The sequence below is a fragment of the Vogesella urethralis genome, from assembly GCF_007644045.2.
Taxonomy (GTDB): Bacteria; Pseudomonadota; Gammaproteobacteria; order Burkholderiales; family Chromobacteriaceae; genus Vogesella; species Vogesella urethralis.
Map to the genome: position 1 here is coordinate 55809 of NZ_VMDW02000054.1, position 43447 is coordinate 99255.

Below are 43447 nucleotides of genomic sequence, written 5' to 3' on the forward strand. Positions count from 1 at the left end.
AGGCGCACAAGCTGTACTTCCGCCTGGGCTTCAGCATTACGTCGTTTCACTTCACCAAACCGCTGTAAGCACCACAAGGCCTATCACCGCCTGAAGCTTGGCCCGCTGCGGCCAACCTTCAGGCTTTTTGTTGCTGTTGCTGCAAGGCCCAGGCCACCGATTCACGCACGATGTCGGCCGCGTCGTCGGCCCTGCCCTGCAACGCCTGGACAACCTCGGCGCTGTACGGTGCATTGCCCAGCGCAATGGCAATATTGGACAGCCACTTGGCATAGCCGATGCGATAAATGGGGCTGCCCGCCATGCGCTGCTGGAAGTCCTGCTCATGCCAGGCAAACAGCGCCAGCAGGCTGACGTCGTCCAGGCCGTGTCGCACGGCAAAGTCGGCCTCGCGGCTGGGCACCACGAATCGGTTCCACGGGCACACCAGCTGGCAATCGTCGCAACCATAGATACGGTTGCCGATCAGCGGGCGCATCGGTTCGGGGATGGCGCCTTTCAGCTCGATGGTGAGGTAAGAGATGCATCGCCGCGCGTCTACCGTGTACGGCGCCACGATGGCGCCGGTAGGGCAGGCGTCGATACAGCGCGTGCAGCGACCGCAATGGCCGTCTTCGGCCTCGTCTTCCGGCAACGGCAGGTTGGTGAGGATTTCGCCTAGAAAAAACAGCGACCCCTGCTTCTTGTTCAGCAATAGCGTGTGCTTGCCGCGCCAGCCCTGCCCGGCTTGCGCCGCCAGCGCCACCTCGGCCAGCGGTGCGCTATCGGTAAACACGCGGAACTGGTGCGCCGGTACCGCGGCACTGATCTGCTCCGCCAGCTTCTGCAGCCGGTTGCGCAGCACTTTGTGATAGTCGCGCCCCAGGGCATAGCGCGAAATGTAGGCCTGCTGCGGTCGCGTCAGCACCTGCTCGGCGTCGGCGGCGGACTCGGGCCAGTAATGCATGCGCAGGCTGATGACACGCAGCGTGCCGGGTACCAGCTCGGCCGGGCGAACCCGCAGTGCACCATGACGCGCCATGTAGTCCATCTCGCCGTGGTAAGCTGCGGCCAACCATGTCGCCAGTTGCTGTTCGGCCTCTGGCGGCAGCTCGGCGCGGGTGATACGGGCCTCGGCAAAGCCCAGATCCTGCGCCCAGCGCTTGATTTGGCCTGCCAAATCGCGATAATTCTCGTTTTTACAGGATATTTCACTCATGGCCATGGATGATACCAGTGTCGCAAGCGGCCACCTGGCCGACGAAGCCGCCACCCTGCAACTGGGTAGCCGCATCGCCAGCGTACTGCGCGGCGGCGTACAGTTGCAGCTGCACGGCGACCTGGGGGCCGGCAAAACCACCTTTACCCGTGGCCTGCTGCAAGGCCTGGGGCACCAGGGGCGCGTAAAAAGCCCCACCTATACCCTGGTGGAAAGCTATCCGCTGCCGATATTCAGTGTGCACCACTTTGACTTGTACCGCTTCAACGACCCGGAAGAATGGTACGACGCCGGCTTTGCCGATTATTTTGCCGACGATACCGTCTGTATCATCGAATGGCCAAACAAGGCCGCCGGCGTGCTGCCGGCGCCCGATCTGGTACTGGAACTTGACGTGGCAGGCGATGGTCGCAACTACCGCCTCCATGCCCACAGTGAAACAGGACAAGCATGTCTCAATCGCTTCATGACCCACTGCGCCGCAAGCTGATCGGCGCCGCAGCGGCTACCTTCCTGCTGACCGTCAGCCGCGCCGGCCTTGCCGCCGGCAGCCAGGTGGTGGCGGTACGGGTGTGGCCGTCGTCCACCTACACGCGGCTGACCATCGAGGCCAGCAGCGAAATCCGCTACAAGCACTTCAGCCTGGCCAACCCCAACCGGCTGGTCATCGACCTGGAAGACGTGCAGCTCACCGGCGTGCTGCAGGATGTCAGCGGCCAGATCCAGTCTGCCGACCCTTTCATCCGCACCGCGCGCGCTGGCCAGTTCAACGGCAATACCGTGCGCCTGGTACTGGACCTGCGCAATGAAGTAAAACCGCAGATCTTCTCGCTGAAGCCGGTCGCCGAGTATCAGCACCGGCTGGTGGTCGACCTGTACCCGGCCAACGGGCAGCAGGACGACCCGCTGCTGGCACTGCTGCAGGACTACAACAAAGGCCAGCTGGACAATAACGCCCCCCGCGGCAACAAGGGCAAAACCGACCCGGCGCGCCCGGTGGTGATCATGATCGACCCTGGTCACGGCGGCGAAGACCCTGGCGCCATCGGCCCCAGCGGCACGCGCGAGAAAGACGTGGTGTTACGCATCGGCCGTCAGCTGAAGAAGCTGATCGACGCCGAAAAGAACATGAAAGCCTACCTCACCCGCGACGAAGACGTGTTCCTGCCGCTAGGCGTGCGGGTAGCCAAGGCGCGCAAGATCGGCGCCGACCTGTTCATCTCGGTGCACGCCGACGCGGTAGAAAACCGCACAGCCCGCGGCTCGTCGGTGTTTGCGCTGTCGGAAAACGGCGCCACCAGTGCCATGGCGCGGCTGCTGGCCAAGTCGCAGAACGAGGCCGACATGATCGGCGGTGTAAAAATCGCCGGCAAGGACAAATACCTGGCGCATACGCTGTTCGACCTGACCCAGACCGCCACCATCAACGACAGCCTGAAGCTGGGCAAGGCGGTACTGGGCAAAATGGGCGACCTCAACAAACTGCACAAGCCCAAGGTGGAGCAGGCAGGGTTTGCCGTGCTGAAAGCCCCGGATATCCCGTCCATTCTGGTGGAGACGGCCTTTATCAGCCACCCGGAAGAAGAACGCAAGCTGGTCGACCCGGCGTTCCAGCAAGACATGGCCGAAGCCATCCTGTCCGGCGTACGCACCTACTTTGCCCAAGGGGCCGTTATTGCCCGCACCTGAGCCGGTGTGCGGCCAACCTTGCGCCCAAACAAAAAGCGCTGCCATGGCAGCGCTTTTTGTTTGGGCAATACCAGGCTAGAGAGAATCCAGCTCGCGCATCGGGTCGTCGCCCGACACCGGCACACGGTAATCTTCGTTGGCCCACTGGCCAAGGTCGATCAGGCGGCAGCGCTCGCTGCAGAACGGACGGTACGGACTTTGCGGGCCCCAGGGCACCGCTGTCTTGCACTGCGGACAGGGCACGATACGGGGTGTGGTGGTCATGATCAGAACTTGCAATAGGTCAGGGAAAATTCCACGTCGTCTTCTACCTGGCGGGCACGTACCTCGCCGGTAGCGGCATGGATGAAACGTACATTGATCGCGTATTTGTTGGCCGATACTTCCGGCACCAGCGGCAGCCCGCTTTCGAAACCGATACGGATCAGCTGCACCACCTTGCCGCCGGACATCTGCTGAAACGCACCTCGGCGCGCGTGGTACTGGTGCGTCTTGCCGCTATCGCGCAGCAGCTTGAGCAGGATGTTGGCCGCACGGGCGGTCGGCATCAAGGGTGCCGCCCAGCGTTGCAGGTCGGCCCGGCGCTGCTCGCTGTCCCGCTGCAACCACAGGTGGTAGGACGGCAAATCAAACTGGCAGGTACCGCCAGGAATGACGGCACGCTGCTTGATGGTCATCAGCCATTCGTTTTCACGCAGGTGCTGGCCGAACTTGCCGGTAATGTCGAGCAGGCTGGCCATGGTGCGCTCGATTTCATCGAGCTGCTGTTCCAGCACGTCTTGCTGCACCACCGGATTGTCACGCAGGCTTTCCAGCCCCAGCTTCTGCCGCTCCAGCTCCTGTAGCAAATCGGACTTCAGCTCGGTACGGCCCGCAGCCTCCAATACCTCGAACAGCGCCATCAGTGCCGCGTGGTGGGAATAGGTTTCGTCCTGCCCGATGAAAAACACCAGACGCTGGTAGACCTGCTCCAGGCGGAGCAAGGTTCGCGTACGTTCGACAAGGGGAAACTCGAAACTGGTCACAGCGGCGGTCCGTGGTTGAAATGTCATGCCGGCGCGGCAAGGCCAAAGCAGGCTAGATAATAACGGTGTTTGGCGTCGACTTGAAGCGCCAATGCATCGAGATCGGCATCGTTGCTGATCACGTCGTCAGCCAGCAATAAACGCTGCTCGCGCGGCATCTGCGCCGCAATGATGGCGCTGACTTGCGGTGCCGGCAGGCCATTGCGTGCCATCACTCTGGCGATCTGGGTTTCCGTCGGACAATCTACCACCAGCGTTCGTGCCACCAGATCGCGGTAACGTGCACTTTCGAACAGCAAAGGTACCGCCAGCAAACGGTAAGGGGCGTCCAGTGCGGCCAACTGCCGCAGGCTTTCCTGATGGATCAGCGGGTGCAGAATGGCTTCCAGCTGCTGCCGAGCGGCGGGCTGCGAAAATACCAGCGCGCGCATGGCGCCACGGTCCAGCGCGCCGTCTTGCTGGCGCATGGCGGGGCCAAACCCCGCCACAATGGCCGGCATGGCAGCGCCGCCTGGCGCGGTGAGCTGGTGCGAGACGGTATCGGTATCGATGCAGGGAATGCCATGCCCGGCGAACAGGCGGGCCACCGCGCTCTTGCCGCTGCCGATGCCGCCGGTCAGACCAACAATCGGGCTAGCCACCCAGATACCAAGCCACAATGGGCTTGCCCCACACGAAGGCGATCATGCCAGCCGCCGCCAGGTACGGGCCAAACGGCATGGTCTGCCCGGCGCGATGGCGCTTCAGCGCCATCATGGCGACACCGAATACGGCCCCGACCAGCGATGACAGCAGCACCACCAGCGGCAACAGGCTCCAGCCCAGCCAGGCGCCCAATGCGGCCAACAGTTTGAAGTCGCCGTAGCCCATGCCTTCCTTACCGGTGGCCAGCTTGAACAGCCAGTAGATCGACCATAAGGACAAGTAGCCCGCCATCGCGCCGACCACTGCATCGGCCAGCGGCACGGTCACGCCCAGCAGGCTGAACAGCAAGCCAGCCCATAACAACAGCAAGGTGAGATCGTCCGGCAGCAGCTGGGTTTCGGCATCGATCAGCGTCATCGCCAACAGCAGCAAACAAAACACACTGGCGGCCAACCATGGCAGGCCCAGCCCCAGCTGCCAGGCAAACCCGCCCAGCAACAAGCCGGATACCAGCTCTACCAGCGGGTAACGCCAGGCGATAGCACCGCCACAGCTGGCGCACTTGCCACGCTGCAGCAAGAAACTGAATACGGGGATGTTCTGCCAGGCCCGGATCGGCGTCTGGCAATGCACACAGGCAGAGGGCGGGTACAGCAGGTCGTAGCGGGCTTGCACCTCGGGCGTTTGCCCTTGCAGCACGGCGCACTCCTGCTGCCATTGTCGTTCCAGCATCAGCGGCAAGCGGTGGATGACGACATTGAGGAAACTGCCTAACAACAGGCCAAGTAACACCGCGACACCGGTTTGCCACGCCAGTGGCAACATTTGCAGATTCTCCAGCATCAACCCACCACCTGACCCATCTTGAAAATCGGCATGTACATGGCCACCACCAGGCCGCCGATCAGCACCCCCAGAATCACCATGATCATCGGTTCCAGCAGGCTCGACAGCGCCGCTACCGCGTTGTCTACCTCTTCTTCGTAAAAGTCGGCCACCTTGTCCAGCATGTCGTCCAGCGCGCCGGACTCCTCACCGATCGCGGTCATCTGCAACACCATATTGGGGAACAGGTTGCTGCGTTGCATGGAGAAGTTCAGCGTAGAACCAGCACTGACGTCGGCCTGAATGACCTTGGTAGCATCAGCATACACCTGGTTACCAGCCGCGCCGGCGACCGAATCCAGCGCTTCCACCAACGGCACGCCGGCGGTAAACAGCGTCGACAAGGTACGCGACCAGCGCGCAATGGTAGCTTTGCGGACGATGTCGCCAATGACTGGCATGCGTAACAACAAGCGATCCATGCCGACTTGCATGGCCGGGGAGCGCTTGTACGTGGCCACCAGGGCCCAGATGCTGCCCCCAATCCCGCCAAAGATGATCCACCAGTACTCGACGAATAAATCGGATAGCCAGATCACCATTTGTGTCGGCGCCGGCAGGTCGGCACCAAAGCTGGAGAACAGCTCCTTGAACGCCGGAATGACGTAGATGAGGATGACTGCGGTAATAACAAAGGCGGTGACGATAATGGCGGCAGGGTAAATCATCGCCGACTTGATCTTGCCCTTGATGGCGATGATCTTTTCTTTGTAAGTGGCCAGCTTGTCCAGCAGCGAATCCAGTACGCCACCAGTCTCACCGGCAGCAATCAGGTTGCAGAACAGGCTGTCGAAATACAGCGGGTATTTGCGGAAAGCATCGGCCAGGTTGCTGCCGGTTTCCACCTCGGAACGCACATCGAGCAGGATCTTGGTAAAAGCGGCATTGCTGTGGCCTTTGGCGCTAATATCGAATGCCTGCAACAGCGGTACACCCGCCTTCATCATGGTGGCCAGCTGGCGGGTAAACAGCGCAACGTCGCGCTCGGTAATGCGCTTGCCGAAACCCGCGCGCTTCTTGGTTATCTTGGTGGCATTAACGCCTTGGCGCCTCAGTTGTGCCTTGGCTACCGTTTCCGATTCTGCACGGATTTCGCCACGCATCACCTTGCCGGTTTTATCCTTGCCTTCCCAGCTCCAGATGGCGGCGCTGGGTTTTTTCATGACTTCAGCCATGCTCTGCCTGCTTTCGCTTATTCGTTGGTAACGGCTTCAATCTCGGTCAGCGACGTGATACCGCGCTTTACCTTCAGCAAACCGGCATGACGCAGATCTACCATGCCTTCCTTGCGCGCCAGATCGGCAATATCCACGGCATTACCGTCAGACATGATCAAACGCACCATGGCGTCGGTGATCGGCATCACTTCATAAATACCGGTCCGCCCCTTGTAGCCGGAGCCGCGACATTCATCACACCCCACCGGCCCGTAAGGCTGCCAGCTACCATCCAGCTCCTCTTCGGCAAAGCCAGCGCGCAGCAGGGCCTCGCGTGGAATCTCCACCGGTTTCTTGCAATGCGTACACAATTTACGCGCCAGCCGCTGCGCCATGATCAGCAGCACCGAGCTGGCAATATTGAAAGGCGCGACGCCCATGTTCAACAAGCGGGTCAAGGTAGCCGGGGCATTATTGGTGTGCAAGGTAGAAAACACCATATGCCCGGTTTGCGCCGCCTTGATGGAAATGTCGGCGGTTTCGTAATCGCGGATCTCACCCACCATGATCACGTCCGGATCCTGGCGCAGGAAAGAACGCAGCGCCGAGGCAAACGTCAGCCCGGCCCGCTCGTTGACGTTGACCTGGTTGATGCCGGGCAAGTTAATCTCAACCGGGTCTTCGGCAGTGGAGATATTGGTATCGGGCTTGTTCAGGATATTGAGGCAGGTGTACAGCGATACGGTCTTACCGCTACCTGTTGGGCCGGTAACCAGCACCATACCGTAAGGACGGGCAATGGCACGCAACAACAGCGCTTTTTGCTCCGGCTCGAAACCCAGCTGTTCGATGTCCAGCGAAGCGGCTGAAGCGTCCAGGATACGCATCACGATTTTCTCGCCGAACAGGGTCGGCAAGGTACTGACCCGGAAATCCACCGCTTTGGTGCTGGATATCTTGAGTTTCAAGCGGCCATCCTGCGGCACACGCTTTTCCGAGATATCCATTCTGGACACCACTTTGATACGCGAGGCAATTTTTTCCTTGATCGCCAGCGGCGGCTGCACCACTTCTTTCAGGTTGCCGTCAATCCGGTACCGTACCCGGTAAAAACGCTCGTACGGCTCGAAGTGAATATCGGACGCGCCACCATTGATGGCATCCAGCAGCACTTTATTGACGAACTTCACCACAGGCGCATCGTCGACATCCGGCATGCCATCCGACGCCGACTCCGCATCCGGGTCGGCGATTTCCAGTTCGCCAAACTCGTCTGCCGCCATGTTATTGAATGCGGTGACCGCGGCATTTTCGGTGTAGCGGCCAACCAGCTTGGCCAGTTTGTCGTCTTCCACCACTACTACGTCCACGGTCAGACCGGTTTTGAACGTTATGGCATGGAAAGCTGCTGACTGCGTGGGGTCCGAGGTGCCGACAAACAAGCGACTACCTCGCTTGAACAGCGGCAACAGCCGCTTGCCCGCAATCAACTCGTCATCGATAACGCCCTTGGGCAGGCTATCGGGGCTGATCGTTGCCAGATCCAGCAAAGGTAAACCGAACATGCCAGATGCAAATTTGGCAATCGCCAGTGGCGTCAGCTTCTTGCTGAGCACCAGCTGCTCGACAAATGAGATATTGGAGGCCTGCGCCTGCCGCTGAATACTTTCTGCATCCTGCACCAGCAGATGTTCACTCTGCACCAAGGCACGACCCAGACCGGAAATCGAAGCAGCATCCATAAGCATCAATACTTAAAAGTGAGTTAAGCCGATTATACGGCTGAAACGGTCATTTGATGAGCCGCCATTCCTTACTTTAACGCAAAGAATACGTCGATTCTGCAATAAAAAAAGGCTGCCGAAGCAGCCTTTTCGCAGTTAAACCGTTTGCAAGAAACGATTAGAACTTGGTACCCAGGTAAACGGTAGCAGTGCGCTTGTCAGCAGTAGCCGGAGCGTCGAAGTTAGCTTTGGCAAACTCAACACCGGTACGGGTGCGCTTGGACAGTGCGTACTCTACGCCCAGAGCGTAAGCTTTGTGACCGTCGTTAGCAGTTACGCCGTTGGTTTTGGAGTCGCCTTCGCGCCAGTAGCCGAACTTCGGCGTTACATTGCCCATTGCGTAGGAAGCAGCAACACCCCAGCCTTTAACTTTCTTGTTGGTGGACTCGTTTTTGCCGGTAGCGTAACCAGCTTGCAGAGTCAGGGCATCCAGCGCTACGGAACCGTTCAGTTCATGCAGCTTGTTTTTCTTGCCTTGAGCGTTCAGTTTTTCGCTCAGGTTGTCGTAGGACAGGGAAACAGCGCCGATTTCGTAAGCCAGGCTCAGCGCATCAGCGTAGTTCTTGGCTTGCTCGTTAGCGGAGCTGGAGCCGAAAGAATGCTGAACGGTAGTAGTCAGGCCTGCGAAAGCCGGGGCTTTGTAGGAAATGGTGTTGTTGTAGCGGGTGCCTTGGTCGTAAATAGCAGACTCAAAGGTAGCGCTGTTGTTTTCGAAGATCGCCATGGCGCCGGAAGTCGGCATCAGGTAGATGTTACCCAGGGTAACGCGACCGAAGGAACCATCCAGACCTACATAGGAGTCACGACCAGCCCACAGGTTGTCGCGAGCGTTATCAGACTGAGCAGACAGGTTGATACGGCTAGCGATCTGCCATACAGCTTTCAGGCCGTTACCCAGGTCGTCGGAGCCAGCAAACTTGATTTCGCCGTTGGTGCGGTTTTCGGTATTGATGGAGCCTTTACCGGTTTCTTTGGTGTTTACTACGCCAACAGCCAGGTTACCGGAGATGGTAACGTCAGCCATTGCAACAGCCGGCAGAGCAGCCAGAGTAGCCAGTACGATCAGCTTCTTCATGTGTGTTCCTTTCGAGGTCATGTACACTGCCCGATTAGTGGCCGGCAAACTGTTTCACAGCTGCCGGGCGGGCTGTCTTGACCACCGGTGAACCGGCGGTATCTGGGCTGGACTATAAATGCACCGTTGCGAAAATACAAAGGTTTGCTGCGGTTTTTTTGGTCTCTGAAGTTTGTATACAACACCAAACAACAACGTAACCAATTGTTTTTAATTAAAAATCAAGAACTCTGCCAAGTTGCAAACTCACAACATCGCGATAACCCACACTACGCTTGTTGCAATTTAAACACACTGAATCATGAAGACACCCCTACGTACTCTCGTCTGGTTCCGGCGTGATTTGCGCCTGTTCGACAATGCGGCCGTTCTGGAAGCTTGCAGCCACGGCGACGAAACCTGTGCAGTGTTTGTATTCGACAGCACCATTCTGGCTACGCTACCTGCCGACGACGCCCGCTTGCCTTTCATTCACCAGGCCGTTGCCGATATCAAAGCCACGCTACAAGCCAAGGGAGGTGACTTGTTGGTGCTGCACGGCGATCCGCAGCAGTGCATCCCGGCACTGGCGCAAACGCTGGGCTGCCAGCGGGTGGTGGCCTGTCGGGACTACGAACCCTACGCCCGGCAACGCGATGCCGCCGTAGCCGCTGCTCTTGCAAGCCAAGGCCGTGAGTTGGTGCTGTGCAAGGACCAAGTCATCTTCGAGTGTGACGAAATCCTGACCGGGCAAGGCAGGCCATATACCGTATTCACGCCTTATATGCGTGCCTGGCGCAAAGCCTTCCAGCCCCATCAAGCCATGCCGTTACCGGCGCACAACGATCATCGCTGGCTAGCAGGCCCGGATCGACACCGCCACTTGCCTTCACTGGCCGAGCTGGGTTTTGGCGAAGTGGGCATCACCCCAGCCGCCAAACCCGGTCGCGAAGCCGGCTTGGCACTGCTACAGCGCTTTGCGCGCAAGCTGCCGCACTACAAGACGCTGCGGGACTACCCAGGGGAAGCAGGCGTCTCCGGGCTGTCGGTGCACCTGCGCTTTGGCACTATCTCGATTCGCGAGGCGGTGACGCTGGCACTGTCACAGCAGAATGAAGGGGCAGAATGCTGGCTGAACGAGTTGATCTGGCGCGAGTTTTATCAGCAACTGCTGTGGCACTTTCCGAACGTGGCAGGCGAGAGCTTCAAGCCCGAGTACCGCCAGCTGCAGTTCCCGGGCGAAACCGCATGGTTCGAGGCGTGGTGCGAGGGGCGTACCGGCTACCCTATCGTCGACGCGGCCATGCGGCAACTGAACCAGACCGGTTACATGCACAACCGGCTGCGCATGATCGTGGCCAGTTTTCTGGTAAAAGACTTGTTGATCGACTGGCGGCGTGGCGAAGCCTATTTCGCCGCCAAGCTGATGGATTTCGACCTTGCGGCCAACAATGGTGGCTGGCAGTGGGCGGCATCGACCGGCTGCGATGCCCAGCCCTATTTCCGCATCTTCAACCCGGTAACTCAGTCGGAAAAATTCGACCCGGAAGGCCGCTTCATCCGCCGCTACCTGCCCGAGTTGACCGCGCTGGACAACAAGGCCATCCATGAGCCGTGGCAAGCCAAGCAACTACCGGCAGGCTTTCGGCTAGGCACTGACTATCCCGCGCCTATTGTCGACCATGCCGTACAACGCGAACGTGCCTTGCAGCTATTCGGCAAGTCGCCCACCTGAGCAGCATGAAAAAAGCCCGGCCTGAGCCGGGCGCTTGATACTGGGAGGCTTAAGGCTTCTTGGTGGCAGGTGCAGGAGCTGGAGCAGGTGCCGCCGGCTTGGCAGCTGCAGTGACTTTCGTTGCTGCCGCTTTGGCTGCAGCAGGGGCCACCGTGCCACCAAAGGCGAGGTCGGCCTTCAGCTTTTCAACCGTTTTTTCACCGATGCCTGGTACGTTCACCAAATCAGCCGGCGTTTTGAACGGGCCATTCTTGCTACGGTAGTCGATGATGGCCTTAGCCTTCACCGGCCCGATACCCTTCAGTGTTTCCAGCTCTTGCTGGCTGGCGGTATTGACGTTGACGGCAGCCAGCGCCGCGACTGATACCAGCATGGCGAACAAGGCGAATAACCACTTTTTCATAACCACTCCTTATTGAAATGAAAACGCGGCACGCGATGCCTCGCCGCCATTCCAATATGCCAAATGCTCAGGCGCGGTGTAAAACAAACTCCAGCACAACCTTGCTACCGATATAGCCAAAAAGTAACAGTGCGAAACCGGCCAACGTCCAGCGGATCGCCAGACGGCCGCGCCAGCCATGCAGTTTGCGGCCAACCAACAGACCACCGAATACCAGCCAAGACAGAACGCCGAATACCACTTTATGGCTGAGCGGCACCGCCTTGCCGAATACTTCTTCGGCAAAAAAAACACCACTGATCAGACTGAGTGTCAGCAAAATGAAGCCGGTACCCAGTGTCTGGAACATCAGGTTTTCCAGCACCAGCAGCGGTGGCATTTGACGTGCCAACGCAAAACGCTTGTGGTGCAGCGCGTGTTCCTGCCACAGCATCAGAATAGCCAGCAAGGCACCGATAGCGAACAGGCTGTAAGCCATCAGGGAAACCAGCAAATGCAACATGAAAGCCGGGTTATCAACGGCGTATAACGTATGCGGAATCGGTAAAACTTCAGCCATCAGCACGCCGATTGCCGCCAGCGGCACCAGAAAAATCTGCAGCCCTTCCATGCGGGCAAAGTAGCTACCGGTCCAGAAAATCAGCAGCATCAGCCAGCTCAGCAATGACAGTACCGACCCAACACCCAAGCGAACACCGCCTTCCTGCATGACCGGCATGGCCAGCATGGCGGCGTGCAGCAGTAGCAGTAAACCCAGCAAAGAGTGTTCGCGAAAAGGCTGGCGCTGCCACGATGCCACGCCGCGCCAATGCGCCAGAAAATGCCAGGACAGGCCAACGTAACCCGCGGCCAGCAGGATCAGCAAAATCAACAGGAATCCGCTCATGGAATGTGGGAGCTCAACGAACCGGGACCGGGTCGTGGTAAAATGAACGATTGCAGAAGTCTACACCAAGCCGCAGATGCTTGGCAGACCATAAGGATACCCCATGCTTGACAACCTTACCTCACGCCTCACCAGTGCGCTGAAAACCTTGCGCGGTCAGGCACGGATCACCGAATCGAATATCCAGGACGCGCTGCGCGAAGTACGCATGGCGCTGCTGGAAGCCGACGTGGCGCTGCCCGTCGTCAAGACTTTCATCAACCAGGTCAAAGAGCGTGCGCTGGGCCAGGAAGTGATGGGCAGCCTTACGCCCAGCCAAGCACTGATCGGCGTCGTTAACGAAGAGCTGGTCAAACTGATGGGCGAGAAGAACGACGCCCTCAACCTGGCTGCGGTGCCGCCCGCCATCATCCTGATGGCCGGCCTGCAAGGTGCCGGTAAAACCACGACGGTCGGCAAGCTGTCCAAGCTGCTGAAAGACACGCAGAAGAAAAAGATCCTGGTGGTCTCTGCCGACGTGTACCGCCCGGCCGCCATCGAGCAACTGAAAATGCTGGCCGAACAGGTTGGCGTAGAGTGGTTCCCGTCGCAGGGCAACCAGAAACCGCTCGAGATTGCCCAAGCCGCACTGGATTACGCTAAGCGTCATTTCTTTGACGTGCTAATGGTGGATACCGCCGGCCGCTTGGCCATTGACGAAGCGATGATGGCCGAAATCAAGGCTCTGCACGCCTTCCTGAAGCCGGTAGAAACCCTGTTTGTGGTGGATGCGATGCAGGGCCAGGACGCGGTCAACACCGCCCAGGCCTTCAACGAGGCGCTGCCGCTGACCGGCGTGGTACTGACCAAGATGGATGGCGACTCGCGCGGCGGTGCGGCACTGTCGGTACGCCACATCACCGGCAAGCCGATCAAGTTCATCGGTGTCGGCGAAAAGATCAACGGCCTGGAGCCGTTCCATCCCGACCGTCTGGCCAGCCGTATCCTGGGTATGGGGGACGTGCTGTCGCTGATCGAGGATGTGCAGAAGGGCATCGATCAGGAAGAAGCGGCCAAGATGGCCAAGAAGCTGAAGTCCGGCAAAGGTTTCGACCTGGAAGACTTCAAGGCCCAGATGCAGCAAATGAAGAAAATGGGCGGCATGACCAGCCTGCTGGAAAAAATGCCGGGCGACATCGGCCAGCTGGCCAAAGGTGTACAGGGTGCCGAGGCCGAAAAGTCGATGCGCCGCATCGAAGGCATCATCAACTCGATGACTATGGAAGAGCGTCGCAAGCCCGAGCTGATCAAAGCCAGCCGCAAGCGTCGTATTGCTGCCGGCTCCGGCGTCTCGGTGCAGGAAGTGAACCGCCTGCTGGCCCAGTTTGAACAGACGCAGAAAATGATGAAAGCGTTCTCCTCCAAGGGCGGCATCATGAAACTGATGAAGGGCATGAAAGGCATGCTGCCTGGAATGTAAGCTTGCAACGGGCGTCGTGTACGCCCGTTTTTCATGCGCCTTAGAAAGCTAGCCGATGCAATTCGATATCGTCGTTCTTACCGACAACGCCCTGCTCGCCCTGGACGAGCAAGACTGGTACAGCCGCCAAGTCCACCTGGAAGATGGCCTGGTGGTAAGCGCCCTGGAGCAACACGGGCTGAAGGTTGGCCGCAAGGACTGGGCCGAGCCCGATTACGACTGGTCGCAATGCCGTGCTGCGGTATTCCGTACCACCTGGGATTACTTCCACCGCTTTGATGAATTCGCCCCGTGGCTGGCACGCGTTAGCCACAGCACCCGTCTGTTCAACGAAGCCGCACTGATTCACTGGAACCTCGACAAGCACTATCTGGCCGCTTTGCAACAAGCCGGTATCAATACCGTGCCCACCTGCTATATCGAAGTGGGCGATCATCGCACCCTCGCCCAGGCTATTGCTGATAGCGGCTGGCACGACGTGATCCTGAAACCGGTGATTTCCGGCGCAGCCCGCCACACCTACCGCTTGCAAGCCGAGGATGCCGCCGCGCTGGAATGCACGTTTGCCGAGCTGGTACAACGCGAGGCACTGATGCTGCAGCCGTTCCAGCACGACATCCTTAGCCAGGGCGAGCTGTCGCTGATGGTGATTGATGGCCAGTACACGCACGCCATCCGCAAAACCGCCAAAGCCGGCGACTTCCGCGTGCAGGACGACCATGGCGGCACCGTGCATCGCTACGACGCCAGCGCCGACGAAATCCGCTTTGCCGAAGCCGCCGTCGCGGCAGTGCCGTTCGACGTGCTGTACGCCCGGGTAGACATGGTGCGCGACAACCGCGGCCAACTGGCCATCATGGAACTGGAAATGATTGAACCCGAGCTGTTTTTCCGCTTCCAAGCGGAAGCAGCCAGCAAGCTGGCCGCCGGCATCGCCCGCCGCCTGCAAGCCTGAGTAGTACACCGATTTCTTTTTGAAGCAACCGGCCAGCCCCGCTGGCCAGCAACCTGGAAGCACTGAGTGATGAATCTGACCACGCTGACCGCCCTCTCCCCGCTCGATGGCCGCTACTCCGGCCAGGCCGAACCGCTGCGCGCCACCTTCTCCGAATACGGCCTGATGAAAGCCCGTATCAAGGTAGAACTGGAATGGCTGAAAATGCTGGCCGCCGAACCGGGTATCGAGGAAGTGAAGCCGTTCTCCGACGCCACCATCCGCGAAATCGACGACGTGATCGCCAACTTCTCCGTTCAGCACGGCGAAGAAGTGAAAGCCATCGAAGCGCGCACCAACCACGACGTGAAGGCCATCGAGTACTGGCTGAAAGAGCGTCTGTCTGGCAACCCGGAAGTGATGGCTGCCAGCGAATTCATCCACTTTGCCTGCACTTCGGAAGACATCAACAACCTCAGCCACGCGCTGATGCTGAAAACCGCACGCAACACCGTGATGTTGCCAGCGGTAGACGAAGTCATCACCAAACTGAGCCAGCTAGCGCACGAACTGGCGGCCGTACCGATGATGTGTCGCACCCACGGCCAACCTGCCACGCCGTCTACCATGGGCAAAGAGCTGGCCAACGTGGTGTACCGTCTGAAGCGCCAACGCGAGCAGCTGGTGAAGCAGGAACTGCTGGGCAAGATCAACGGCGCGGTAGGTAACTACAACGCCCACATCGTAGCCTACCCGAACGTGGACTGGGAAAGCCTGGCCGGGCGTTTTGTCAGCGGTCTGGGCCTGACCTTCAACCCGTACACCATCCAGATCGAGCCGCACGACTACATGGCCGAGCTGTACCAGACGCTGACCCGCATCAACACCATCCTGATCGATCTGGACCGCGACATCTGGGGTTACATCTCGCTGGGCTACTTCAAGCAGAAAGTGAAGAAGGACGAAGTGGGCAGCTCCACCATGCCGCACAAGGTCAACCCGATCGACTTCGAAAACTCGGAAGGCAACTTCGGTCTGGCCAACGCCATCCTGCAGCACCTGGCTGAAAAGCTGCCGGTATCCCGCTGGCAGCGCGACCTGACCGACTCTACCGTACTACGCAACATGGGCGTAGGCTTCGGCTACTCGCTGCTGGGCTTCAAGGCGCTGATGAAAGGCCTGAACAAGCTGGAAATCAACCCGGCCATGCTGGCCAGCGATCTGGACGCCACCTGGGAACTACTGGCCGAACCGATCCAGACCGTGATGCGCCGTTACGGTGTGCCCAACCCGTATGAGCAGCTGAAGGAGCTGACGCGCGGCAAGGATGGCGTAACCCGCGAAACCCTGGCCGCCTTCATCAAGGGCCTGGAGATTCCTGAAGCCGAAAAAGTACGCCTGCTGGCCCTGAGCCCGGATAGCTACCTGGGCAAAGCCGAAGAACTTGCGCGCCGCATCTAAACCTGCACCCTAGCAAACAAAAAAGCCACCGCGAGGTGGCTTTTTTATTGAACAGACTTCGGGCTCCAAAGTGGACACAAGCGCACAAGAATGGTGCAAACAAAAAAGCCTCGCTTGCAAGCGAGGCTTTTTCATCGAAACTTGGTTGCGGGAGCAGGATTCGAACCTACGACCTTCGGGTTATGAGCCCGACGAGCTACCAGACTGCTCCATCCCGCGACAGAGAGAACGGATAATAGATCACCCAGCCGCTAGCGTCAAGCTTTTTATACGTGCCAATCTACCAGGCCAAAATACCACGTCCCCAGAATCACCAAACCGAAGGCGATGCGATACCAGGCAAAGATCTCGTAGGTATGGTTGGCGATGAACTTGACCAAGGTACGTACCGCCAGCGAGGCACTGATGAAGGCCGCCACGAAACCGACCGCGAACATCGGAAAATCAGTCATCGATAACAGCTCACGGTGCTTGTACAAGTCATACACCGTAGCCGCAAACATGGTGGGCACCGCCAGGAAAAAGGAAAACTCAGCAGCGACCTTACGGTCTAGCCCGAAAAACATACCGCCAATGATGGTAGCACCGGAGCGCGACGTGCCAGGGATCATGGCCACCACCTGGGCACAGCCCACCTTCAGCGCATCCAGCGCGCTGATGTCGTCAACACTATGCACGCGCGCAACATGCTGGCGACGCTCGGCATACAAGATAACCAAACCGCCCAGTATCAGCGCGGAAGCCACACTAATCGGGTTGAACAGGTAGAGCTTGATCTGCTTGATGAACAGCAAGCCCATGATGGCTGCAGGCAGAAACGCCACCATCAGGTTGGCCGCAAACCGCTGCGCCTTGGCATCGTGGGCAATGCCGGTCAGCAACATCTGGAATCGCTCGCGATATTGGAAAACCACAGCCAGGATAGCGCCTAGCTGGATGGCAATTTCAAATACTTTGCCTTCATTCTGGAAGTTGATCAGGTCCCCGACCACGATCAGATGGCCGGTACTGGATACCGGCAAGAATTCGGTCATGCCTTCGACGATGCCCAGCAGCAACGCCTTGGCCAACAGCAGAAAATCCACGTTCATTCCTTGGCTTTGGTACAAAGAAACAGGCCGCACTGAGTGCGGCCTGTGTCAGCGCGCATGCTTATTTCTTGGCGCGCGCTTTGACAATGAGTTCATCCACCACTTGCAGCAGGCGGGCCGGCTCGGCCGCCAGCGTAGCGTACTTGCCACCGACAACCACGGTCGGCGTACCCTGGATAGCGTAATCGCGGGTTATTTTGTCGGCTCGTGCCACCTGCGCATTCATGCCAAACGATTTGTAAGTCTGCATGAAGCTGGCCACGTTCACACCGGGTTGGGTTGCCAACCAGCCCTTGAGCGCGTTCTCGTCAGCCAGGTTGATTTTCTTCTCTACCATAGCGGTCAACGCCGGGCCATGCAGCTTGTCCAGTGTCTTGGTGACATTGAAAGTGGCAAACAGGCGGGCAAGCGGCTCCATCTGCTTACCCCACACGATTTGTTCGCGACGGAAGCTGACATCTGCAGGCAGCTTCTTCGTCCACGGCGCCATCACCGGTTCAAGATGAAAACAATGGATGCAGTGATAAGAGAAAAACTCGATTACCTCGATTTTACCCGGCGTCGCAACCGGTTGCGGTTTGGGTAACACGACATAATCCTTGCCTTCCACAATCGCAGCCTGAGCCAGGCCGGACACAGCAAACATCAGTGCAAACAACCACTTCTTCATGAGTCGTCTTTCGTATTATTTGGGAGGTAACTTGATCACGGAGGCATCGACCCCCTCCTGACGCAGACGGGCTTTCAACGCGTCCACGTCCTCTTGCCGCTCGAATGGACCGATGCGCACCCGGTGCACCAAGCCTTTATCAGCCAGGGTCAGCGACTGGATTTTGGCCTCGACACCCATCAAGGCCAACTTGGCCTTCATGTTGTCGGCATCGCTTTCGGACTGGAACGCCCCAGCCTGCACAAACAGTCGCGGTGCAGCCTGGGTTACCGCTTCAGCCGACTTGCCATCCTGGGGGATGGCTTCCTGCTGCCCAGGAAGGATCTTGTAGAAATCAAAACGTTCCCCGTCAGCATCCGCAGGAGCGGGCGCAGCCGGTTTGGGCTTGGCCGCTACGGCAGCCGATGCAGGCACAGTGGCCACCGACTGCGGCGTGACGACCGGCGGTGATGTCATCGTAGCCAGTTTACTGCCGGGCTCCAGGAGCTCAGCAGCGGGCACGGAAGCCTCTTCTTTTCCCTGCATTTTCTCCAGATTGCTGAACGGCGTGGAGGAACGGTTCAGGTACATGGTCATGCCCACGGCAACGCCAACCCCCACGATCAGGCCAACCAACACGCCGGTCATTAGGCCGCCACCGCCACGCTTGCTGGCTGGTGCACTCCGGTTGCCACTACGGGAAACATGCTTCAAATCTTTGTTACTCATAAGCCCATCAAATCTTTCGGTTGTGCCAACCTTGTTATCTATTTTCCACCCAGCCCTGCCAGGCCACGTCTGAACTGCACCGCCTGCATGACATGCTGCTGCATCACGCCGATGCTACCGTCCAGATCCGCCAATGTCCTCGCCACACGCAACACCCGGTGATAAGCACGGGCCGACAAATCCAGCCGTTCAAGCGCGACGGTCAACTGTTGCTGCAAGGCCGGGGACAATTGGCAGTAAGCTGCCAAGTCGACAGTACCAAGGTCGCTATTGCGTTTGCCTTGCCGCTGCCATTGCCGTTCCCTGGCATCGCAAACGCGGCTGCGCACCTGCTCGCTAGTTTCAGCCAGCGGCAACGACTGCAGCTCTGCCAAAGGCATGGCGCCAACCTCAACCATCAGGTCGAAACGATCCAGCAAGGGGCCGGACAGTTTACCGCGATAGCGGCTCACCTGCTCGGGCGTACAGCGGCACGCCCGCCTGGGATGGCCGAAGTAGCCGCACGGGCAAGGGTTCATCGCTGCCAGCAACTGAAAGCGTGCCGGGTAACATACCTGCCTGGCGGCGCGGGAGATATGAATCTCCCCAGTCTCCAGAGGTTCCCGCAATACCTCGAGCACCTTGCGATCAAACTCGGGTAATTCATCCAGAAACAACACACCATGGTGGGCCAGGGTGATCTCGCCCGGTCTGGGGTCCGACCCGCCGCCAACCAGCGCAGCAGCCGACGCCGTGTGGTGCGGATGCCGATAGGGTCGAACGCACCACAATCGGACATCAAAACCCTGTGCACCCAGTGATTGCACTGCAGCACTTTCCAGCGCTTCTTTCTGGTTCATTGGCGGCATGATGCCGGGAAAGCGTGCCGCCAGCATGGACTTGCCGGTTCCAGGGGGCCCCTGCAGCAACAGGTTGTGGCCGCCAGCCGCGGCCACTTCCAGCGCCAGCTTGGCTAGCCCCTGCCCCCTCACCTCGGCCATATCGGGATAGGCATTCGGCTGCCCAGCAGCGTTAACCACCTGCTGTACCGGCAAGGGCTGCAAACCCGCCAAGTGAGCACACACCTGGCCCAGATTGTCGGCCGCCAGAATGGTCACTCCCTGCACCAAAGCCGCTTCACACGCACTCAAACGGGGCAGTACAAAGCACCGCCCGCTACCCGCTGCGGCCGCGACCATGGCCAGTGCACCACGCACAGGCCGTAATTCGCCGCCCAAGCCAAGCTCACCGGCCAGCTCGAGACCGGCGAGCGCGTCGCCAGGGATCTGTCCGTCCGCAGCCAGTAAAGCGACTGCGATCGGCAAATCGAAGCGCCCTGACTCCTTGGGTAACTCTGCAGGTGCCAGATTGACCGTAATACGTCGCGCCGGGAAGTCAAAACCGGACTGCACAATGGCCGCCCTGACCCGCTCCTTGCTTTCCTTGACTTCGGTATCAGGCAAGCCAACCAGGGTAAACGCAGGCAGACCGTTAGCCAGATGCACTTCCACTGTCACTTCCGGTGCACTCACCCCGGCAAGCGCCCGGCTGATGCACACCGCAAGCGACATGCCGCCTTACTCCGTCGCGTCAGCAGGGGCTGCCGCTGCCGCGGGCTGTGCTGCGGCTTCCAGCTGTGCCAGACGTTGTTCCAGCGCGCTCAATTGGGCACGAGTTTGCGCCAGCACTTCTTGCTGGATATCGAATTCTTCGCGCGTCACCAAATCCATACGACTGAAAGTGGCAGCCATCATGGCTTTCACGTTTTTTTCCAGATCTTTGGCCGGGCTGGCGGCAATGGTTTCGGAAATTTTATTGCTGATTTCGTCGAACAATTTTTGGCTGAGCATGATGCAACCTTGTAAATGGCATGATGAATGAAGGGGAGTTTAGCAAAAAAGCCGCGATGCCTGCATGACCACATCTGCACCATTTAGGCGCAAGCGCTGTATGGCTTATCCAATTTATGACTTCATTATCGAATACAAGTGCCACACAGCACGTAACAGATTGAAATAAAAGCAAAACAGCAATCTGGCACAGTTCATGCATAGGCGAAATTGTCACACTCACTCATTACCTACTGAGCAGCAAGGAGCCGTCATGAAACTGGTTAGCGCCATTATCAAGCCCTTCAAGCTTGACGAAGTCCGTGAAGCCCTCTCCGCTATCGGCGTGCAGGGGATTACCGTTACCGAAGTAAAAGGTTTTGGCCGTCAGAAAGGTCATACCGAGCTGTACCGTGGTGCCGAATATGTGGTGGACTTCTTGCCGAAGGTGAAGCTGGAAATCGCCATCAGCAACGAACTACTGGATCAGGTAGTAGAAGCGATCGAAACCGCCGCCCGCACTGGCAAGATTGGTGACGGCAAGATCTTCGTGTACGACCTGGAACAGGTAGTGCGTATTCGTACCGGCGAAACCGGTGCCGACGCGGTCTGAGCATAAGAAGAAAGGGATCAACATGAGCAAGAAACTCCTGACCTTGGCCGCTTTGGGCTCCCTGGTTACCGCCCTGCCCGCCTTTGCAGACGGTGCGCCTACCCTGGTAGCTACCAGCACCATCAGCGCCGGCGACACCGCGTGGATGATGACCTCCACCGCACTGGTGCTGTTCATGACCATTCCGGGCCTGGCTTTGTTCTATGCCGGCATGGTCCGCAAGAAAAACGTGCTGGCTACCCTGATGCAGAGCTTTGCCATCTGCGCGGTGATGACGGTACTGTGGACCGTCATTGGCTACAGCCTGGCGTTCACCCCGGGTAACAGCCTGATTGGCGGCCTGGATCGCGTTCTGCTGGACGGCATGCTGTTCCTCAAGGACGAAGGCAAGCTGACAGTACACCCGCTGGCGGGCACCATCCCGGAAGCGGTATTCATGATGTTCCAGATGACATTTGCCATCATCACCCCGGCCCTGATTACCGGTGCCTTTGCCGAGCGCATGAAGTTCTCCAGCATGCTGGTGTTCATGGTGCTGTGGTCGCTGGTCGTCTATGTTCCGGTTGCACACTGGGTGTGGGCACCGGGCGGCTGGATGTTTGACCATGGCGTGCTGGACTTTGCCGGTGGTACCGTAGTGCACATCAACGCCGGTATTGCAGGCCTGGTAGCCGCTCTGGTACTGGGCAAGCGTGTGGGTTTCGGCCGCGAAGCCATGCCCCCGCACAACTTGGTGCTGACGCTGGTGGGCGCTTCGATGCTGTGGGTAGGCTGGTTCGGCTTCAACGCCGGCTCGGCAGTGGCTGCTGATGGCCGCGCAGCCATGGCGATGGTTGCGACGCAGGTGGCTACCGGCATGGCGGCGCTGGCCTGGATGGCTGCTGAATGGATTGCCAAAGGCAAACCGTCGGTACTGGGTATTGTCTCCGGTGCCGTTGCCGGCCTGGTCGCCATCACTCCGGCTGCGGGCTTCGTCGATGCCAAAGGTGCACTGGCCATCGGCCTGATCTCTGGTGCCGTATGCTACTGGAGCGCAACCTCGCTGAAACACATGCTGAAGTACGATGACTCGCTGGATGCCTTCGGTGTACACGGTGTCGGTGGCATCATCGGCGCCCTGCTGACTGGTGTATTTGCGGTCAAGGAAATTGGCGGTGTAGACGGTGACCTGATGACCCAAGCCATTGGCGTGGTTGCCACCGTCGCCTACTGCGGCATCGTCACCTTCATCCTGCTGAAGATCGTTGACCTGATCATGGGCCTGCGTGTGAGCGAAGAAGAAGAACGCGAAGGTCTGGACGTGGTTCTGCACGGCGAGCGTGTGGAATAACATTACCAGTGGCTGCTGTGCGGCCAACCTGGCAAGCCGGCCCTTGTGGCCGGTTTTTCATTGCCGATGCGCTGCCCAGCAAACACCACGGTAGCACCGTACACAAAACAAACCCCGTTTGCGCCTCAAACGGGGTTTGTTTTGCCTTGGCAGCCTGATGGCTGCACTAGTCGGTGGGCTTAGCTGCGTCGGCCCGGGAAGGTGATGACTTTGGCGCCCTTGGCTTCGTCATCGCTAGCCGGTGCTTGCGCTTCCGGGCTAACAGGCGATACCGGTTTGGCAGCCGGTTTTTCCAGCTTCTCCAGCTCGAAACCCATCCCCTCACCAGAATCACGCGAGAAAATGGATAACACATTGCCTACCGGAATCCAGATCTCGCGCGATACACCACCAAAGCGGGCAGAGAACGAAATCCAGTCGTTGTCCATGTTCAACCCCTGGGTAGCACCGTAGCCGACATTCAGCACGATTTCGTTGTTCTTCACGAACTCCATCGGCACCTGAACGTTTTCATCCACCCACACCACCATGTACGGGGTTTGCCCCTGATCGGTACACCATTGGTGAATGGCCCGGATCAGGTAGGGACGGGTACTGACTGTCATGTGGCTTCCTTCCGCAGAGATAAGGCTTACTTGCGCATGGCCTTTTCAGCCGGGGTCAGCGAGTCGATGAACGACTGACGCTGGAACAGACGTTCGGCGTACTTCAGGATCGGCGCCGCGTTCTTGCCCAGGTCAATACCGTAGTGCTCCAGGCGCCACATCAGCGGTGCGATGGCCACGTCGATCATGGAGAACTCTTCGCCCAGCATGAACTTCTGTTTGGCAAAAATCGGGGCGATGGTGACTAGACCGTCGCGGATGGCTTCACGGGCCTTGGTGGCTTCCTTGCCGCTAGCACCGTTTTCCAGCGTTTTCACATGGACGAACAGTTCTTGCTCGAAGCGGAACAGGAACAAACGAGCACGGGCGCGCATCACCGGGTCGGCCGGCATCAGCTGCGGGTGCGGGAAACGCTCGTCGATATATTCGTTGATGATGTTGGATTCATGAAGAATCAGGTCGCGCTCAACCAGTACCGGAACCTCGTTGTACGGGTTCATCACGGCCAGATCTTCAGGCTTGTTGTGGATGTCCACATCAATGATCTCGAAGTCCATGCCCTTTTCGAACAACACGATGCGACAGCGTTGACTGAAAGGACAAGTGGTACCGGAGTAGAGGGTCATCATGAGGCGTAGATTCCTTGAACAGGCTTGTTGATCAAATAACAGGCAATTCTAGCACTTTCAGATCATCACTTTCCACAAAAGTTGCATAAGTGCATGATCTAAAAAGAAAAAGCGGCGCCGAAGCGCCGCTTTGCTTGACAGTGAAACGCAGACTTAGTGGATGTCTTTCCAGTATGCCTTCTTCAGGAAGTAGGCAAACGGCAACAGCAGCAAGAACAGGTACAGCAGGACGGTGTAACCCACCTGGTGACGTTTTACCTGTACCGGCTCGCCAACGTAGACCAGGAAGTTGGTCAGGTCAGCCATGCGTTTGTCGAACTCTGCAGTATTGGCCTTACCGTTTTCCAGCTTGGTCAAAGTGCCAGCCTTCACCAGCTCCAGCGACTTTTCTTCATGGCCATCGGCACCCTTGTGGGTCTTCAGCACTTGCTCACCCTGCCATTCCCACAGGATGTGCGGCATGCCCACCTTGTCGAATACCAGGTTGTTCCAGCCTGTCGGGCGGGTATCGTCACGGTAGAAACCGCGCAGGTAGCCGTACAGGTAATCGGCGCCACGGGAGCGCGCGATCAGCGACAGGTCCGGCGGTGTCGCACCGAACCATTGCTTGGCGTCCTTTTTGTCCATCGCAATGTTCATCTGCTCACCGATCTTGTCGGTGGTAAACATCAGGTTGGACTTGATCTGCTCTTCAGACAGGCCGATGTCAGTCAAACGGTTGTAGCGCATGGCGCTGGCCGAATGGCAGGACAGACAGTAGTTGACGAAGATCTGGGCGCCGCGTTGCAGGCTTTCGGTATCCTGAATATTGATCGGTGCTTTTTCAAGCGCCGGGCCTTCCGAGGCGGCAATGGCACCGGCAGCCGGCAACATCAGGGCAACGGCGGCAAGCAGTTGACGGATAGTCTTGTTCATATTGCCCCCTTTATCAGATGAATTTCGCGAACAGCGTCGCCGCCACCAGCGTCACCACCACCAGCACAACAAAGCGTACCTGACGCGCCGGGGTGCTCATGGTCACACGGGTCGGAACCGGTGTGCTGCCCACATCGTTCTTGGTGTAGAACGGCATGCCCAGGAAGAACGCAAAGTAGATGATGGAGAACAGCTGGGCTACCACGGTACGCAGGTTGGTGGACGGCAGCGCGCCCAGGATACCCAGACCGATAAAGGCAGTAATGAACAGCACCAGCATGAACTTGAACTTCGGACCACGGTAACGGATGGACTTCACCGGGGACTTGTCCAGCCACGGCAGGAAGGCAATCAGCACCACGGCAGCACCCATGGCCAGTACACCCCACACCTGGGTACCTGCAAACGACGGCACCGCACGCAGAATGGCGTAGAACGGGGTGAAGTACCATACCGGCGCGATGTGCGGCGGGGTCTTCAGCGGGTCGGCCTGGTCAAAGTTCGGGTGTTCCAGGAAGTAGCCGCCCATTTCCGGGGCAAAGAACACGATGCTGGAGAACACGATCAGGAACACAGCCACACCCAGTACGTCTTTGACGGTGTAGTACGGGTGGAACGGAATGCCATCCAGCGGCTTGCCGTCTTCACCTTTCAGTTTCTTGATCTCTACGCCATCCGGGTTGTTAGAACCCACTTCGTGCAGGGCGATCAGGTGGGCAACTACCAGCGCCAGCAGGATCAGCGGCACAGCAATCACGTGCAGCGCAAAGAAGCGGTTCAGCGTGGCATCACCCACCACGAAGTCACCACGGATGAACACGGACAGGTCCGGGCCGATCACCGGGATGGAAGCAAACAGGTTCACGATCACCTGCGCACCCCAGAACGACATCTGACCCCACGGCAGCAGGTAGCCCATGAAGGCTTCGGCCATCAGCACCAGGAAGATCAGCGTACCAAACACCCATACCAGCTCGCGCGGCTGCTTGTACGAACCGTAGATCAGGCCACGGAACATATGCAGGTAAACCACGACAAAGAACATCGAGGCGCCAGTGGAGTGCATGTAGCGGATGATCCAGCCACCCGCTACGTCGCGCATGATGTATTCGACCGAGGCGAACGCCACCGGGATACCCTGTGCATTCAGGGTGCCATCCGGCTTGTAGTTCATGGTCAGGAAAATACCGGTCACGATCTGGATCACCAGCACCAGCAGGGCCAGCGAACCGAAGAAGTACCAGAAGTTGAAGTTTTTGGGGGCGTAGTACTCGGTGACGTGCTCTTTCATCATCGAGGACAGCGGGAAACGCTCATCCACCCAATTGAGGATTTTTTGGCCAGTGCTCATATGTTCTCCCCTCGCTTACTTGTCATCGCCGATCAGCAGCACGGTATCGGACAGATACTTGTGCGGCGGGATTTCCATGTTCTTCGGGGCCGGTACGCCGCTGTACACGCGGGCGGACAGGTCGAACTTGGAACCGTGGCACGGACAGTAGAAGCCACCTACCCATTTCGGACCCAGGTCGGCCGGGGCGATATCGGGACGGTGGGTCGGCGAACAGCCCAGGTGGGTACAGATACCCACGGCAACCAGGATCTCCGGTTTGATGGAGCGGGTTGCGTTCTTGCAGTATTCTGGCTGCTCAGGCGATTCGCACTTCGGATCCAGCAGGTCGCCTTCGATTTTCGACAGGTTTTTCAGCTGCTCCGGCGTACGCGACAGTACCCATACCGGTTTGCCACGCCATTCGACGTTGATCTTCTGGCCGGCTTCCAGCTTGCTGATGTCCACCTCAACCGGGGCACCGGCAGCCTTGGCACGCTCAGAAGGCGCAAAGCTCATCAAAAACGGCACAGCCACACCGGCCGCCGCTACACCACCAACCGCGCTGGTGGCCACCGTCAGAAAGCGACGGCGCCCCGCATCAACGTGTTGTTCACTCATTACAGTCATCCTCAAACGTGGAAACCGAGCTATAAACTTGAAACCTTACAATTCTACCCGATTCCATGAGGGAACTTGAAGCGCATATGCGACAAATCGCCTCATTGACAGCATGGGCATCGTTGTTAGACCGGGTTAAAGAGATCGATAAATTGCACATCCAGGGCAAATTCATCCGCCAGCCACTGCCCCAAGGCCTTGGCGCCATAGCGTTCCGTGGCGTGATGCCCCGCCGCGATGAAGCTTACGCCGCTTTCATTCGCCAAATGCTGATTTTGCTCAGACACTTCGCCAGTAATGAACACATCCACGCCCAAAGCGATGGCCTGTTCAAAAAAACCCTGCGCGCCACCGGTACACCAGGCCACACGCTTTAGTGTCTTGTCCGCATCACCCAGCAATAGGGCCTCGCGCCCCAGATTGCGGCTGATGTGCTGGCGCAGCGCCTCGCCAGCCATCGGCTGCGCCAGTTGGCCGCACCATAACAGCGGCTCGCTCTGGCTGGGCGCGGCGTCGACAAAGCCCAGCACCTGCCCCAGCTGGGCGTTGTTGCCCAGTTCCGGATGGGCATCCAGCGGCAGATGGTAGGCAATCAGGTTGATGTTGCTTTGCAGCAACGCCGCAATGCGCTTGCGTTTGATGCCGGTGATGGGCGCCGCCTCGCTTTTCCAGAAGTAACCGTGGTGCACCAGAATGGTGTCCGCCTGCAGGCGGATGGCTTCGTCGATCAAGGCCTGCGAGGCCGTCACGCCAGTAATGATGCGGCGAATCTCGTCGCTGCCTTCCACTTGCAGCCCATTCGGGGCGTAGTCCTTGAAACGCCACGGCTCCAGCTTGCCGTCCAGCGCCTGTAACAGTTCGTTCCGGTTCATGCTGACTCTCCCGCAAAGAAAGCGGCATTGTGCCAGACTGCGCGCGCAAAACAATGCGGCCAACCTGGCAAGGTTGGCCGCAGCACATGAAAAAACCCCGCACCGGGGTGCGGGGTTCTGGCTTCGCAAGGGCGAGGCAGCTTACATCATGCCGCCCATGCCACCCATACCACCCATGCCGCCCATGTCAGGCATAGCCGGCTTGTCTTCCGGCAGCTCGGCTACCATGCAGTCGGTGGTCAGCATCAGGCCGGCTACGGAAGCAGCGTGCTGCAGCGCGGAGCGGGTCACTTTGGCCGGGTCCAGTACGCCCATTTCCAGCATGTCGCCGTACTCGCCAGTCGCGGCGTTGTAACCGAAGTTGGCCTTGCCCTCCAGCACCTTGTTCACCACCACGGACGGCTCGTCGCCGGCGTTTTGTACGATCTGACGCAGCGGAGCTTCGATGGCTTTCAGTACGATCTTCACGCCAGCAGCCTGGTCGGCATTAGCGGTTTCCAGATCGGCCAGGGTGGAACGGGCACGCAGCAGGGCTACGCCACCGCCAGGTACCACGCCTTCTTCCACTGCCGCACGGGTAGCGTGCAGCGCGTCTTCCACGCGGGCTTTCTTCTCTTTCATTTCCACTTCGGTGGCAGCGCCAACCTTGATCACGGCAACACCGCCGGCCAGTTTGGCCACGCGCTCTTGCAGTTTTTCACGGTCGTAGTCGGAAGTGGCGGCTTCGATCTGCTGGCGGATTTCGCCAACACGAGCCTGGATCTGGGCTGCATCGCCAGCGCCGTCGATGATGGTGGAGTTTTCCTTGCCCACTTCAACGCGTTTGGCTTGACCCAGCATTTCCAGAGTCACTTTGTCCAGGGTCAGGCCCACTTCTTCAGCAATCACGGTACCGCCGGTCAGGATGGCGATATCTTGCAGCATGGCTTTGCGACGGTCGCCGAAGCCCGGAGCCTTCACGGCAACCACTTTCAGGATGCCGCGGATGGTGTTCACTACCAGGGTAGCCAGCGCTTCGCCTTCCACATCTTCAGCGATGATCAGCAGCGGACGGCCGGACTTGGCCACTTGCTCCAGAACCGGCAGCAGGTCGCGGATGTTGGAGATTTTCTTGTCGAACAGCAGGATGAACGGATTGTCCAGTGCGGCAATCTGTTTTTCCTGGTTGTTGATGAAGTACGGGGACAGGTAGCCGCGGTCGAACTGCATGCCTTCTACGACGTCCAGTTCGTTTTGCAGCGATTTGCCGTCTTCAACGGTGATCACGCCTTCCTTGCCCACTTTTTCCATGGCGGTAGCGATGATTTCACCGATGTCGCTGTCGGAGTTGGCGGAGATGGAGCCAACCTGGGCGATTTCCTTGGTGGTGGCGCACGGCTTGGCGATCTTGGCGATTTCGCCTACCAGGGCCACAACAGCCTTGTCGATACCACGCTTCAGGTCCATCGGGTTCATGCCGGCGGTCACGAACTTCATGCCTTCGTGCACGATAGCCTGAGCCAGCACGGTAGCGGTGGTGGTGCCGTCACCGGCAACGTCGGAAGTCTTGGAAGCGACTTCTTTCACCATCTGGGCGCCCATGTTTTCGAACTTGTCTTTCAGTTCGATTTCTTTGGCCACGGACACACCGTCCTTGGTGATGGTCGGCGCGCCGAAGGAGCGGTCCAGAACCACGTTGCGGCCTTTCGGGCCCAGGGTCACTTTAACGGCGTCAGCCAGAATGTTGACACCCACTACCATTTTTGCACGGGCGGAATCGCCGAAGCGTACGTCTTTAGCTGCCATTCTTGAAATTCTCCAGAATCAGTTAGTACAAGCGGGATGGGGACGGATTACTCGACGATGCCCATCACGTCTTCCTCGCGCATCACGAGGAGCTCGTTACCGTCAACCTTGACGGTCTGGCCGGAATACTTGCCGAAGATAACCTTGTCGCCGACTTTCAGCTCCAGGGCACGGCGTTCGCCGTTTTCGAGGATCTTGCCGTTACCTACGGCAACCACTTCACCCATGTCCGGCTTTTCAGCAGCGGCGCCCGGCAGAACGATGCCGGAAGCGGTTTTTTCTTCAGCCTCGAGGCGTTTGATAACAACACGATCGTGCAGAGGACGAATTGCCATTTATCTCTCCTAATAGCAGTGGCTGTTGAAAGATGATTACCTATCAATTCAGCGGTGTTGGACAGGTGCATTAGCACTCTGCCCTTGCGAGTGCTAATCATAGGGACGGCATACGCGGTTTTCAAGAGGGGGCAGGGCAAGATTTTTAGCGTTGGCCGCCGCCGGAAATGACAAAGCCCGCCGGACGGCGGGCTGGGGCAAGGTTGGCCGCACGGGCCAGTTGCACTGGTTTACCAGACTTGCAGATAGGCCAGCATGCCCTCGGCAGCCTGACGGCCTTCGAATACGGCACGCACCACCAGGTCGGCACCGCGCACCTGGTCGCCGCCGGCAAAGATCTTGGCGTTGGCGGTCTGGTACTTGAACTTGCCGTTGGCCGCGGCCAACGTGCGACCGTTGGCTGCCACGGTGACGCCCTGGCGCTCGAACCAGCTGGCGGCTTCGGCCTGGAAACCGAACGCCACGATGACGTGGTCGCACTCGATCACTTCTTCGCTACCCGGCACGATTTCGGCGTTGCGACGGCCCTTGGCATCCGGCGCACCGAGGCGGGTTTCTGCCAGTTTCAGGCGCAGGCTGCCGTCGGCGGCCTGTTCAATGCCCATCGGCTGGCGGTTCCACAGAAACTCGACGCCCTCCTCGCGCGCGTTGGCCACTTCGCGCTTGGAACCCGGCATATTGGCCTCGTCACGGCGGTAGGCACAAATCACCTTGCGCGCGCCCTGGCGGATGGAGGTGCGGTTGCAGTCCATCGCGGTATCGCCACCACCCAGTACCACCACGCGCTTGCCGGCCATCGATACCGGCGCGTCGCCTGCCGGCAGCGTGTCCATGCACTGGCGCACGTTGTTGATCAGGAACGGCAGCGCTTCCAGTACGCCCGGCAGGTCTTCGCCATCGAAGCCGCCTTTCATGTACTTGTAAGCGCCCATTCCCATGAACACGGCGTCGTACTCTGCCAGCAAGGTTTCGATTTCGACATCGCGGCCGATTTCGGTATTGAGGCGGAACTCGACGCCCATGCCTTCCATGATCTCGCGGCGACGCTTCACCACGCTCTTTTCCAGCTTGAACTCGGGGATGCCAAAGGTGAGCAGGCCGCCGATTTCTTCGTAGCGGTCAAACACCACCGGGCGCACGCCGTTGCGCACCAGTACGTCGGCACAGGCCAGGCCCGCCGGGCCGGCACCGATGATGGCCACTTTCTTGTCGCTCCAGATCACCTTGGACATGTCCGGGCGCCAACCGGCCTTGTAGGCCTCGTCGGTAATGAATTTTTCCACGCTGCCGATGGTTACGGCGCCAAAACCACCCTGCTCCAGCGTGCAGGCGCCTTCGCACAGGCGATCCTGCGGGCAAACGCGGCCGCAGATTTCCGGCAAGCTATTGGTCTTGTGCGACATCTCGGCCGCTTCGAACAACTTGCCTTCCTTCACCAGCTTCAGCCAGTTGGGGATGTAGTTGTGTACCGGGCACTCCCACTCGCAGTAGGGGTTACCACAGGACAGGCAGCGGCCGGCCTGGTCGCCCGCGTCTACCGCGTGCAGCGGGGTGTAAATCTCTTTGAATTCGATCTTGCGCACCGCGACTTCTACCTTGTCGCCGGGGTTGCGCGAGAGCTTCATGAACTGGAAAACGTCACCCATGATCATCGATCCTTTGCCCCTGCGGCCAACGTTGGCCGCAAGGTGCTTTCATTGCTATCAAGGGGCGGACAAACCCGCCCGTCCCTATCAGTCTTTCAGCAGGCTTTCCAGCTTGGCGGCCTTGGGCTTCACCAGCCAGAAGTAGTCCACGTAGTCGTCGAAGTTTTCCAGCATGGCGCGGCCGGTTTCGGAACCGGTGAGCTCCACGTGCTTGGCAATCTTCTCCAGCAGGTAGGCACGGTACATGCCCATCGCTTCGCCGTTGATCAGGTTGATGTCAACCAGCTCGTTGTTGTAGCGGTAGGCAAACTTCTCGGCACGGTCGTAGACGAAGGCAAAGCCCCCGGTCATGCCGGCACCGAAGTTGTAGCCGGTTTCGCCCAGCACGATCACGCTGCCGCCGGTCATGTATTCGCAGCAGTGGTCACCGGCGCCTTCGATCACGGCCAGCGCACCGGAGTTACGCACCGCGAAACGCTCGCCGGCCACGCCCGCCGCAAACAGCTGGCCGCCGGTAGCGCCGTACAGGCAGGTGTTACCGATGATGATGGACTCGTCCGACTTGTACGCCGCGTCCTTCGGCGGGTAGATGGTGACGCGACCACCAGCCATGCCCTTGCCTACGTAGTCGTTAGCGTCGCCTTCCAGCTCCAGGTGCAGGCCCGGGGCGTTCCAGACGCCGAAGCTCTGGCCGGCGGAGCCGGTGAACTTCACCTTCAGGCAGCCGAACGGCAGGCCGGCCGCACCGTGTACGCGGGCGATTTCGCCGGACAGGCGGGCGCCGATGGAGCGGTTGATGTTCTCGATCGGGTAGCTCAGCTGCAGCATCTGCTTGTTGTGGATGGCAGGCAGCGCATCGGCCAGGATCTGCTCGGCCAGCTCGCCCTTGTCGAAGGACGGGTTGGATTCGCTGACGCAGAAGCGCGGCACGCTATCCGGCACAGTACCTTGCGACAGCAGCGGCGCCAGGTTCAGGCGCTGTTGCTTGGCGGTATTACCGTCGGCCAGGCCCAGCAGTTCCATGCGGCCGATCAGCTCTTCCATATTGCGTACGCCAAGCTTGGCCATCCACTCGCGGGTTTCCTGGGCGATGAACAGGAAGTAGTTCATCACCATTTCCGGCAGGCCGATGAAGTACTTGGAACGCAGCTTCACTTCCTGGGTGGCCACGCCGGTGGCGCAGTTGTTCAGGTGGCAGATACGCAGGAACTTGCAGCCCAGCGCCACCATCGGGCCGGTACCGAAGCCGAAGCTCTCGGCACCCATGATGGCGGCCTTGATCACGTCGAGGCCGGTTTTCAGGCCGCCGTCGGTCTGCACGCGGACGCGGCCGCGCAAGCCGTTGGCACGCAGCACCTGCTGTGCTTCGGTCAGGCCCAGCTCCCACGGGCTACCGGCGTACTTGACGCTGGTCAGCGGGCTGGCACCGGTACCGCCGTCGTAGCCGGAGATGGTGATCAGGTCGGCGTAAGCCTTGGCTACGCCGGCAGCGATGGTGCCCACGCCCGGCTCGGCTACCAGTTTTACCGACACCAGCGCCTTCGGGTTCACCTGCTTCAGGTCGAAAATCAGCTGCGCCAAGTCTTCGATCGAGTAGATGTCGTGGTGCGGCGGCGGCGAGATCAGGCTGATGCCGGGCTTGGAGCAGCGCAACTTGGCGATCAGCGGCGATACCTTGTCGCCCGGCAGTTGGCCGCCCTCGCCCGGCTTGGCGCCCTGGGCTACCTTGATCTGCAGCACTTCGGCGTTCACCAGGTAGTGCGGGGTCACGCCGAAACGGCCGGACGCCACCTGCTTGATCTTGGACATCTTCTCGGTGCCGTAACGCGCCGGGTCTTCGCCGCCTTCACCGGAGTTGGAGCGGCCGCCCAGGCGGTTCATGGCGGTGGCCATCGCCTCGTGCGCTTCCGGCGACAAAGCGCCCAGCGACATGCCGGCGGAGTCGAAACGCTTGAGGATGCTTTCCACCGGCTCCACTTCGTCGATGGAGATCGGGGTGATGCCGTCCAGCTGCAGCTGCATCAGGTCGCGGAACATCGCCACCGGGCGGTTATTCACCAGGTCGGCGTACTGCTTGTAGGCGTCGTAGTCGGTGTTCTGCACCGCTTTTTGCAGCGTCTGCACCACGTCCGGGTTGTAGGCGTGATATTCCTCGCCGTGCACGTACTTCAGCAGGCCACCGTGGGTGACCGGGCGCATCGGGTTGAATGCCAGACGCGACAGTTGTTTCTGGTCGTCCTCGAAGTCCTCGAAGCTGGCGCCGGAGATACGCGATACGGTGCCCTTCAGGCACAGCGTTACCAGGTCTTCGTGCAGGCCGATGGCTTCGAACAGCTGGGCACCGCGGTAGCTGGCGATGGTGGAGATACCCATCTTGGACAGCACCTTCATCAGGCCCTTGTTGATGCCCTTGCGGTAGTGCTGCAGCGCTTCGTTGACGCGCAGCTGCACGTCGCCGGTTTGCACCAGGTCGACGATGGTCTGGTACGCCAGGTACGGGTATACCGCGGTGGCGCCGTAGCCGATCAGACAGGCCATCTGGTGCGGGTCACGCACGGTGCCGGTTTCGGCAATGATGTTGGCCTTGCAGCGCAGGCCGGCGTCGATCAGCGCATGGTGCACGGCACCGACGGCAAACAGCGCCGGAATCGGCAGACGGTTGGCCGCAATGGTGCGGTCGGACAGCACCACGATGACGGTGCCTTCCTGTACCGCTTCCACCACGTGCGCCGCCAGGCGCTCGATGGCCTGCTGCAGGGTACGTTCGGACGGGTCGAAGCACAGGTCGAAGGTGGTGGCTTTCAGGTACGGCTCGGTACGCGTGGTAATGCGGATGAATTTCTCGCGCGACAACACCGGGCTGCGTACTTCCAGCCGCTTGGCGTGCTCGGCGGTTTCCTCGAACATGTTGCGCTCGGGGCCGAACACGGTATTCAGCGACATCACGATGGCTTCGCGGATCGGGTCGATCGGCGGGTTGGTCACCTGGGCAAACTGCTGGCGCAGGTAGTCGAACGGCGAACGCACTTTCTGGCTCAGTACCGCCATCGGGGTGTCGTCACCCATCGAGCCCACCGCTTCCTGGCCGTCTTCGGCCAGCACGCGCAGGATCTGATCGCGCTCTTCAAAGCTGATGTTGTACAGCTTCTGGTAGGTCAGCAGCTGATCTTTCGGCCACGCTTCCAGGCCGGCGTCGTCCTCGATGGACAGCTCCAGACGCGAACCGGCGTCCTTGATCCACTGACGGTACGGTTTGGCCGATTTCAGCTGCGCGTCGATGTCCTCCGGGTACAGGATTTCGCCGGTTTGCAGGTCTGCCGCAAACAGCTGACCCGGCTTCACGCGGCCCTTCTTCACCACGTCTTCCGGCTTGTAGTCCCACACGCCTACTTCAGACGCGATGGTGAGGATGTTGTCTTTGGTCAGCACCCAGCGGGCCGGGCGCAGGCCGTTACGGTCCAGCATACAGCCGGCGTAGCGGCCGTCGGTCAGTACGATACCGGCCGGGCCGTCCCACGGTTCCATGTGCATGGAGTTGAATTCGTAGAAGGCACGCAGGTCTTTATCGGTGGAGTCCACGTTCTGCCAAGCCGGCGGCACCAGCAGGCGCAGCGCACGGAACAGCGGAATGCCGCCCATCAGCAGGCCTTCCAGCATGTTGTCCAGGCTCATGGAGTCGGAACCGTCGGTCTGCACGATCGGACGGATGGCGTCCATGTCGATGTGCGGCGAGGTCATGATGCGTTCGCGCGCGCGGGCCCAGTTGCGGTTGCCCTGCACGGTGTTGATCTCGCCGTTGTGCGCCAGGAAGCGGAACGGCTGCGCCAGTTTCCACTGCGGCCAGGTGTTGGTGGAGAAGCGCTGGTGGAACACCGCCAGGCTGGACTCGAAACGCGGGTCGGACAGGTCCAGGTAGAACTTGTGCAGGTTGTCCGGCGTTACCAGGCCCTTGTACGACAGCGTGTGCGGCGACAGGGTCGGCAGATAAAAATAAGGGTCGTCTGCCTTGTTGGCTTTTTCAGCCTGGCGACGACCCATGTACAGACGGCGTTGGAACGACAGCTCGTCCATGCCGAAGGGGCAGTTGACGAATACCTGGTAGAAGCTGGGCAACGATGCCATTGCCTGCTCGCCACAGGCACCGATATCGATTGGCACCTGGCGGAAGCCGGCCACTTCCAAGCCCTGGCTTTCGAGGTATTCTTTCAGGCGGTTGCGGCTGCGCTCGCCCTGGGCGGCGTCCGGGTGGGCAAACACCAGGCCCGCGGCATACACTGCCTTCAGGGCAAAGCCGGCTTCGGCGGCAACTTCACGCAGAAAACCGTCCGGCTTGCGGAACAGCAAGCCACAGCCGTCACCCGATTTGCCGTCGGCAGCCACGGCGCCGCGGTGGGTCAGTTTGGCCAAGGAAGAAATGGCGGTATTGACCAGCCAGTGGGAAGGTTTGTCGTCCAGTTGGGCGATTAAACCGAAGCCACAGCTGTCTTGTTCGAAATCCGGGCTGTATAAAGTGCCCTCCAGCCAGCGCTGTCTGTCCATCTTTTGTCCCTGCTTATAATGTGATGCGAATGTTTCGATTCTAAGGTCAAGAATGCTGACCCTGCAACCGCTTTTTGTGCGACGCATTATCACTTAACAAACAAGCACTTACTGTAATTTACATACTACAGTACTGGGGAAAACCCGCAGCCGGCTTTACATTTTAGAGACATCAACATTCATAAATACGACCAGCATTTTTTGCGCCAGCACCCGACAAAATACTGCATTTTTAATACTGTCAGACAATAGCCAATGAGCAAGCCACTGCCCTCGTCCGCCGATAGCCAACTGTTCCGCCAACTGGCCGAGCAGGCGCTGGCGCGTTCGGCCGGCGCACCGCTGGTAGGCGGCAATGACGTCGCGCTACTGTTCGATGCGGCGGCCAACTTCAGCGCCTGGACGCAACGGTTGGCCGACGCCGGCGACTACATCCTGATCGAGATGTACCTGTTTGCCGACGACCCGTTTGGCCGCCAGCTACGCGCGCTGCTGCTGCAAAAGCTGGCCCAGGGGGTGCAGGTGTACTTGCTGTACGACTGGCTGGGTTGCTGGCGCGAGCACTACACCGGCTTCTTCAAGCCACTGCAGCAGGCCGGCGCCCAGGTGCGGGCCTGGCAAGCACCGGGCTGGCGTACCGGGCTCAACCTGCCAGGGCGTGATCACCGCAAGCTGATCGTGGTGGATGGCGACATCGCCTTCATCGGCGGCTTGTGCGTCAGCTCGCGCTGGGAGGGCTGGCGCGATACCGGCCTCAGCCTGCGCGGCCCCTTGCTTGCCGATGCGCTGGCCGCGTTTGCCGACAGCTGGCAAGCCAGTGGCGGCACCCTGCCGCCGCTGGCGGCCAACCCGGCACCTGCCGGCCACGTCAGCGCCCGCCTGATTGCCACCACCCCCTCCACCGCCAAACTGATGCGGCTGGATTTGCTGATTGCCGGCTTTGCCCGTGAACGGCTGTGGCTGACCGACGCCTACTTCATGGGCACCAGCGCCTACCTCAGCGCGCTGCAGAACGCGGCTCGCGACGGCGTGGACGTGCGCCTGCTGGTACCGCGCAGCAGCGACATCGGCTGGATCGCCACCGTGTCGCGCACCTTGTACCGCCCGTTGCTGGAAGCCGGCGTGCGCGTGTTCGAATGGAACGGGCCGATGATCCACGCCAAGACGGCGGTAGCCGACGGGCGCTGGGCGCGCATCGGCTCCACCAACCTCAACATCTCCAGCTGGCTGGCCAACCGCGAGCTGGACCTCGCCATCGAGGACGCCGTACTGGCGGCCGAGATGGAAACCCGCTTTCTACAGGACATCGACCACGCCACCGAAGTGGTGCTCAGCGGCGTGCACAAGCGGCCGGCGCTGGCCAAGCCGCGCCAGCAAGGCCCGCGCCTGCCCTTGCGTCAGCACGCGGCGGTGAGTGCGGCGGCGGCGGCGCGCCAGGCGGCGCGGCTAGGCGACGTGCTGGATACCGCCATTCGCGGTACACGCAACGTGGAAGACAGCGAAGCCAGCGCCTTTGCCAGCATTGGCCTGGTGCTGTTGCTGCTGGCCGCAGCCGTGCTGTGGTTTCCCTACCTGGCCGCACTGCCGCTGGCGCTGGGGCTGCTGCTGATCGGCGGCAGCGTGCTGTTGCGCGCCTGGCCACGGCTGTGGCGGCGGCGCAAGGCGCGCCGGGACAGCACGACACCCCCAAAGCACACACCATAACAAACACTTGTTTCAGCAGGTTTTTTGATCAAATTTTGCCAGCCGCACGACGCCGCAAAAACTTTTTCCGGCTGTAATACTGCCGTGCAACATGAACGCCCACAATGCCGCTACAATGCGCGCTTTCTTGGGTTATTCGAAGGTGTTTTCCGTTGCGGCCAACCTCATCAGGGCCACCCGGACGACAACACCCTAAGCCGGCAGACGTGAAGGAGGCGAGCCTCCCAGTGCGGACCGCGGTGCAAAGCGCCCCTTTGTTCCGTCGTGCCTTGGCATGGCGGATAAACAATCGCGCCTCAAGGCCAGCCATCCAGGGCGGCGGCATCACGTCGTACGTACAGAACTGTGCCCCAACGCGCACCGAGTGACACTTCCGGCCCTGCCGCGAAGGCCAGCTTTGGCGTTACAGGTGCACAGAACCACACCGATGCACCCGGCGTGGCTCACGCGCTGCCCAAGTGGCCCCACGGCAGCCTGACGTGTCCGAGTTAACAGCAACAAGGACTCAGGTATGCGTTTTCACTTCCCCATCGTCATCATCGACGAGGACTTCCGTTCCGAGAACACCAGCGGTTCCGGCATCCGTGAACTGGCCGCCGCCATCGAAGCGGAGGGCATGAGCGTCATCGGCTACACCAGCTACGGCGATCTCACCTCGTTTGCGCAACAGCAAAGCCGCGCCGCCGGCTTCATCCTGTCCATCGATGACGAGGAATTCCACACCGACGACTCGGCCGAAACCGCGCTGGGCGGCCTGTACGGCTTTGTGGCGGAAATCCGCCGCCGCAACCCGGACATTCCGGTGTACCTGTACGGCGAAACCCGCACCGCACGCCACATCCCGAACGACATCCTGCGCGAGCTGCACGGCTTCATCCACATGCACGAGGACACGCCGGAGTTCGTGGCACGCCACATCATCCGCGAGGCCAAATCCTACCTCGACAGCCTGGCGCCGCCGTTCTTCCGCGCGCTGGTGAACTACGCCTACGACGGCTCCTACAGCTGGCACTGCCCGGGCCACTCCGGCGGCGTGGCGTTCCTGAAGAGCCCTGTGGGCCAGATGTTCCACCAGTTCTTTGGCGAAAACATGCTGCGCGCCGACGTGTGCAACGCGGTAGACGAACTGGGCCAACTGCTGGACCACACCGGCCCGGTAGCGGCCTCCGAGCGCAACGCCGCCCGCATTTTCAGCTGCGACCACCTGTTCTTCGTCACCAACGGCACCTCCACCAGTAACAAGATCGTGTGGCACAGCACCGTGGCCGCCGGCGACATCGTGCTGGTAGACCGCAACTGCCACAAATCCAACCTGCACGCCATCATGATGACCGGTGCCATTCCGGTGTTCCTGATGCCTACGCGCAACCACTACGGCATCATCGGCCCGATTCCGAAAAGCGAGTTCTCGCTGGATAGCATCCGCGCCAAGATTGCGGCCAACCCGTTTGCCCGCGAAGCACTGGCCAAGAACCCGAACGCCAAACCGCGCATCCTCACCATCACCCAGTCCACCTACGACGGCATCCTGTACAACGTGGAAGAGATCAAGGGCATCCTGGATGGTGAAGTGGACACCCTGCACTTCGACGAAGCCTGGCTGCCGCACGCCAGCTTCCACGATTTCTACGGCGACTTCCACGCCATCGGCGAAGGCCGTCCGCGCTGCAAGGAATCGATGATTTTCTCCACCCAGTCCACCCACAAGCTGCTGGCCGGCATTTCGCAAGCCTCGCAGATCCTGGTGCAGGACCCGGAGAACCGCCAGCTGGACACCATGAGCTTCAACGAAGCCTACCTGATGCACACCTCCACCAGCCCGCAATACGCCATCATCGCCAGCTGCGACGTGGCCGCGGCCATGATGGAGCAGCCGGGAGGCCAGGCGCTGGTGGAAGAGTCGCTGGTAGAGGCACTGGACTTCCGCCGCGCCATGCGCAAGGTGGACGAAGAGTACGGCGACGACTGGTGGTTCCGCGTATGGGGCCCGGAGGCGCTGTCCGACGACGGCATCTGCGACCCGATCGACTGGACGCTGAAGCCGGAAGACAGCTGGCACGGCTTTGCCGGCATCGAAGACGGCTTCAACATGCTGGACCCGATCAAGGCCACGCTGCTCACCCCGGGCCTGTCGCTGGACGGCAGCTTCGAAGAGCTGGGCATCCCGGCCGCCATCGTCACCAAGTACCTGACCGAGCACGGCGTGGTGGTGGAAAAAACCGGCCTGTACAGCTTCTTCATCATGTTCACCATCGGCATTACCAAAGGCCGCTGGAACACGCTGATTTCGCTGCTGCAGCAGTTCAAGGACGACTTCGACAAGAACCAGCCGCTATGGCGCGTGATGCCGGAATTCGTGGCCAAATACCCGCAGTACGAGCGCGTGGGCCTGAAAGACCTGTGCCTGAAGATCCACAGCCTGTACCGCGAGCACGATATTGCCCGCCTCACCACCGAAATCTACCTGTCGGACATGGAGCCGGCGATGCGCCCGGCCGACGCCTTCGCCAAGATGGCACACCGCGAGATCGAACGCGTACCGGTAGACCAGCTGGAAGGCCGCGTGACCGCCGTACTGCTGACACCGTACCCGCCGGGCATCCCGCTGCTGATTCCGGGCGAAGTGTTCAACACCACCATCGTCGACTACTTGCGCTTCGTGCAGGCCTTCAACAGCCAGCTGCCGGGCTTTGAAACCGACGTCCACGGCCTGGTGGCCAGCCAGGTAGACGGCCGCAAAGTCTACTGCGTGGATTGCGTGAAAGCCTAAGCTAGCGGCAGTCACGACACGGCCAGGCGGTCTGCGACCCCTGGCCGTTTTCACGTCGGCAGCCTCCGTAATGCTACGGAAAGGCGCGCCAGGCGTGCTGTGCCATAATCAAGCGATGAAAATCGCCCGCACTCTTGCCCTGGGCTGGCTACTGCTGAGTCTGCTGGCAGCGGCCTTATGGCTGCAGGCGGGCTGGCAGGCACAGCAAGCCCGCTTTGCTACCGACAGCAGCATCAGCCACCGTCTGCTCAGCCAGAAAATCGTCCAGCACGAGGCGGTGCTGACCGTGCTGGGCAGTCTGTCCAGCCCGCCGCCGTTACCCGCCCTGCTCGCCAGCCTGCACACCGCCATGCCGCAGTTGCAAGCCGTGGCCCGCTGGCAAGGCAGCCAATGGCAAGGCTACCCGCGCGCGCCCACGGCGCCACGAGCCCGCCACTGGCAAACCCTGCCCGACCGCGAAGGCCGCTACTGGCTGCTGTCTCCCGCTGGCTGGGCCATGCTGATCGACAGCCAACAGCTGCTGGCAGCCGGCGAATGGCCGCCCAACGTTGGCCGCATCACCCTCACCCTGCCGGATGGCCCGCACACCTTGCTGCAGCGCGCCGACACCGGTGCGCTGGCGCGCTTCCACCTGGACAAGCGCCTGCCGGGGCAAGCCCAGGCCTTTGCCTTTCACAGCGCAGGCACGTTGGGCACGGCACAGCTCCCTTGGGCCGGCTGGCTGGCCAGCTGTCTGGCACTGGCTACCTTGCTCGCGGTGGCAGGCAGCCGCTGGCAAGCCCGCCATGTCGCGCGACAGCACGCCGAACAGCAACGGCTGTCCGCCATCAGCCGCCTGTCCACGCTGGGGGAAATGGCCGCCGGCATGGCGCACGAACTCAACCAGCCGCTCACCGCCATCCTGGCCAACCTGCGTGCCGCCGGCCGCCTGCTGGATGACGATGAGGAGCGCGACAATGTACGGCGGGCCATCCAGTCCAGCGCCGAGCAAGCCAAACGTGCCGGCGACATCATCGCCCGGCTGCGCAGCCTGGTGTCACCCCAGTCACGCCCTGCCCCCACCCGGCTGGACCTGCCGGCCATGCTGGCCAGTCTGCAGCGTCTGCATGCCCCGGTGCTGGCGGCACAAGGCCTTCGTCTGCAGCTGGATTGTCCACCCGGCGGCATGCCGCTTTGTGCCGATGCTGTTGCCGTCGAACAGATCCTGCATAACCTGGTCCAGAATGCTATCGAAGCGCTGGCCGGGCGCCACGACGGCGAGATCCGCATACGGGTGCGCCATGAGGCGGGCCTGTACCGGCTCAGCGTCGCCGACAACGGCCCCGGCTTGCCCGCCGAGCGCCTTGCCCAGCCCGGCCTGCCATTTCGCAGCAGCAAAGCCGGCGGCCTGGGGCTGGGGCTCAGCCTGTGTGACTCGCTGGCCACCGGCATGGGCGGCCAGCTAAGCGCGGCCAACCTGCCGGGTGGCGGCGCCTGCCTTACCCTGACCCTGCCCTGCCCGGAGCCCGACCATGGCTGACTGCCAAGCCCCGCTGATATACCTGGTGGACGACGACAACGCCGTCCGCGATGCCCTGGCCTTGCTGCTGCGCAGCGTCGGCCTGCGTTCACAAGGCTTTGCCGACCCGGCGGCTTTTCTGGCGGCCTACGAACCGCATGCCATCGGCTGTGTGGTGCTGGACTTGCGCATGCCCGGCATCGGCGGGCTGGAAGTACTGACCCGCTTGCAAGCAAGCAGCGACCTGCCGGTGATCCTGCTGACCGGGCATGGCAATGTGGAGCATTGCCGGCGCGCATTCAAGCAAGGCGCCTGCGAGTTCCTGCAAAAACCGGTAGACGACGATGTGCTTCTGGAAGCCGTACAGCTGGCCGTACGCCAGCACAGCAGCCGCCGTGCCAGCCAGGCGGCCAGCCAGGCCGCTCGCGACCGGCTGGCCCGCTTGTCTGGCCGAGAGCACGACGTGCTGCAGCGTATTGCAGAGGGCATGAGCAACAAAGCCATCGCCCGCGAACTCGAACTGTCGCCGCGTACGGTAGAAACCTACCGCGCCAATGTGTTTGCCAAGCTGGAAGTGGACACGCTGGCACAGTTGATCCGCGATTACTGGCTGCTGCGCACGCCACCGGCTCCGTAATCCTACGGAGACCGCTCCGCAGCCGTGCGAATGTTGCCATCGCCACGGTTTCCCTACACTGCATGCATCACTGACCCGTGTGGAGAAACCGAATGAAAACGACCCTGTTTGCCCTGAGCCTGCTGGCGACCCTCACTACCGCCGTGGCCGCGCCGCTGAACGAACGCAACCTGGCGCTGGCCGATGCCCAGAAGCTGGCCACCGATGCCGTAGCCCAATGTCTGGCCAAAGGCTGGCAGGTTGGCGTCAGCGTGGTCGATCGTGGCGGCAACCTGAAAGCCTTTGCCCGCGCCGATGCCGCCGGCCCGCACACCATCGCCGCCAGCCAGGCCAAGGCCTTTACTGCGCTGTCCACCCGCAACACCAGCCTGGCGGTGATGGAAAACGCCCAGAAAAACCCGGCTGCGGCCAACCTGGCGGACATTCCCGGCTTCCTGTTGTTGGGCGGCGGCGTGCCCCTGAAAGCCGGCAATGAGGTCATCGGTGCCATGGGCATCGGTGGCGCACCGGGCGGCCATCTGGATGAGCAGTGCGCACTGGCGGCCATCGAGGCCAACGCGGCCCTGTTCCGGTAAGTAGAGCCGGCACCACAACGCCGCAGGCAGCGTACAATAAAGGCGTGCAGATGCTGCACGCCTTTTGTCTTGAAGAATGCCCGGCTATCCCCCACTCATGCGCCTGCTTACGCTGTTCCTGCTCCTGCCTGCGGTTTCTGCCCTGGCCTCGTCCCCGCTCACCGTGTACAGCATGCTCTACCCGCCGTTACACATGGGCCCCGGGCACGACAGCCAGCCGGGGATCGGGGACGACATGGTACGCGCGGCCGCAGCCCAGGCCGGCTTGCCGGTGGAAATCCGCACCGTCCCCTGGGCCAGAGCGCAGTTGATGACGCAGCAGCGGCGCGGTGTCTGCCTGTTTCCGCTCACCCGCCTGCCGGCACGCGAAGCGCAGCGACGTCCCCCCAATCTCAGTAGCACTACGCTTTAGAGTCCAAGGCTAATTTACCGGATTTCTCCGCCAGTAATT

40 protein-coding genes and 1 tRNA gene (1 of these 41 running past the window's edge) are annotated in these 43447 nt (G+C 60.3%); 15 read left to right on the top strand and 26 right to left on the bottom strand.

The features are described 5' to 3' along the window. Window positions 1-68, top strand: partial view of a GNAT family N-acetyltransferase gene (locus FLQ03_RS03570; protein WP_144372978.1) — the 3' portion only. 391 nt of this gene lie to the left of the window's left edge; the window shows 68 of its 459 coding nt (coding positions 392-459); its start codon lies off the left edge, out of view; the stop codon is at window positions 66-68. 50 nt (window positions 69-118) lie between these two features. On the opposite strand, the gene queG is transcribed toward FLQ03_RS03570, so the two are convergent. Beyond that, entirely contained in the window at window positions 119-1159 is a 1041-nt protein-coding gene (gene queG, locus FLQ03_RS03575; RefSeq protein WP_338116355.1) for a tRNA epoxyqueuosine(34) reductase QueG, read from the bottom strand. A gap of 43 nt (window positions 1160-1202) precedes the next feature. Here queG and tsaE point away from each other — a divergent pair, with 43 nt between their 5' ends. Together tsaE and FLQ03_RS03585 are read left to right on the top strand one after the other, a co-directional pair. Further along, window positions 1203-1688 (top strand): tRNA (adenosine(37)-N6)-threonylcarbamoyltransferase complex ATPase subunit type 1 TsaE, encoded by a 486-nt coding sequence (tsaE, locus tag FLQ03_RS03580; protein WP_170252298.1) that lies wholly within the window; start codon window positions 1203-1205, stop codon window positions 1686-1688. Continuing rightward, complete coding sequence (locus tag FLQ03_RS03585; protein WP_144372983.1) at window positions 1649-2887, top strand: N-acetylmuramoyl-L-alanine amidase; 1239 nt, start codon at window positions 1649-1651, stop codon at window positions 2885-2887. The genes tsaE and FLQ03_RS03585 overlap by 40 nt, the downstream gene beginning before the upstream one ends. 75 nt (window positions 2888-2962) lie before the next feature. Here the strand turns inward: FLQ03_RS03585 and yacG are convergent, their stop codons facing one another. The 7 genes from yacG to FLQ03_RS03620 all read right to left on the bottom strand — a co-directional run bounded on the left by yacG (window position 2963) and on the right by FLQ03_RS03620 (window position 9458). Further along, complete coding sequence (gene yacG / locus FLQ03_RS03590) at window positions 2963-3151, bottom strand: DNA gyrase inhibitor YacG (RefSeq protein WP_144372985.1); 189 nt, start codon at window positions 3149-3151, stop codon at window positions 2963-2965. Window positions 3152-3153: 2 nt separating this feature from the next. After that, window positions 3154-3939, bottom strand: coding sequence for a cell division protein ZapD (gene zapD / locus FLQ03_RS03595; RefSeq protein ID WP_276607754.1), 786 nt, complete (start codon window positions 3937-3939; stop codon window positions 3154-3156). Next, window positions 3936-4553, bottom strand: a complete 618-nt coding sequence (gene coaE, locus FLQ03_RS03600) for a dephospho-CoA kinase (protein ID WP_144372988.1) — start codon at window positions 4551-4553, stop codon at window positions 3936-3938. Before coaE ends, zapD begins: the two co-directional genes overlap by 4 nt. After that, window positions 4546-5400 carry a prepilin peptidase gene (locus tag FLQ03_RS03605; RefSeq protein ID WP_144372990.1) on the bottom strand — a complete coding sequence of 285 codons (855 nt, stop codon included), beginning with the start codon at window positions 5398-5400 and terminating at the stop codon, window positions 4546-4548. The genes coaE and FLQ03_RS03605 overlap by 8 nt, the downstream gene beginning before the upstream one ends. Then, complete coding sequence (locus FLQ03_RS03610) at window positions 5400-6617, bottom strand: type II secretion system F family protein (RefSeq protein ID WP_144372991.1); 1218 nt, start codon at window positions 6615-6617, stop codon at window positions 5400-5402. Before FLQ03_RS03610 ends, FLQ03_RS03605 begins: the two co-directional genes overlap by 1 nt. Before the next feature lie 17 nt (window positions 6618-6634). Further along, window positions 6635-8347 carry a type IV-A pilus assembly ATPase PilB gene (gene pilB, locus FLQ03_RS03615; protein ID WP_144372993.1) on the bottom strand — a complete coding sequence of 571 codons (1713 nt, stop codon included), beginning with the start codon at window positions 8345-8347 and terminating at the stop codon, window positions 6635-6637. A gap of 154 nt (window positions 8348-8501) precedes the next feature. Beyond that, window positions 8502-9458 (bottom strand): porin, encoded by a 957-nt coding sequence (locus FLQ03_RS03620; protein WP_170252296.1) that lies wholly within the window; start codon window positions 9456-9458, stop codon window positions 8502-8504. Between the two features lie 301 nt (window positions 9459-9759). Here FLQ03_RS03620 and FLQ03_RS03625 point away from each other — a divergent pair, with 301 nt between their 5' ends. Further along, window positions 9760-11172, top strand: coding sequence for a cryptochrome/photolyase family protein (locus tag FLQ03_RS03625; protein ID WP_144372997.1), 1413 nt, complete (start codon window positions 9760-9762; stop codon window positions 11170-11172). A gap of 49 nt (window positions 11173-11221) precedes the next feature. Here the strand turns inward: FLQ03_RS03625 and FLQ03_RS03630 are convergent, their stop codons facing one another. Together FLQ03_RS03630 and FLQ03_RS03635 are read right to left on the bottom strand one after the other, a co-directional pair. Continuing rightward, window positions 11222-11545: a ComEA family DNA-binding protein gene (locus tag FLQ03_RS03630; RefSeq protein ID WP_338116356.1), complete on the bottom strand. Its 324-nt coding sequence runs from the start codon at window positions 11543-11545 to the stop codon at window positions 11222-11224. A 97-nt stretch (window positions 11546-11642) separates the two neighbouring features. Next, window positions 11643-12461 carry a cytochrome C assembly family protein gene (locus FLQ03_RS03635; RefSeq protein ID WP_144372998.1) on the bottom strand — a complete coding sequence of 273 codons (819 nt, stop codon included), beginning with the start codon at window positions 12459-12461 and terminating at the stop codon, window positions 11643-11645. A 103-nt stretch (window positions 12462-12564) separates the two neighbouring features. Here FLQ03_RS03635 and ffh point away from each other — a divergent pair, with 103 nt between their 5' ends. From ffh to purB, 3 genes are all read left to right on the top strand, one after another. Beyond that, window positions 12565-13920 (top strand): signal recognition particle protein, encoded by a 1356-nt coding sequence (gene ffh / locus FLQ03_RS03640; protein ID WP_144373000.1) that lies wholly within the window; start codon window positions 12565-12567, stop codon window positions 13918-13920. Between the two features lie 55 nt (window positions 13921-13975). Then, window positions 13976-14875, top strand: a complete 900-nt coding sequence (locus FLQ03_RS03645; protein ID WP_144373002.1) for an ATP-grasp domain-containing protein — start codon at window positions 13976-13978, stop codon at window positions 14873-14875. Between the two features lie 69 nt (window positions 14876-14944). After that, a complete protein-coding gene (gene purB, locus FLQ03_RS03650; RefSeq protein ID WP_144373031.1) occupies window positions 14945-16315 on the top strand; it encodes an adenylosuccinate lyase in 1371 nt (456 codons plus the stop codon). A gap of 142 nt (window positions 16316-16457) precedes the next feature. Here purB and FLQ03_RS03655 read toward each other — a convergent pair. From FLQ03_RS03655 to FLQ03_RS03680, 6 genes are all read right to left on the bottom strand, one after another. Beyond that, a tRNA-Met gene (locus tag FLQ03_RS03655) sits at window positions 16458-16534 on the bottom strand. A 47-nt stretch (window positions 16535-16581) separates the two neighbouring features. Beyond that, window positions 16582-17400, bottom strand: coding sequence for an undecaprenyl-diphosphate phosphatase (locus FLQ03_RS03660; RefSeq protein WP_144373004.1), 819 nt, complete (start codon window positions 17398-17400; stop codon window positions 16582-16584). A 67-nt stretch (window positions 17401-17467) separates the two neighbouring features. Then, window positions 17468-18076 carry a thiol:disulfide interchange protein DsbA/DsbL gene (locus tag FLQ03_RS03665; RefSeq protein WP_144373006.1) on the bottom strand — a complete coding sequence of 203 codons (609 nt, stop codon included), beginning with the start codon at window positions 18074-18076 and terminating at the stop codon, window positions 17468-17470. Between the two features lie 15 nt (window positions 18077-18091). Further along, the gene (locus FLQ03_RS03670) at window positions 18092-18784 is read right to left on the bottom strand and encodes an SPOR domain-containing protein (protein WP_206210846.1); all 693 of its coding nucleotides are present in this window, start codon (window positions 18782-18784) and stop codon (window positions 18092-18094) included. Window positions 18785-18822: 38 nt separating this feature from the next. Next, the gene (locus FLQ03_RS03675; RefSeq protein WP_144373008.1) at window positions 18823-20334 is read right to left on the bottom strand and encodes a YifB family Mg chelatase-like AAA ATPase; all 1512 of its coding nucleotides are present in this window, start codon (window positions 20332-20334) and stop codon (window positions 18823-18825) included. A gap of 6 nt (window positions 20335-20340) precedes the next feature. Then, on the bottom strand, window positions 20341-20613 hold the full coding sequence (locus tag FLQ03_RS03680; protein WP_144373009.1) for an accessory factor UbiK family protein: 273 nt from the start codon (window positions 20611-20613) through the stop codon (window positions 20341-20343). A 253-nt stretch (window positions 20614-20866) separates the two neighbouring features. Here FLQ03_RS03680 and glnK point away from each other — a divergent pair, with 253 nt between their 5' ends. Both glnK and FLQ03_RS03690 read left to right on the top strand, forming a co-directional pair. After that, window positions 20867-21205, top strand: coding sequence for a P-II family nitrogen regulator (glnK, locus tag FLQ03_RS03685; RefSeq protein WP_144373010.1), 339 nt, complete (start codon window positions 20867-20869; stop codon window positions 21203-21205). 22 nt (window positions 21206-21227) lie between these two features. Next, a complete protein-coding gene (locus FLQ03_RS03690; protein WP_144373011.1) occupies window positions 21228-22535 on the top strand; it encodes an ammonium transporter in 1308 nt (435 codons plus the stop codon). 179 nt (window positions 22536-22714) lie between these two features. On the opposite strand, the gene FLQ03_RS03695 is transcribed toward FLQ03_RS03690, so the two are convergent. The 10 genes from FLQ03_RS03695 to gltB form a co-directional block, all read right to left on the bottom strand. Continuing rightward, complete coding sequence (locus tag FLQ03_RS03695; RefSeq protein ID WP_144373012.1) at window positions 22715-23140, bottom strand: ClpXP protease specificity-enhancing factor; 426 nt, start codon at window positions 23138-23140, stop codon at window positions 22715-22717. A gap of 26 nt (window positions 23141-23166) precedes the next feature. After that, entirely contained in the window at window positions 23167-23769 is a 603-nt protein-coding gene (locus tag FLQ03_RS03700; protein WP_144373013.1) for a glutathione S-transferase N-terminal domain-containing protein, read from the bottom strand. A 153-nt stretch (window positions 23770-23922) separates the two neighbouring features. After that, complete coding sequence (locus FLQ03_RS03705) at window positions 23923-24684, bottom strand: cytochrome c1 (RefSeq protein ID WP_144373014.1); 762 nt, start codon at window positions 24682-24684, stop codon at window positions 23923-23925. 13 nt (window positions 24685-24697) lie between these two features. Continuing rightward, the gene (locus FLQ03_RS03710) at window positions 24698-26035 is read right to left on the bottom strand and encodes a cytochrome b (protein ID WP_144373015.1); all 1338 of its coding nucleotides are present in this window, start codon (window positions 26033-26035) and stop codon (window positions 24698-24700) included. Between the two features lie 15 nt (window positions 26036-26050). Further along, window positions 26051-26635, bottom strand: coding sequence for a ubiquinol-cytochrome c reductase iron-sulfur subunit (gene petA, locus FLQ03_RS03715; RefSeq protein ID WP_144373016.1), 585 nt, complete (start codon window positions 26633-26635; stop codon window positions 26051-26053). Between the two features lie 125 nt (window positions 26636-26760). Continuing rightward, a complete protein-coding gene (locus FLQ03_RS03720; protein ID WP_144373017.1) occupies window positions 26761-27507 on the bottom strand; it encodes a Nif3-like dinuclear metal center hexameric protein in 747 nt (248 codons plus the stop codon). A gap of 141 nt (window positions 27508-27648) precedes the next feature. Beyond that, window positions 27649-29292, bottom strand: coding sequence for a chaperonin GroEL (gene groL, locus FLQ03_RS03725; RefSeq protein ID WP_144373018.1), 1644 nt, complete (start codon window positions 29290-29292; stop codon window positions 27649-27651). Window positions 29293-29339: 47 nt separating this feature from the next. After that, complete coding sequence (gene groES / locus FLQ03_RS03730; protein WP_144373019.1) at window positions 29340-29627, bottom strand: co-chaperone GroES; 288 nt, start codon at window positions 29625-29627, stop codon at window positions 29340-29342. Between the two features lie 230 nt (window positions 29628-29857). Next, window positions 29858-31273 carry an FAD-dependent oxidoreductase gene (locus FLQ03_RS03735; protein WP_144373020.1) on the bottom strand — a complete coding sequence of 472 codons (1416 nt, stop codon included), beginning with the start codon at window positions 31271-31273 and terminating at the stop codon, window positions 29858-29860. A gap of 87 nt (window positions 31274-31360) precedes the next feature. Next, a complete protein-coding gene (gene gltB / locus FLQ03_RS03740; protein ID WP_144373021.1) occupies window positions 31361-35812 on the bottom strand; it encodes a glutamate synthase large subunit in 4452 nt (1483 codons plus the stop codon). Between the two features lie 255 nt (window positions 35813-36067). Between gltB and FLQ03_RS03745 the strand changes: the two genes are divergently transcribed. From FLQ03_RS03745 to FLQ03_RS03770, 6 genes are all read left to right on the top strand, one after another. Further along, the gene (locus FLQ03_RS03745) at window positions 36068-37516 is read left to right on the top strand and encodes a phospholipase D-like domain-containing protein (protein ID WP_144373022.1); all 1449 of its coding nucleotides are present in this window, start codon (window positions 36068-36070) and stop codon (window positions 37514-37516) included. Between the two features lie 511 nt (window positions 37517-38027). Then, the gene (locus FLQ03_RS03750; protein ID WP_144373023.1) at window positions 38028-40286 is read left to right on the top strand and encodes an arginine/lysine/ornithine decarboxylase; all 2259 of its coding nucleotides are present in this window, start codon (window positions 38028-38030) and stop codon (window positions 40284-40286) included. A 115-nt stretch (window positions 40287-40401) separates the two neighbouring features. Next, entirely contained in the window at window positions 40402-41805 is a 1404-nt protein-coding gene (locus FLQ03_RS03755; RefSeq protein ID WP_170252297.1) for a sensor histidine kinase, read from the top strand. Beyond that, window positions 41798-42421, top strand: a complete 624-nt coding sequence (locus FLQ03_RS03760; RefSeq protein WP_144373025.1) for a response regulator transcription factor — start codon at window positions 41798-41800, stop codon at window positions 42419-42421. Before FLQ03_RS03755 ends, FLQ03_RS03760 begins: the two co-directional genes overlap by 8 nt. Before the next feature lie 92 nt (window positions 42422-42513). Continuing rightward, complete coding sequence (locus FLQ03_RS03765) at window positions 42514-42996, top strand: GlcG/HbpS family heme-binding protein (RefSeq protein ID WP_144373026.1); 483 nt, start codon at window positions 42514-42516, stop codon at window positions 42994-42996. Window positions 42997-43189: 193 nt separating this feature from the next. Then, the gene (locus FLQ03_RS03770; protein WP_144373027.1) at window positions 43190-43408 is read left to right on the top strand and encodes a type 2 periplasmic-binding domain-containing protein; all 219 of its coding nucleotides are present in this window, start codon (window positions 43190-43192) and stop codon (window positions 43406-43408) included. Window positions 43409-43447: the final 39 nt, after the last annotated feature.

Coding starts and splice junctions, on each gene's coding strand:
- FLQ03_RS03710 (WP_144373015.1), bottom strand. CDS start 26,035: ATGAGCACTGGCCAAAAAATCCTCAATTGGGTGGATGAGCGTTTCCCG.
- FLQ03_RS03755 (WP_170252297.1), top strand. CDS start 40,402: ATGAAAATCGCCCGCACTCTTGCCCTGGGCTGGCTACTGCTGAGTCTG.
- zapD (WP_276607754.1), bottom strand. CDS start 3,939: ATGACATTTCAACCACGGACCGCCGCTGTGACCAGTTTCGAGTTTCCC.
- purB (WP_144373031.1), top strand. CDS start 14,945: ATGAATCTGACCACGCTGACCGCCCTCTCCCCGCTCGATGGCCGCTAC.
- FLQ03_RS03735 (WP_144373020.1), bottom strand. CDS start 31,273: ATGGGTGACGTTTTCCAGTTCATGAAGCTCTCGCGCAACCCCGGCGAC.
- tsaE (WP_170252298.1), top strand. CDS start 1,203: ATGGATGATACCAGTGTCGCAAGCGGCCACCTGGCCGACGAAGCCGCC.
- groL (WP_144373018.1), bottom strand. CDS start 29,292: ATGGCAGCTAAAGACGTACGCTTCGGCGATTCCGCCCGTGCAAAAATG.
- FLQ03_RS03680 (WP_144373009.1), bottom strand. CDS start 20,613: ATGCTCAGCCAAAAATTGTTCGACGAAATCAGCAATAAAATTTCCGAA.
- glnK (WP_144373010.1), top strand. CDS start 20,867: ATGAAACTGGTTAGCGCCATTATCAAGCCCTTCAAGCTTGACGAAGTC.
- FLQ03_RS03585 (WP_144372983.1), top strand. CDS start 1,649: ATGTCTCAATCGCTTCATGACCCACTGCGCCGCAAGCTGATCGGCGCC.
- FLQ03_RS03630 (WP_338116356.1), bottom strand. CDS start 11,545: ATGCTGGTATCAGTCGCGGCGCTGGCTGCCGTCAACGTCAATACCGCC.
- FLQ03_RS03675 (WP_144373008.1), bottom strand. CDS start 20,334: ATGTCGCTTGCGGTGTGCATCAGCCGGGCGCTTGCCGGGGTGAGTGCA.
- FLQ03_RS03690 (WP_144373011.1), top strand. CDS start 21,228: ATGAGCAAGAAACTCCTGACCTTGGCCGCTTTGGGCTCCCTGGTTACC.
- FLQ03_RS03625 (WP_144372997.1), top strand. CDS start 9,760: ATGAAGACACCCCTACGTACTCTCGTCTGGTTCCGGCGTGATTTGCGC.
- FLQ03_RS03635 (WP_144372998.1), bottom strand. CDS start 12,461: ATGAGCGGATTCCTGTTGATTTTGCTGATCCTGCTGGCCGCGGGTTAC.
- pilB (WP_144372993.1), bottom strand. CDS start 8,347: ATGCTTATGGATGCTGCTTCGATTTCCGGTCTGGGTCGTGCCTTGGTG.
- FLQ03_RS03700 (WP_144373013.1), bottom strand. CDS start 23,769: ATGATGACCCTCTACTCCGGTACCACTTGTCCTTTCAGTCAACGCTGT.
- FLQ03_RS03665 (WP_144373006.1), bottom strand. CDS start 18,076: ATGAAGAAGTGGTTGTTTGCACTGATGTTTGCTGTGTCCGGCCTGGCT.
- ffh (WP_144373000.1), top strand. CDS start 12,565: ATGCTTGACAACCTTACCTCACGCCTCACCAGTGCGCTGAAAACCTTG.
- FLQ03_RS03645 (WP_144373002.1), top strand. CDS start 13,976: ATGCAATTCGATATCGTCGTTCTTACCGACAACGCCCTGCTCGCCCTG.
- petA (WP_144373016.1), bottom strand. CDS start 26,635: ATGAGTGAACAACACGTTGATGCGGGGCGCCGTCGCTTTCTGACGGTG.
- FLQ03_RS03745 (WP_144373022.1), top strand. CDS start 36,068: ATGAGCAAGCCACTGCCCTCGTCCGCCGATAGCCAACTGTTCCGCCAA.
- yacG (WP_144372985.1), bottom strand. CDS start 3,151: ATGACCACCACACCCCGTATCGTGCCCTGTCCGCAGTGCAAGACAGCG.
- FLQ03_RS03620 (WP_170252296.1), bottom strand. CDS start 9,458: ATGAAGAAGCTGATCGTACTGGCTACTCTGGCTGCTCTGCCGGCTGTT.
- FLQ03_RS03610 (WP_144372991.1), bottom strand. CDS start 6,617: ATGGCTGAAGTCATGAAAAAACCCAGCGCCGCCATCTGGAGCTGGGAA.
- FLQ03_RS03750 (WP_144373023.1), top strand. CDS start 38,028: ATGCGTTTTCACTTCCCCATCGTCATCATCGACGAGGACTTCCGTTCC.
- groES (WP_144373019.1), bottom strand. CDS start 29,627: ATGGCAATTCGTCCTCTGCACGATCGTGTTGTTATCAAACGCCTCGAG.
- FLQ03_RS03765 (WP_144373026.1), top strand. CDS start 42,514: ATGAAAACGACCCTGTTTGCCCTGAGCCTGCTGGCGACCCTCACTACC.
- gltB (WP_144373021.1), bottom strand. CDS start 35,812: ATGGACAGACAGCGCTGGCTGGAGGGCACTTTATACAGCCCGGATTTC.
- FLQ03_RS03705 (WP_144373014.1), bottom strand. CDS start 24,684: ATGAACAAGACTATCCGTCAACTGCTTGCCGCCGTTGCCCTGATGTTG.
- FLQ03_RS03605 (WP_144372990.1), bottom strand. CDS start 5,400: ATGCTGGAGAATCTGCAAATGTTGCCACTGGCGTGGCAAACCGGTGTC.
- FLQ03_RS03695 (WP_144373012.1), bottom strand. CDS start 23,140: ATGACAGTCAGTACCCGTCCCTACCTGATCCGGGCCATTCACCAATGG.
- FLQ03_RS03670 (WP_206210846.1), bottom strand. CDS start 18,784: ATGAGTAACAAAGATTTGAAGCATGTTTCCCGTAGTGGCAACCGGAGT.
- FLQ03_RS03770 (WP_144373027.1), top strand. CDS start 43,190: ATGGGCCCCGGGCACGACAGCCAGCCGGGGATCGGGGACGACATGGTA.
- FLQ03_RS03760 (WP_144373025.1), top strand. CDS start 41,798: ATGGCTGACTGCCAAGCCCCGCTGATATACCTGGTGGACGACGACAAC.
- FLQ03_RS03720 (WP_144373017.1), bottom strand. CDS start 27,507: ATGAACCGGAACGAACTGTTACAGGCGCTGGACGGCAAGCTGGAGCCG.